We start from the raw sequence: 57,671 nt of genomic DNA on the forward strand, positions 1-57,671 counted from the left end.
TATCTTCCTTCTTGGTCAGGGATCAAAGGCATTCATGGGTATGCTAAATTTGCAAAAGAAGAAGCACCTACTGCATCACCGCTCGGAGATCCAGAGAATGGCGTGATTGCCGAACGTGTGCGCTCCAATCGTAAGTTTTGGGAATCCACCGCAGAAAAAGATCATTGGAAGAAAGCGCAAAAACTTAGATTGGATTTTTTAGAATCCAAACTTGGCAAACACCAAAGTTATTGGTCCGCTGATGGTGGAAAGTATCCTTCTCTTGGGATCGCTTCGTTTTTACCGAAAGAATTTCCTGGAATCAAAATCTTTTCTACCATTGGGATGAGTGTTCAAAACCAACCGTCCATTGAACTCTACCACAAAGATTATGAAAACTTTTCTCGTCTTGAACTTGTCTTCGCGATCCAACAGATGAAGGATGCAGAAGATAAATCAGAAACATGGATCCAACATGTGCTTGGTGAGATGGTAAAGTTTCCTTGGAACACAGGAATTTGGTTTGGTCATTCGCATACGATTCAAAATCCAAGAAAAGACCCCGACCAACTCTATCTAGACTTCAACTGGTTCGTTCTACGTAACGTCACAGAGGAAATAGAGCAGGGTTCTACTGAATCTCTACCGAAACTTCATGGACTCATCACAGAGAACGGGAAACGCGCTAATTTTCTCTTCTTAACACCAATCGCCACCGAAGAACGAATTTGTTTTATGCGAGAAGGATCATTTAAGTTTTGGGAAACATGGAAGAAGGAAGGATACAGTTTTTTTCACGACAGTGAACGAAGAATGTTGGAATTCTAGATTTAAATTTCAAAAAAATCCGATTCAAACTCTAAAATCTGTCCGTTACTCTATATGATATGGCAGAGACGTATACAAAGTACTTCAATTTAGAGTTTGAACCCTTTTCCTTAGAACGAATTTGCGAAGAGAGACAAGATTCCACTGGATTTTTCCTCTCTACCGTATTCCAGAAGCGGTTTTCGGAAGAAGTAAACCTCAAACGCCACGAAGATCAGAAACTTTGGATCCAAACGAAAAATCTTCGTTACGTTGTTTTGGATGGAGTTCAAAAAATTTCTGATGAAAACGGAAGGTTGGAACCTACCAATATCCTCTACTTACTCGTATTTTTTGATTTTAACACCATCACTGAGTATGGTTTCGAAGATGTATGCAATGTACTGATGAAACGATACGATCTCCCTTCTCTCATCCTCAAAATGCCAGAAACAGACCATTTAGAAATTTGGAGTAAGGATCATTCTCGTAAGAGTTATAAAAATGTGATCCATCCTAACATTGAATCGCTGATGAAAGCCCTCTTTGATTCGATCAATAAAAAGGATCATTTTCAATTTATTGGTATGGAAAAAGCCAATTCTGATAAAAAATCGGGGTTTTTGATGAGTCGGAGGGGTTTTACAAGGGCAATTGCCTAAATTTTTATAGGGCAAAGGCCCTATAAATGAAAAAACCCGCAGGTCTTGCGGGTTCACACAAATCTTACTTCGATCACTCGAAGGAAGAATTAAGGCTAAGCTTATTTCTTAGCTTTTTTCTTTGCAGCTTTTTTCTTAGCGGCTTTCTTTTTTGCGGCTTTCTTTTTAGCAACCATTGTGATCGTCCTTATCTTTTGATTTCAAAACACGGCTGTCCTTGGCAAACAGAGAGTGAATTGATACGACATAATTAAATCAGATCATTTTTAATGTAAAGAAATTTTATTTTTTGCATGAATTTTTATTCAAAATAAAAAAACAGACTAATACTCATTCTACGGAACATTGATAACGATCTTACCAATTGTTTGTCCCGATTGAAATGTACGGAGTGCATCGTGTATCTTTTCGAACGCAAATTCATGTCCGATGGTTTGTTTTGGTAATGATAACATCATTAAATCGGAAAAATGTTTTCGTAATTCATCAATTTCATTCCACAACCATATTAAATTGAATCCCATCACCGATTTATTGTCTGAAATCATGGATAATGGATCAATTTTTGGTCTAGAGAGGTAAGAATATGCAATCGAAAGCCAATTTCGGAATGAATGTGATGGTGTGAAGTTCGCACTACCATAAGTAACAAGCCTTCCCATTGGTGCCATGAGATCATAACTGTCATGAAAATAACGACCACCTAAACATTCTAAAACGATTTTTAACGGATGTTCTGATAAAATTTTCTGCATCTCTTGTTTAAAAAGAGGAGAGCGAATGAGAAAATAATCATAACCAACCTCTTTTAAGATCGAAAACTTACGAGAATCACCTACAAGTCCGATGGTAATTGCTTTTTTTTTCTTCGCGATATGTCCTGCCATGATGCCAACACCACCAGCAGCACTATGAATGAGAACATGATCTCCTTCTTTCACTTGTCCGAGTGGAACGAGAGCATAGTATGCAGTGAGTGCTTGTACAACAAAAGCAGCACCATCTTGCATCGACCAACCCTTAGGAAGAGGGAATACTGTTTTTTCTGAAATGTTAAGATGTGTAGCGTATGCTCCAAACCGAGTGACACCAAACACTGAGTCTCCGACCTCAAAATCCTTAACATTTGGGCCTATTTTTGCGATTTTTCCCGCAAATTCCAATCCAGGAATGAAACTTCCCTTCGGAGTTGCTGAGTACAAACCATAAATCGAAAATACATCCGCGAAGTTAAGACCAATGGCTTTCACTTCAATGGTCACTTCATCTCCTTCCGGTGGGCTTAAAAGTTCTGATTTCCGTTGGAGTTGATCGATAGATCCAGTTTTTTCGATGCGGTAGACTTCTCTTAACATAATGACTTAAAAAAAATTCTATTCCATAACGATGAAACCATTTTTCCATGGTTCCAGAGTCTGATCGAGAGAAAGCTGTGGAACTAAAACAAACCCCTTTACATACAATTCATAAAGAAATGGGAGCCAAGATGGTTCCTTTCGGCGGATGGGACATGCCTGTTCAATATACTGGTATCATACAAGAACATTTGGCCACACGAACGACTGCGGGACTCTTTGATGTTTCGCATATGGGCGAAATTTTTGTGACGGGAAAAGAAGATGAGGTTCTCAGTTTTTTAGAATCGGTCACTTGCAACACCATTAACTCGATGAAAGCAGGCCAAGTGCAGTACAATGCTGTGGTCAATGAAGATGGTGGCCTTGTTGACGACATCACAGTCTATAAATTTAGCGATACCAAATATATGATCTGTTCCAATGCTTCCAATTATCCTGCTGTTACGAAACATTTAGAAAAATATAAAAAGGGGAACGTCACTGTTGTTGATGATAGCAAAAACTGGCATCAAATTGCATTACAAGGACCCAAAGCTGATGAAATTTTTTCCAAATACCTCGGAAAGGACCTAAGTTCGATCCTTTATTATCATTTTGAAGAAATGAATTGGAAAGGAGAAACCATCATCGTATCTCGCACTGGTTATACGGGAGAAGATGGATTTGAAATTTATACATCTAACACACTGGGTGTCACACTCTGGAAAGAATTATTAGAAATAGGAAAAGACTTTGGTCTGACGCCAGTGGGCCTTGGAGCTCGGGACACACTCCGACTCGAAGCCAAGTATCCACTCTATGGTCATGAATTGAATGCGGAATGGACACCGGTAGAATCCGGAATCAACTTTATCGTCAAAGAAAAACCGTCCCCCTACTTGGGATACGAACGCATCATCGCTGACAAAAAGAATGGGCCAAAACGTAAAATTGTGGGAATCCGCCTCATGGAACCTGGGGTTTTGCGGGAAAATTTCCCCATTTTTTCTGCCGATGGGAAAGAAATTGGCAAATCCACCTCAGGAACCCACTCCCCCAGCCGCAAAGAATCCCTAGGACTTGCCATTCTCGAAACTGAATTCACTAAAAACCAAACGGAAGTATTTGTGGAGATTCGTGGACAAAAGAAATTGGCAAAAGTAGAGACTGGTGCCTTCATCCAAGGCAGTGTCCGAAACAATCGCTAAACGAGAGTCACAAAAAGAGGAAAAACCATGGCAGATACACAAGCAAGAGACGGTTATTATTATACAGAAAAACATGAATGGGTGAAGGTCGAGGGCGATGTGGCTCTCATCGGAATCACTGACTTTGCACAAAATGCCCTTGGTGATATTGTCTTTATCGACTTACCAAAACCGGGTAAACAAATCAAAACCAAAGATAGTCTGGGAACGATTGAATCGGTAAAAGCGGCAGAGGATTTATATTCTCCTATTTCCGGCGAAGTGGTGGAAACAAACGGAAACCTTGCTTCCAACCCGGCAGCAGTGAATGCAGAACCTTTTGATACCTGGATGGTAAAATTAAAAAACATCCAAACTTCCGAACTCGGAAGCCTTCTCACCGCAGCGCAGTATAAAGAATACGTATCCAAACTGGATTAATAGGAGTTTTTCTAAAGTGAGTTCTGTAAAACCTACATCACCTCTCCATTCCCCTTACGAAGAAACATTGGAACCAAGCGATACTTTTCTTCGCCGCCATGTTGGTGTAACAGAGGAAAGTGTTAATGCAATGCTTTCCACCATTGGTTACAAGGAATTGGATGACCTCATCAATGATGCGGTTCCCGAAAACATTCGTTTGCGAAAGGAACTAAGTCTCCCCAATCCAATTGGTGAGTATGCTTTACAAAGAGAACTGAAGAAAATCGTATCTAAAAATAAAATCTACAGATCCTACTTGGGACTTGGATATTACTCTTGTATCACACCTGCCGTGATCCAAAGAAATATTTTAGAAAACCCAGGTTGGTATACTGCCTACACTCCTTACCAAGCAGAGATTGCACAAGGTCGTATGGAAGCCCTCATCAACTTCCAAACAATGATCACTGATCTTACAGGAATGGAAATTGCTAACGCTTCCTTACTGGATGAAGGAACCGCTGCTGCCGAAGCGATGAATATGCTCTTCTCTCTCAAAGAGGACACACAAGGAAAATCATTCTTTGTATCACAATCGGTTCATCCTCAAACATTAGATGTAATTCGCACACGTGCCATTCCTCTTGGAATCAATATCGTTGTAGGATCTTTTAAAAAGATGGTTCCTTCCAATGATTTTTTTGGAGCGATTGTACAATACCCATCTACTGATGGAACCATTTATGACTTCAGTGAATTCATTGAAAGTTTACACAAAGTAGGTGCCAAAACTGTAGTCGCTGCTGATCTTTTAGCGCTTACCATTTTAAAAGCACCGGGCGAAATGAATGCCGACGTGGTTGTGGGAAGTACACAACGATTTGGATTGCCACTTGGATTTGGTGGACCTCATGCCGGATACTTCGCAACCAAAGAAGAATACAAAAGGAATATGCCTGGTCGTCTCATTGGAGTTTCCAAAGATTCACAAGGAAAACCAGGTTATCGCCTAAGCCTACAAACACGAGAACAACACATTCGTCGTGACAAAGCTACATCTAACATCTGCACAGCGCAAGTTCTACTTGCTGTTTTATCTTCTATGTATGCTGTGTATCACGGACCCAAAGGTTTAAAACAAATTGCCTCACGTGTCCACCGAATGACAACCATCCTTGCAACTGGACTCGAAAAACTCGGATACAAAATCATTTCTAATCCCTACTTTGATACCATTCGTGTAGAATTGTCTAAAATTTCTTCTGCAGAGATCATTCATTATGCGGAAGAAAGAGAAATCAATATCAGACAAGTTTCTGGTCATGTGATTAGCATCTCTTTAGATGAAACAACCAATCTAAAAGATATCAAAGACCTTCTAGAAATTTTTAATGAGAACAAAGCCCTTCATTTCCCACTAGAAGATCTCACTAAAAAAGAGGAATGGAAAATTCCTGAATTATTAGAAAGAAAGTCGCAGTATCTAACCCATCCTGTTTTCAATAGTTTCCATACAGAAACGGAAATGTTACGATACATTCGTAGACTAGAATCTAAAGATTTGTCACTCACTACTTCTATGATTGCCCTTGGGTCTTGTACAATGAAACTCAATGCATCAACAGAAATGTATCCTGTGACTTGGCCAGAACTTTCGAATATCCATCCCTTTGTTCCAGAAAATCAAACAGAAGGATACAGAACTCTTTTTAGCCAATTAGAAAAATGGCTTTGTGAAATCACAGGTTTTGCGGAAGTATCTCTCCAACCTAATGCTGGTTCGCAAGGAGAATATGCAGGTTTACTTGCCATTCGTAATTTCCACCAAAGCCGCAACGATATGCACAGAGACATCTGTCTCATTCCTATCTCGGCACATGGAACAAACCCTGCGTCCGCAGTGATGGCTGGATTCAAAGTGGTTCCGGTGAACTGTGATACCAATGGAAATATTGACGTAGCTGATCTTAAGAAAAAAGCAATCGAATACAAAGATAGTTTAGGTGCCCTTATGGTTACTTATCCATCCACTCATGGTGTGTTCGAAGCCTCCATCAAAGAAATTTGCCAAACCATTCATGATAACGGTGGTCAGGTGTATATGGATGGAGCCAATATGAATGCCCAAGTGGGACTCACAAGACCTGGTGATATTGGTGCCGATGTTTGCCATTTAAATTTACATAAAACTTTTTGTATCCCTCACGGTGGTGGTGGGCCAGGAGTTGGTCCGATTGGCGTTGCAGAACACCTAGCACCATTTCTTCCTGGACATAGTCTTGTAGAGAATGGATCGAATAACAGCCAGTGGGCGGTCTCTGCTGCTCCTTGGGGATCTGCATCAATCATTGTAATCTCTTGGGCCTACATTGCGATGCTTGGATTCGAAGGATTACAATTTGCAACAAAGGTTGCAATTCTCAATGCCAACTATATCGCAAAAAAATTAGAGTCTTCTTTTCCCGTACTGTATCGTGGAAATAAGGGACTTGTGGCCCATGAATGTATTTTAGATATGCGTGGTTTCAAAAAAGAGAGCGGTGTGGAAGTAGAAGACATCGCCAAACGTTTGATCGACTACGGATTTCACTCACCTACCATGTCATTCCCTGTTCCTGGAACATTAATGGTAGAACCTACTGAGTCAGAATCGAAAGAAGAACTTGATAGATTCATTGATTCTATGTTAGCCATTGCCGGAGAAATTAGTGATATTGAATCGGGTGTTCTTTCGAAAGAAGACAACCCTCTCAAAAATTCACCGCACACCGCAGATATGGTCATCAGTGATTCTTGGCAACATTCCTATCCAAGAGAACGCGCCGCCTACCCACTTCCTTGGTTACGCACTCGTAAATTCTGGCCAAGTGTTGGCCGAGTAGACAACGTATATGGTGACAGGAACTTGGTTTGTTCTTGTATTCCCATGGAAGACTACGCCGTTTAGGAAAACCCAAAGTATATGTTTTACGAAAAACATATTTTTGTCTGTGAAAACCAAAGGGCACCCGGCGAACGGGTGTCTTGCGGGAATCAAGGTTCTATCGAATTATTAAAACTCCTAAAACAAAAAGCAGCGAAAGCCGGAATCGAATATAAATTTAGAGTCCAAAAATCTGGCTGTTTAGACCGGTGTGAACTAGGTCCCATCCAAGTGTCTTATCCCGAAGGAAGATGGTTTGCGATGAGAACAGAAGCCGATGTGGAAACTATTTTAGAATTTTATCTCAAAACAAACCAACCAGAAAAATACCAACACCTAATCGTCGCAGACGATGCAGTAGCGGAAGAAAATTAAAAACACAAACGCAGTTTCTAAATTTTTTTTCCCCGATTCCCAACACCTAACATAATATAAATTAAAGATCTGAATTCCTTTGCGAAAGTATGAACTTTTCCAGAGAAATTTTTATCAAAAGGAAGATTGGCTCGCGGAAAACAGGGGAGTGTGATAAAAGGAATGCATTGGGTGGCGGGTCTAGTTCCCCACCCTCAAATCGGGCGGGGATACCAATATCCAATCCTGTACCACACACCACCCTCCAATTCCCCTTGACCGAAAACATCTTTCCCTATCCCTTTGCTCCACCTATGAAAAAAATATCCCGTATCCTCACCTTCACCTTTCTTTGCTTAGTGGGCATCCTTGTCGTGTTAGTCACTACTATTTACACATTAAGTTCAGCACGTATGAACAAAACTTACGAAGTCAAATCGGTTCCCATTCCAAAATTTTCTAAATCCATTGACATCGCTGAAGGGAAACGCCTCTACCAATCCAGGGGATGTGGGGATTGCCACGACGTGGATGGGAGTGGAAGAACTTTTATCGAAGATCCGGCCCTTGGGACACTTTCTGGAGTCAACCTAACATCGGGTAAAGGAGGAATTTTATCTGATAGAACTGATGAAGAACTAGCCATTGCCATCCGTCATGGTGTTGGTAAAGAAGGAAGGGCTTTGCTATTTATGCCGTCTACCGACTTCCAAGGAATGACCAATGAAGATGTTGGAAAACTAATCGCCTTCCTTCGCAGCTCACCTGCTGTAGACAAACCACAAGGAGAACTGAAAGCAGGTCCACTTGGTCGATTTTTATTTTTAATTGGCGAAATTCCTGTTTTTGTATCCGCAGAGAAAATCAATCACGAAGCAAATCACCTGACAAACATTACACCATCTGTATCCTTAGAATATGGTAAGTATGTTGCTTCCACTTGTACGGGTTGTCATGGATTTAGTTTGAAAGGTGGACCCATCCAAGGAGCTCCTCCCGAATGGCCACCGGCTCAAGATATTAGCAAAAGTGGTTTAACAAACTATACGGAATCAACTTTTATCCAAACCATCAGAACAGGAAAACGCCCCGATGGTTCAGAAATGAAATTCCCAATGCCTTGGCAAAGTTTAGGGCAATTGACAGACACCGAACTCAAAGCCCTTTGGATTTATCTTCAAACAATTTAATCCATCGATTCTAGTGTAAGTAAGATCCGTTTATTTCTCTTTGGTAAAACTCAGTTCTGTTCCATCACTAAAGTCTTTGATGGATTGGAACTGAGCCACTGAGTTTCCTTCCAATGATTTCGATAACTCAAACAAAAATCCGTTTGTCTTCAAAGTATGACTGCCTGGTGACCAAGTTCCATTAAATTGGCGAACCTCTTTTTCGTTTAACTTTAATTTTGCGGTAAACTCCTGACCTTTTCCTTGAATTTCAATCCCAACTAGTTGTGGGCCCGATTTTGGATTCCAATACATGGATGACCAAGTTCCCACAAAAGTAGTTGGCACTTCCTCTAAAGACATAGCTCGTTTTTTCACCTGAACTTTGGGTTCATTCCAAAATACCGAAACAAGATTAGAATCTTTTGATTCCGAACCAAATTCTGATTTGGAGCGAACAGAGTATAAAAACAAATCTCCTGAGTTCCCAGGAAAGGTTTCACTAAAGGTAGTTTTTTTAGAATCTACACCGGAAACAAATTCTAGTTTTCCTGATTTACCAGTTCCTTTCACCTGTTTGCGATAGATATAATATTCAAAACTATCTTTTACCGAATCCCATTTCAAAGTAATGAGTTTGTCTTTGCCTACAGGATTTGTGACCAATTGTTTTGGCGGAGATAAAGTTACACCACCAGCTCTTTTGGTAAGTCCTGGATCTGTTTTTCCAAATGCTACCTCACTTGGCTCCGCATAACCAAGATCATTTGCGGAAATGACAGTATATAAATATTGGTTTCCATTTTGAATGGATGGATCGGAATCTGTATAACTTGTTCCAGAAATTTCAAATTGGCCAGAAGGTTCTGCTCTTTCATCAAATCGGTATAAATAATATGTTTTTGCTCCAGGAGCCGCATCCCAATTTAAAATAATTTTATTTGCATAATCACCACTAGTGGCTGTTAAGTGACTCACTTGATTGGGTAATAAAGTTTGGTCTGCCACATCAATGGCCACAGATTCACTCCAATCTCCTGTCGGTTTTGATTGCACAAGTGCATTGACTCGGTAAAAATTGGATTCTCCTAGTTTGGGAGATGGATCAATGAAATTCGGCGTTTTACTGGTTCCAATATTTTTCCATTTGAGAGAGGAATCCGAACGCGCTATCGTATAACTCGAGGCTCCATCCAATGCCGACCAACTCAGCTCTACATTGGGAGTATTTCCATTCATATAAACCGTTCCCGTGAGACCGGCAACTTGACCAATATTCCCTGACTGTGGTTCGGCTGCAGTAAACCCCTCCACTTCCAAAGAAGCAACCGAAACTTCCTCTGCACCTACAGAAAGAATTCGATACACATATGTAGAGTTAGGAGATACATACAAATCAGTAAAACTCGGTTTATCCGCATATCCTAAATCATAGAAGTCAGCTTCTTCTTTTCTTTGGACTAAATAAGCAACTGCCAAATCTTGATGATTCCAAGTTAAAACAATCTTTGTATCAAATTCTCCTTTGGAAACTTTGATTTCGGTTGGCGGAACAACCTTTTTTTTGGTCGGTGGTGCGACCACCGTTGGTGTGTTTTGCGGAGCCGGTTCATCAATGATGGCATAAGTTTCTTGGCCAACTTTGGCAAGCATGGAATAAGAGACCCAACCAAATCCTTTATCACCCCAACTCGTTCCCCAAGAGTTTTGTAATTTAAAGGCACCCTTTTTTCCTGATTTAGATTTTTTATTATCATCGTAGCCAACAATTGTCATGGCATGACCACCATAACTTTGGCCGCTATTTTCATCATAAATAGCAGAACCTTTTACTTTATAAAAGGCATCATCAATGATCATTCCCGTTAGCACAACATTCTTCCCAGCTAATACTCGTTTAATTTCATCTGGGTTTTTGAAATTCAGCCTAGAGAAAGATTTGATTTTGTATTTAAGTGCTTCCTTTTTAGAACTTTGTGAAGGTTGGGAAAGATAGTCTTTATCAGAATATGGCATGCTACTCCAAGGAACTACACCATTGGATTTTAAAAATTCCATCGTTTTGTAATAATACAAACCTTGATCTACTCCTCCATTTTGTTGGTTATAGATAAAGGCTGGAGAAAAAACATTATTCCCTTTTCCACCAGCAAAAGGAGGATCGAATTCTGTAACCTGTCCTTTGTTTTTTAATAAATAGGATTTGATCGCATAACCACTGGCCCATGCCACACAACTATTTTGTCGGCCTTGGTTTCCCACTGGAGGCATAGAAGCAGATAAGTCGATGGAACTAGGTAACTCCTCAAAGGAATTAAAATCTCTTTTGAGAGGAATGCTATCTTGGATTTCTTTGGAACTCGGAATGTATCCACAAGAAAAAGTTCCGGGTTTACATCCGGGGGAACGAACACTGCTCGGATCAAATTCTTCTGCGAAAATTACATTCGCAAACAAAAGTGACATTCCAACGGATAGTCTGATTAGTTTTAAATTCATGGTTTCATCCTCTCTATAATTTGTATGATAGAATTTTTTTGTTTCCAACTTGGCTCTTTACGTTCTTCTAAACGATAGTAAAACCTCGATTTGGTGGACCCCAACTGAAAAGAAACAAAGTTATAACTGACTCCGGTCATTGTTTCTGTTGGTGGAGATTCAAAAGGCAAAGAGGATATCCCAACTTTTGAAAGTTTTTGCATCCAAGATTCATAAAGTTTCGCAGATACTTCTTTAGTTTCATTCAGGATTTGTTTATTCGCACGAGAGACTTTACGTGTGAGTAAAATTTTATTTTGTCCCGCAACCAGTCGGTATTGTTTTCCATACCGAAACTCAGGAGCCACAGCTCCCGAACTTTCTTCCCAAACAAGTTCCATTGGTTTCCAATTTCCTTTATGATTCTTTAGATTCCAAACCTGTGTTTGGACTTTTTTTGCTTCGAGTTGTGGGACTAGTAAAAGTCCTGGAAACAAAACAAAACAAACCGGAACAAGAAATTTTAAAAATGAAATCAAAGTGGATCGATCACATCTTGTTTCCAAAAGAAAACAAGACTTTTTTCAATGAAAATTTTAGTATTCGAACGAATGAGAAAAACTGGGATCCAAGGTTTTAACTACTTCCTATTTCTGCTTTTAACCATTTTTTTTCACCGATTGACTTTTTCATATTTTCAATCAGAGCCACAGTGATATTCGTATTGAGTTTCACCATATCGGGATCTTGTGCAAAAACAATCATCTCATCAATGAGGTAATCAATCAAATTCTCAATGGACTTTCTACCCGACGGATCAGTAGCCATTGCCACAGTTGCTTGTGAGATCGCGGAATAAATGGTAAGGCTAATTTGTTTCGTAAGATTGGCCTGCATCTCTTTAGGAAGAAGAGAAATGGGTTTCATATTCGCAGAAACACGTTCTGATACTTCTGTCACCAAATTTTGAATTAATGCCTGTAAGTTGGGGTTCTGGGCCGACTTCGCAATATTTTTGATCGCCACTTTTTTTAATTCATCTCTATTTTGATCAATGGCATTCACCAATTGATCAAGAGAATTCCCTGATTTCACTTCGTTTTGTGTTTCTGTCAGAATTTGAATCGTAACAATATCAGAAATTTCTTCTTTGATGATATTGGAATAATATCGTAATGTTCTACTGATCAAATCGTTTCCTAAAATACGAGTGAATTGATTGGTTTGTAACATCAGATAAATTTTATAGACACGCACCAAACGAAAGAAACGGAACGGAGCCAGTGGAATGAGTCCTAAAACATCATACCAATGGTAAATGGGATATAAAAACCAAGCAATGTAGGTTTTATTACGAATGGCAATCAGCCAACTAATGATAAATTCCGCCAAAAAGAAAAAGAGAAATGGTGCATCTAACAATAAATAGTTGTTTACAGGACTTCCATCCGAAGAAATCGCGCGGTAATAATTTAGCGCAAAATACTCTCTAAAGTGGGAATTAAAAAAATCAATTTTCCCTTCGAGAGATCGGTTCTGGTCTCGCCAAAACCAAGCAAAAGCGACCACTGTCGAAGGAATTCGGTCTCGATTTAGCACGGGATCCAATTCTTGTCTGAGTTTGATATCCCGGGCTTTGGTTTTATGAGTTTGGTATTCGTTTTTGATACCAGTTTGGATCTCAGATAAAAATTTGGTTTGTCCCGACATCGCAAAAGGATTCGATTCCACAATCTCTAACATCCGTTTGTCCATTTTTTGCAAAATGGATGTAATTTCTTTCGACTCGTTTGATTCCACACTCAGCCGATTGATAAAAGCATATTTTTCAGATAATTCACTGAGAGTTGTGATTTCATCTGTCTCTTCTAAAACACTAAAGAAATCATTCAGTTGGACTAAAGTATCTTCGACTTTTTTTCTACGAAGTTGGACATCCTCAATTTGAATTGCCTTTTCAAATTCAGCGTATAACAATTCAAATCTTTCATTGGAAGTTTGTGTTTTTAAAGAAGTAAGGATATTATAAATTTCTTCCCGTGTGACTTTTCTTTGGTTTTCTCTAAAACCATCATCTCGCAGTTGTGTGAGGTATTTTAAATCATCCACCAAATCAGTGTAAGCAGTTGTGGTTCGATGGGTCTCAATTCCAAGGATGGGTTTGTCATACAATTTTAAAATTTCGGGAAACTTATGAAAGTAAAAGGGACGTAGGCTTAAATAACTCAAATCAAAAATGATAAGGGCTAAGTTGCCAAGGACAACAAAGACCATGGTTATATCCCAAAGTAATGGAATTCCTAGTTTGTGTTTTTTGATCAAATCCCAAGAAATCATAGAATCACCAAGGGCAAGTTTGTTGCCCTATCCTTTGTTTACATATTGCGGCGGTACTGACCTCCCACTTCATACAAGGCATGGGAGATCTGCCCTAAGGACGCCACTTTCACTGTTTCCAGTAACTCGTGAAAGATATTTTCTTTCGCACGAGCGACTTGTTTTAATTTTATGATGGCCTCGTCCGTTTTGGCTCCATTCCGTTTTTGAAACGCCTTCAAATTTCTAATTTGATGTTGTTTCTCCTCATCTGTCGAACGAATGACCTCACCGGGAATGACAGTCGGAGATCCTTTACTGTTTAAGAAAGTATTCACACCGATGATAGAATATTCTCCCGTATGTTTTAAAGTTTCATAATGAAGGGATTCTTCTTGGATTTTATTTCTTTGGTACATCCGCTCCATCGCACCAAGCACGCCACCCCTTTCGGTCAACCGATTGAACTCAGTCAAGATAGCTTCTTCAACAAGGGTTGTGAGTTCTTCGATGATGAAAGCACCTTGTAAGGGATTTTCATTTTTAGCAAGACCTAACTCCCTATTGATGATGAGCTGGATGGCAACAGCCCTGCGAACCGATTCTTCTGTAGGAGTCGTAATCGCTTCATCATAGGCATTGGTGTGAAGGGAATTGCAGTTGTCATAAATTGCATATAACGCTTGCAAAGTGGTCCTGATATCATTAAAATCAATTTCTTGCGAGTGAAGAGAACGACCCGATGTTTGGATATGGTATTTTAACATCTGCGAACGTTCATTCGCACGATATTTGAACTTCATGGCTTTGGCCCAAATCCTACGTGCGACTCGACCGATCACCGAATACTCAGGATCAATTCCATTGGAAAAAAAGAAGGAAAGGTTTGGAGCAAACTCGTTGATGTCCATCCCGCGACTTAAGTAGTACTCTACATAAGTAAATCCATTGGCCAAAGTAAAAGCCACTTGTGTGATCGGGTTGGCGCCAGCTTCTGCAATATGATAACCACTAATGGAAACCGAATAAAAATTACGTACTCCATTTTGGATGAAGTGGTGTTGGATGTCTCCCATCATCTTTAAAGCAAATTCTGTTGAGAAAATACAAGTATTTTGGGCTTGGTCTTCTTTGAGTATGTCCGCCTGCACCGTTCCTCTGACTTGGGAAAGGGCATCCTTTTTTAGATTTTCATATACTTCTTTGTTAAGAACTTCATCACCCGTGACACCAAGGAGCATGAGCCCCAAACCATCGTTAGTTTCCGGTAAAGGTCCATCAAAACTTGGAACCGATTGTCCTTTGGATTCATAGATCTTTTTGATTTTGGACTGAATCTCCTCTGTTTTGCCTTCCGCTCGAATGTAATTTTCGCAAGCTTGATCAATGGCCGCATTTAAGAAAAAAGCAAGAACCATCGGTGCAGGTCCATTGATTGTCATCGATACGGATGTCGAGGGATGACATAGATCAAACCCAGAATATAATTTTTTGGCATCATCGAGTGTGGCAACGTTCACACCTGAGTTTCCAATCTTTCCATAAATATCTGGCCGAACATCGGGATCTTCCCCGTATAACGTCACTGAGTCGAAAGCAGTAGACAATCGTTTGGCAGGCATTCCCGAACTCAAATAATGAAAACGACGATTGGTTCTTTCGGGCCCACCTTCTCCCGCAAACATACGAGTCGGGTCTTCTCCACTTCGTTTGTATGGATACACACCGGCAGTATAAGGAAAAAATCCGGGAAAGTTTTCTTGATATGACCAATGTAAAATATCACCCCAATCCACAAAACGAGGAGTGGCTATTTTGGGAATTTTCAAATGGCTGAGAGAAACAGTATAATTATCTACTTTGATTTCTTTGCCACGAACAAAATAGGAATACTGTTCCTTACGAAAGGATTCTAATTTCTCTAACCATGTATCGAGAATGTTTCGCGAATCGGGAGATAAGCCGTCCCATAACAGTTGGTATTCGGATTCCAAGTCAGCAGTTGGTTTCCCTTTTTTAGAAAGAACGGCAATCGCACCTTTCAGTTGATAGGCGGATCTGGCGGTTTCTGCTTCTTTAGTAATCCATTCCGCATTCCGATCAATTTCTTCTTTGATTTCTGTCAAATACCGAACACGATCAGGAGGAAGGACAACGGATGCCTCTCTTCCAATTTGGTTTTTTAAGTACTTCGATTTCCAATCCAATTGGCACTTTTCAATCACAACACCAATGAGATGAGCATAGAGTTCATCTGTCCCTGCGTCCTGAAACTGAGAGGCAATGGTTCCGAATACAGGCATCACATCAATCGGATCGTTGAATAAATTCCTAGAACGTTGGTATTGTTTTTTCACATCCCGGAGAGCATCGAGGGCCCCACGTTTATCAAACTTGTTGATGGAAATTACATCCGCATAATCGATCATATCGATTTTTTCTAACTGAGTGGCCGCGCCATACTCCGGTGTCATCACGTATAACGAAACATCGGCGACTTCGGTAATTTCCGAATCACTTTGTCCAATACCGGCAGTTTCTACAATGATGAGGTCATACCCAGCTGACTTTAATATTTGAATGGCACCTTTGACACTCCGATTGAGGGCAATGTTTGCTTCTCTTGTCGCAAAGGATCTCATATACACTTTTTCATTAAAAATCGAATTCATACGAATCCGGTCACCAAGGAGTGCGCCACCTGTTTTTCTTTTGGATGGATCTACCGATAGAATGGCAATGGTTTGGTTTGGAAAATCATGTAAATACCGACGAACGAGTTCATCTGTGAGAGAAGACTTACCAGCACCACCAGTTCCCGTGATTCCAAGAACCGGAATGGTTTTTTTAGGAGGAGGAAAATCTAAATTGATGGAGTAATTGGTTTTTTCTTGTAAAAGAGAAAACTCCATCTGAGTGATGGCTTGTCCGAGTGCTAAATAATTTTTATTTTGGATTTGTGACGTCAAATCACCGTTAAATGACAATGGAGTAGGGAAATCAGATTTTTTGACCACATCATTGATCATACCTTGCAAACCAAGAGTTCTTCCTTCGTCAGGAGAATAGATATGAGCCACACCGTATTTATGAAGGACTTCAATTTCCGAAGGAAGGATGGTTCCACCACCACCACCAAACACGCGTATATGACCTGCACCTTCCTTTTTTAGAAGATCAATCATGTACTGGAAATATTCCACATGCCCACCTTGGTAACTGGTGATGGCAATGCCTTGGACATCTTCTTGGATGGCACATTGAACGATTTCTTGGACACTTCGGTTGTGTCCCAAGTGGATCACTTCCACCCCGCTTTGTTGCAAAATCCTCCGCATGATATTGATCGAGGCATCATGTCCATCAAAGAGAGAAGCCGCCGTCACAAAGCGAATTTTGTTTTGGGGGGTGTAAGCAAGGATTTCGGTCGTCATAGAGAACAACGTTCTAAAAAGATTGGTACGGATTCAATTGGAAAATGTGACGGGAATGACATAGCTATTGAAACTATGCCATAATTTTCCCGAACGGTCGAGACTAAAGTATCGATTCCGCCTTTTTCATCAGCTCTCGCACCCGATTTTCGAGAATTTCCGTCAGTTCTTTGGCCGCTTTTTTCTCAAGGCCTGTCGGAAACTCAGATGGAAGGATGGGTTTCCCAATCAGATAACGAATTTTGGTTTTGAAAGCATCTCCCGTGAGGAAGGCTTTGGGTTTGGACATATTGGTCGCCCCCACAATTCCCGAAGGAATGATCGGAACCCCAGCGCGGATGGCCAGTTTTGCAGCCATCGCCCGAAAGGATTGGATCTCTCCGGTTTCTGAACGAGAACCTTCCGGATAGATGGAAAGAAGTTCCCCTTCTTTCATTAGATCCACCATATAGGTTTCCAGTTTTTCGTAGTAGTCCATGGCGGCCCGTTTGTCCATTTCCGAATCCTTGGCGGCATTGCGAATGATGGGCATACTCCCCCAATTGATCAGGTTCTTTTTCACTACGCTTCCAAGAGAATTTAACAAAACTTCAATAATGGGCTTTGTCAAACTGAGGGGTGGGTAGTTGAAAGGAGAGTTTTTGTGATTGATGATGGCCATAATCTCTTCTTGTGGGTGGAAGAGTTCATATTTGCCTAAATAGACAATTTTACGATCCGCATAGGCACCTTGGACAGGAATGTCCAAATAATCCGTATGGTTGGAGATAATGAGAGCCCCACCGGACTCCGGGATATTCTCCGATCCAGTCACTTTGACATCATAAATCAGCTCCAAAAGGTTACGGAGGATGGTTTTGGGAACTTCCCGGGGGATGACAAAGAGACTTTCTAAAATATCAGAGGCGTTTTGGTTTGAATCCATAGAATCATCACATATTTCAAAATAAAACTTTATGAAATCAAGTTGGATTTTCATCTTAGATGGAAATTCCTATGAAAGATCTCTTCCTAGCACAGAACTCCCTTTGGTTCTCCTCCCTACCCCTGGATTCCCTACATATTTGGGATCCAACGCTCGGTGGAGTCTTACAGACAATTTCTACGATCTGCCACTATTTTGGAGGAAGTAGTTTTTTCTTGAGTCTTATCTCTTTTGTTTATATTTACTACCGGCCCAAACTGGCTTTCGAACTTTCTTTGAGTTTGTTGACTTCTGGAATCTCCGTTTACCTTTTTAAGTTTTTTTTAGAAAGCCCAAGACCTTTTCCTTACCCAGAAGCTTTCGATGAAAAAGCATTTGGATTACCCTCAGGGCATGTGTATTCGGCCATAGTCGTCTGGGGATTGTTAGCTTATAGAATCCCCAAACTTTGGTTTCGTATTCTTTCTGCATTTATCATTCTTTTTATGCCATTCTCTCGGATGTATTTGAAAGTTCACTACCTTGGTGATGTTGGTTTGGGATTTGGATTAGGTTTCATTCACTTAATCATTATTATTTGGTTTCTGAATCGATTTTATGCGAAGGATTCAAAACTTACCTTTATCATCACACAAAAATACAGAACCTTGGGCCTTCTTGGGATTGTCCTCACTCTTTCGCCGATTGCATTAGATTCTCCCTTTCTCTCGGAAGAACATCACCATAGTTTAGTCGGATTAATCATGTCCAGTGGAGCCTTGGGAGGTTTTTGGTTAGGAGTTCTTTTTTATCCAAGATTTAGCAAACCTGAGTTTTTAAATTGGTCTCTTCCAAAGTTTAGTTTCTCATTCGGAACCAAAGAATTTCGTATTTTTTGGAATACGGTTCTAGTTCGTTTGTTAGTTTTAGCCATTGTGATCACGTTACTCTATGTCATTCCAGGCAGTCTGATTAAATCATCCATTTGGAAAGATGATTTGTTTTTGAGATACATACGTTACCTGGTTGTGGGATTTGCGCTTGTAGCCATCGTCCCTTTGGTTCTGCAAAAAATCCAAAAAGGAAAGTTTTTGCAAAACTAATACATGCAAAAATTAAAAAAGATATTTCAGATTCTAAAAACAGAACTAACGAAAGAGGGAGTCCTAAAAAACTCCATCTTCGTTAGTAGTTCCAAAGCCGTATCCGCCATTACCAATTTGGTGTTTATGATTTATTCCGTGAATCTGCTTAGCAAAGCAGAGAACGGAAAACTCCAATATTTTTTAGGTTTTTTACCCGTTGTTTTGGCTGTTGCTGAATTTGGGCTTCCGAATGCCCTCATCAAATACATCTCTCCCCTAGCGGAAAAAAAAGAAAATCCTGGTGCCATCCTCAATGCATCCCTTCGGATCAAATTTTATTCCTTTTTGTTTCTTTCGTTAGTTTGTTTTGCCACTTATTTCGTGAGCGATGAAAACTATTTTGTGTTATTACTTTTGTTATTCGGTGGGATTATCATTTCGTTTATTTCCTATTTCGAAAGTCTTTTTGTTTCTTATCGTAAGTACAAATCGCTATCGCTTTGGAACCCATTACCCAACGTAGTTCGGCTTTTGTTGTTATTGTATTTTTCGGAGTCCAGTGTTCATCCACTGACTTACATGGACATACTTGCGATTTTTTGTATCGCTCCTATCTTTGTTTTGTTTTTGTTTTTTTTCTTTTTTGGGAAAGGAGAAATATCTTTTACAGCGGAGTCTTCCGAGATTCGAACGAGCGAAAAAAAACTTTTACTTTTTAATCTTTGGGCCTTTGCCGCATCAATTTGTGCCATCCTTTCTGATCGATTGGAAATTTTCTTTTTGAACCAATTCCATCCCCCTGAAATTGTTGCCGATTACGGAACCGCCTTACAACTATTTAGCGGCTTTATCATCATCCTTGCGACTTTTAATTCCATCATCTTTCCAAAACTAGCAAGACTTGCAGAAACAGAAGAATTTCCTACGGTCTTAAAAAAATCTGTATTTTTGGGGGGAATGATAGCCATTGCCCTAGCCCCTGGAATTTTACTAGCAGAACCCATCTTAACATTGTTATTCGGGACAAAGTATACCAATTCCATTTCTGTATTTAAAATTCTGTATCCGAACTTTTTATTACAATTGGTATTTGCTCCCTTAGGAACGGCCCTATTCGCTCTGGGATTACCGAGGCTCCTCGCGGGTCTTGCGCTACTTCGGTTGTTATTTGGTGCAATTTTTGACTATTGGATCATTCCCGATTGGGGTGCCAATGGAGCTGCGATATCACTCTTTCTCGGTCAGATAGTTTCTTGGTTACTTTTAACCGGTTACTTTATGGCTTACTTTCGGAAGTAACAAACTCATATATTTTTTTGTAGTTTGTCTCCAAAGTTTCCCACTCGCTCGCAGAAACATTGGTTCCGTATAATTTCAAATAGGCATCTTTTACCGACTTCCCTTCGGCAAGAAATTCTTTGAGTTTTAAAATGACCATTTTCAATTGGATGGAATCGTTTTGAATGTCGTAGTCTCGATTGATTTTAGTTCCTGAGGACAGTTCAAATTCCCGAACAAAAATCTCCGACAAGCCGAGAATCCCATAACCCAAAGATTGGTTCGTATGAAAATCCGATCTTGTTTTGGCCCAAGCCAGTAAAAATAGAGAAGGATTAGGTGGATATCCACCTAACAAAGTGCCATCGGGAAATTGTAATTTTTGCGAAAATCGAACCACAGCTCGGGAAAGTTCTTTTTTACGACGAACCGATAAATTTGTTTTTTCCGCTTCCGTGAGATAAGCAAAGATAACGGCTTCCTCTTTGCTATGGTCTGCCTTTTCAAAAAACCGACTCAAATCTTGAGAAAAACGAGTGTCAGCTTCCCTATAAGAAAAAATAACCAACAGAAGAGGGAAAATGAGAAGAAATCCATGTCTGTATTTCAAAAGTATTTTCTTCATCCCTAAAAGTATCGGGATAGTTTCCCTTCTCTTTCTTTCTTTTTTTTCCAGACTTTCTGCTCAGTCCTATTCTGACTCAGTAATGGATGACGACCGCGCCAATCGTAATTTTGGCCGAGTGGTGGTCAAAGATAGAATCCAAAAGATACCGCAAGCTCCCGAAAACAAAGGTTTCGGTGTCCAAACAGAGCTCATCACCGGTGGAAGGTTCCATTCCCAAAAAGGGGGAGTGGATGCGGAAAAAGCCAACCGTTACTATTCACAAGGCAATGTAACAACACCCACTCTCTTTTATTATGCAGGCCAAGGTTGGAATTTGGGAATCCTTCTCGCACCGCGGATCGCCCTCTCCGAAAGCCGAGTCGTCAATAAAGAAGTACGCACCGTTTATGATTCCGAAGCCACCATCCTTCTCTCTAAAGAAATTTCAGGAATCCAGTTGGGACTCGAAGCAGGTCGCGGGTTCAACAGGTTGGACCGGTTTGGATTTTTCTTTGTGGGTATGGCCAATTACGGATCGGTATCCATATCCCATTCTTCTGGTTTTCGCATAACAGGGATTCACTTAAATGCCAAACCAGAATTAGAAAATTGGTCCAGTCCGCCCTGGACAGGATATCGTAGAGAAATTTACGGTGGGATCATTGGTTCCGAAAAAAATCTATTCTGGGAAGAGTTTCGTTTTTTCCATTATGTATATTCTGATCCCAATCACAATACCAATGGACAAATCCAATCCGGCCAAAGGGTTTCAGGGCGGTATTCTTATAGTGGAATGGAATTCCAATCGAGAAAATTTTGGGAAACATGGGCTATGGATCTTGTAGGCATTCGACTTTTGGGAGAATCCAAATCCTCAACCAATCCTTGGTCAGAGGGAAAAACAGCCACTAATTCCTACTTAGGTTATTTTTCTCTGCATTCTCAAGGTGAAAAATTTAGTTTCGCACTCGCGGGACTTGTAACCAAAAAAGATGAGAAAGATCGGTTAGATTCCAATAGCAATGGTTATGCGTCTAGTTTTGCCGAACCAAGAGTCTTAGGTGGGTACTCTTCTTTTTTATTGTATCAATCTTTGGATTTGATCCATTCCCCTCAGTTCCGAGATGTTCCCACAAAAAAAAATCCGAACTTTGAAAACAAAGGAAATCGAATTTATGGGATTCAAATGGGATGGGACTGGTATTCTTTTTTACGTACCGATCTTTTTCTCAATCGATCTGATTCCATTTTGGGAAAGGGCAATGAAGTGATTGGAAAAATTAGTTTTTTATCCAATGATTACGGTAAGTTCTTTGCCCAAATGAGTGCATCTTATACAGTCATGGACCCGCGTAGAACCCGCGTTTGGATTACAGAACCATTCACGGAAGAAGAACCTAAAAAAGAATACCTACGATTTTATGTTTCTTTAGGAATCCAGTTTTAAGACTGCATTAACTTATACCAAGTTTTGAAAAATCGAACTTCATTGCCTTTTTCATTATAAACAATGGAGTCAATATTCATCTTAGCAAGAAAGATTCCCCTTCCACTCACTAAGTTGGCCGCCGGGTTGACTACTGGATTCGGAATTTGGCTGACAGCAAATCCATTTCCTTCGTCTCGAATCACCACAGTAATTCCCACGTCATCCATAGAGATTTCGATAAACACAGACGAATTGTTTTCTGCACAACGAGAATCGACTAACTTAAAATAATCTTCATTGGCTTCCAAACAAGCTTGTTTTTCTGCGTAACTCACACCGGCAACACCATGTTCAATGGCATTGGCAAGTAGTTCATACAAAACTATCTTTATAGAAATCAAATCTTCTTGGGTAGCAATCGGAGAGTTTAAAATTTCTTTTACGATAAAAGCAATATAGGAATTTAACTTTTTGATTTGTGGTCGGATTTTTATTTTACGTTCCGCACTGAACTGAATGATTTCACCGCTATTAAAAAGTAGAGTTAAATCAATATCGGCATTTTCAAACTTTTTAATCCGTGAACGAAGGGCTTCCATTCGGAATGGTTTTAGGAAAAAATCAACAGCACCCATTCTAAAAACATCAATGGCAATTTGAATGTCGCTATCGCCGGTGATTACCAAAAAGGGCGTTTGGTTTCCATCCGCTCTTAGTTTTTGAATGAATTGAATTCCATTTAATTTTGGTAAGCTGATATCAGAAATGATAAGATCAAATGTATTTTGATTAGAGATGGTAAGAGCCTCTTGCCCATCGGATGCAAGAGTGACATTAAATTCATCTTTGAAGTATTCCCAGAACAATTCGCGGATGGTATCTTCGTCATCAACAAAAAGAATTTTCATAGAGTGGAGTCTTAGAGTAAAGGGAACTCCAATCTATAACAATTGTAAATCTATTTTTGAATTTTAATCTTCTAAGTTGTAAGAACGGCCCAATTTATAAGTCAATTGTAACTCTTGTTGTAAGTCCAAAATTTCCCTACGAGTAAAAAAGGCTATCTTTCCACCAGAAAGCTCAAACGCATAATAGGTGGTGTCTTCCGACTGGAGTAGGGATTTCAATTGACCGAGTGATGTGATTCTTGTTCCATTGACTTTTTCTAAAACCAAATCCTGGAATTCTTGGTATCCTAGGTTCCCCTCTAGGGGAAAAACACGACTGAGAATCACAATCTTCTCTCGGACAGGGTGCACCTTCTTTTGGTAGTAGTCAGAAAGATAAACGAGTTTTTTCTCCGACTTCACCCGGTATTCCGAACCAAATTCTTTCAAATAGGCATTGGTAAGTTCAGTGAAGAAAAACCCACCCACAATCAAAAACAAAGGTTTCCTTTTTTTAGCTTCTTCAGGAATTAAAAAGTCATTAGAATCATAAGCACGTAAATCATAACTCACCGATTGATTTTGAAAGTTCCGGTGGAGTTTCAATTGAACCGTTTCTCCTAACTCACGCAAAACACCGTTTGGTTTTCGTAAAATCAAATCATAAACTTTATCTGTCCGGTCCCAATCATCCACCTTGGAAAGTGAGGTTGCATTGACTTCTGTGACCAAATCTCCCGGAAACAAATTGTAAGCGGGGCCAACTCCAGGAATCACTTCAGTGACAAGAAGTGGATTTGTGATTGTTTTAGAATAATATTCTCGTTCGGATGGGGTTAGGTTGATATCAAAAACCAATCCAGGATGAGGAAATGGTTTTCCACCAGTGCGGTAAAAGGTTTCCACATATTCCGTGGGAATTAAAAATTCAGAAATAGTCACACCACATAACAGTTGATTTTTGAAGAAGAAGTCAGACTCTTCCGATGTTTTTTTATCGAGTAAAAAAACTTTGATTGGTGTTTTAGAAAAAGGAAGGAAAACATAACGAGACTTTCCTGTAGGGCAAAGTTTGTTCGATGATTTGGAATCCAAAACCACGGGCGCTGGGAGTTTCGGGATTTCTTTTGCTTCCAAAAGAAGAAATCCTGTTTCTTCGTCATACGATTTGATTCCTAACTTAGGAACCGAATAATCAAAAGATTCAAACTCAGCAAAAACTGGATTTTGTTTAGGAAGTGTGACTCCAAAAAAAAGACCTTTGCCAATATAAATTAAATTTAACTTACGAGAGAACGGTTCTCCCACAAGCCAGGGATTTTGATGGCTTGTTTTTTGGAATGTAATCCTAGATTCAATGACACGTTTGTCTTCAAAGTTTTCTGCACCAAGAGGAAGTAAGGTGGCAAAAATCAGAAAAAATACAAAAGCGGATTTAAAACTCTTCATAATTCGCACCATATCTTTTTTTCACACGTTGGTTCATCTGATAGACAGACTCTGGCCTTAACACGATGGGTAAGTCCATTCCTCGAAACCTAAGGACAACAAATCCTTTTTTCCCATCCTTCCAAATGGTTTTAAATTCATTTAGGTCTTTGGGAACACGGCCGTTAATCGACTCAACCACTTTGTATTTATACTTTTTATATTTTGATGTTTCAGGATCGTTAAATGTATAACTCAGAACAATATCCCGAGTGGTGTAACGGTATAACAAATCTTGGATAAAATAGCTATAGTGGTATTTTAAAGAACTATCCAAGTCTCCATCTTCGGAATGAAAAAAAGATCTGGTGATGGGTTGAAAAACAAATCCCGCCTGTAAAAAATAATCTTCTGTAGAATCTCTGTACAAATCTAAAGCGTAGTTTTTTTGAAGGTTCACTTCGGCATCATATTTTTTACCGGCTCGGTAGTAACTCACAGTCACTTTGGTATTGAGTTGTTTGTTTTCGATCCAATCTATGATGAACTCTTTTTTGCTAGCCGCGGAAATTTCACCATCGTTTGTGAGTGGCAAACTATCCACTGCGGTTACAAAATCTTTTTCTTTTAAAACTTTGGAGAATGTAGAAGAAGGATAAATTCGGTTCACAAAAATTCCCGATTGGTCGGAAGGAACTTTCATGGCTTGTTTCAGGCTTTTAGGATTTCCATTTTGAAAAGTCAATCCAATATTGGGAAACCCGTCATACTTTCCATCCGCAATGTCTTCTAAAAAATGACGAATGATATCGTTCGAAATCAAATACGCAATCCCTTGTTCCAAAGTACTAATTTGAAAAACAAGACCGACCACTTTACCATTTTGAACGGCAGGGCCCCCAGAATTTCCAGGTTGGATATTGGCATTGATTTTTAATACATTCCGATAATCTAACCCCGAATAGGTGTATCTGTTTTTTTCAAATCGAAGAACCGATCCTTTTTCCACGGATAGGCTATCACTTCCATTTGGAAAACCAAGGAGTAATACATCCGATCCCAAATTGGGAACTCCTTCCAAAAAAGACAGTGAGTTTGTTTGTTCTGAAAAGTCAGGATCGTTTACTTGTAATAATGCCAAATCACAATCGTAACCAATGTATTTAACATCTGCTAAATATTCTTTCTTAGTAAAACTACTTTTTACAAGAATTCTTTTGGCATCACGCACCACATGAGCATTTGTCAAAATGGTTTGGTTCGGCAAAACAAGTCCTGATCCAAATCCTATGGATAAATTCTTTTTCATCCATGGTTGGGTTTTGTTTTCGGTATTAAATCCTTCATTCCGAATTAAAACTACAGAACGAAAAATAGATTCTACTGCTGGCTCAGGATCTACTTGAGCGAGGAGTGACTGACTCAATACAAAAAATAGAATGCAGAGTTTAAATAATTTATTCATAATACAAAATGATTTTCTCCCAAAAAGTTTGAGTCTCTGTGATTTTTTTTAGGACAGCATTTCCTAAAACTCGATCCCCAGGTTTTGGATCTTTCCATATAGTATTCGATGATAACAAATCACCGGAAGTGGAAGAAGGCACTCGGATCAAACTGTAAGCAGAATCACGAATGCATGTGATACGAAAAACATAAGATACTGTTTGATCCCAATAAAAACTCTCATCCTTTTCCAAAAACTCTAAAGGACAAGAGGAATCAAAGAAGACTTCTATATTGGCCGGAACATCTTTTCTTCTACGTGGATTTTCAGTAACGGATTTAAAATAAAACAAATTGGGATTCTGAATCGGTTTGTAAGGACTGATTGTTTTTTTTCCCTCTAAAACAACCGGGCCTTGTTTTTTAGAAGGATAGTCTAGATCCGTATCATCTGTATTCAACCGAGGAGATAACTTTGTTTCCCCAACCACAAGCCCTGTTTCAATTTCTAAATATTGTTTTTTTCCAATCCGATGAACAGCCCTTAATCGAAAGGTATCAGGATCTATTTTTTTTGTTTGATTGGATTGGAACCTAATGAGCATGGGATCGGACTCATTTTGGCAACTGAATCGAAAATAGGTAACAGAAGAGATACGAGATGCAGGTTCCAAATGACAATTTCCATCATCCATTGGAAAACTTTGCCTGGAACGAATCTGTTTTTTAATGGATTGAGACGGTTTTCGCTCTTTCCAAGCACTCACCTCTTCTTTTAGCGATTGTAAGGATGGATTTGTTTTTGTGCGCTCCGCAAACAGAAATCCCGTCGCCAAAAGAAACAAAATCAATCCGAAGTATATAGATAACTGCCTAATCATGGAATACCGACTATGGTGATTATCGGCTCCTCTACCCAGCAGAATCAACTGGCATCCCATTGATTTCTTTTCTCATTATGTCTCGAACCGAGGATGAACTTTTTTTTTGGTTTTCAGACTTTCAAAAATTCGAGGGGTGGAAAAGTAATGTAAGAAATAGGAGAATACTTTTTTGAACTGGAACTTTCTTAAAACCGAAATAGAACCTGGTGACTTCCTCATCGATTGTCGTTCCCAATCAGCATATGAAGAAGAAACATTAGATGGTGCCTACTACTATCCATTTATCAAAAAAGCATTTGGATCTGATCCAGAATCTCAAAAGAAATTGTACGGGCCTATGGCCTCCGTCGTTCAAGAATTTCAAAAATCTAAGAAGACACGAATCATCGTTTTCGATGAGGGAATGGGAATGTTCTCCACTCGTATGGTGTATTTACTCCGAGGAATGGGGATCAAAGACGCCTACGTTCTCGGTCAAAAATGGCCTGCTACGGGAACAAAATCAAAAGGTGTGTTGAAAGTAGAACCACCGATCGCTGACAAAGTAAAACCCATTGAAGGTGTCGTAGACAAAGCCTTTATGGAACGAAATCTTACCAAACTTCAAATTTTCGATGCAAGAACCATGGACGAATACGAAGGCCGATTGCCAAGACTCACTGCCCCGGAAGAAGGAACTCTCTGTGGACGTTTGCCTGGAGCCTTCCTTTGGGATTGGAGGAACTTGTATGATGGGGAAGCAAACCTCATCGAACGTTCTCTATTCAAAAAACGTCTGAATGGTTTTCCTTTTATGCCAGAAAGACCCACTGTGATCTACGATTACAACGGGGCTCGGTCTTGTTTGTTAGCCCTCATGCTCCGTGAAGCAGGTTATATCGACATCACTACCTACCAAGGTTCTTGGTTTGAGTGGAGAAAGTCGAGCCTACCCAAACAAGCCGTTGCGGTTTTTGGTGCCAAACAAGGGGCAGCTGCCGCAGCTCCCAGAGTTGGCGGAGTCGATCGCAAGAAAGTTTAAAAAAGGATTTACGAAACCCAGATCCATCGATCCACTTACTCCTGCTCCTGGAGGGGTCGATGGCATCTCGTTTATTTCTCTTATCATTCTCTATATTCTTTCTGGAATGTGCGTCTCGCATCATTTCCGAGCTTCCCATCGCGGAAGAAACATTCCCTGTAAACAAGGGAATTCAATGGATCCAATCAGCAAATGAATTCACCTTAAGAAACCAATCTCTTGGAAAGGACTTTATCAAACTTTCTTTGGAAGAACCCTTTCTCAAATCCTTCACCAAAGAAACCACCGCCAAATACCGAATGGCCTCTTTTCAATTCAAAGAGAGTTTGCAAAAATCCTGCACAAAACAATCCATAGACGAAGTCAAAAAAGAAACAGGCAAAATTACCATTAAAGGAAAGTTAACTAGTAGTGATTGTTCCAGTGACTACCAAATCGTATTTGTTGCTAAATCAGAAACCGAAATCGAATTCAAAATCACTTTATCGGATCCCACTCTCAACAGAATCCAATTCCAATACGGCTCTCATCCAGAAGAAAAGATTTTTGGACTCGGAGAACAGTTTACTTATGATGAACTCAAAGGAAAAACTCCCTTCCTCTTCACCGAAGAACAAGGAGTCGGACGGGGAGACCAACCCATCACTGCGGGAGCCAACTTACTAGCCGGCGCCGGGGGAAATGCTTACACAACCTACGCACCCATTCCCCACTACATCACTTCCGAAAACCGTTCTTTATTTTTTGAAAACAGCGGTTATGCGAACTTTGACTTCAGTGATTCCAAAAAAACAAAGGTTGAATTTTGGGATTTCCAATCGGAAAAATCTCTGACTGGAACCATTTGGATTGGAAATTCTTCCAAGGCCCTTATCGAGGCCTATACCAAAAAAACAGGTAGGTTTCCTAAACTTCCTGATTGGGCTTATGGAACTTGGCTCGGTGTCCAAGGCGGAACTGAAAAAGTTTCTGCCATCGTCAAACAAGCAAAAGATGCGGGAAACCCAGTGACGGCTCTATGGATCCAAGACTGGTGTGGGCGACGTGTGACTAATTTTGGAGACCAACTCAAATGGCGTTGGTATGCCGACGAAACTCTCTATCCCGACTTCAAAAAATTTGTAAAATCGATGAATGATCAAAATGTACAGGTGTTAGGTTATATTAATTCCTTTCTTGCCGACACAGATCCCAAAAAACCGGGAGATGATTTTACAAACCCACTTTTAACAGAAGCAAAATCGAAAGGGTACCTTGTCAAAAATCAAAAAGGAGAAGACTACCTCATCCAAACCGTTGGTTTTCCGGCTTATCTCATTGATCTCACCAATCCGGTAGCAGTTCGTTGGACCAAAGATTTAATCAAAAAGAACTTAATTGGAACCGGACTCTCCGGTTGGATGGCCGACTTTGGAGAATGGTTGCCTTATGATGCCAAACTTGCTTCTGGGATCGATGCCAAAATCTATCACAACCGTTATCCTGTTGATTGGGCAAGGATCAACAGAGAAGCCATCAAAGAAGCGGGTATGGAAGGAAAAATAGTTTTTTTCACTCGTGCCGGATATAGTTATTCGAATGCACACTCCACACTCTTTTGGGAAGGAGACCAAATGGTAAGTTTTGGAACCAACGATGGACTCCCTTCTTCCATCATTGGCCTCACAAGTTCGGGTATCAGCGGTTATGCGCTAAATCATAGTGATATTGGTGGTTACACAACCATTTCCAATCCACTCCGAAACTACCATAGATCCAAAGAACTCATCTTACGTTGGGCCGAAGCTTCCGCCTTCACTCCCGTCTTTCGTACCCACGAAGGGAACAGACCTCTTAAAAATTGGCAAGTGTACACTTATACCAAACCAGATGGAACCAAATCCCTGGGTGATGAAGATACTGTGGCTCTCTTTGCAAAAATTGCAAGAATCCATTTTGCTTTAAAGCCATATATCCAAAGTTTGGTGGAAGAAGCATCCCAAACAGGGATTCCCGTCGTTCGACACAATGCCATTGTTGAACCGGAAGACAAAACATTACTGAAATACAAATACCAATTTTTCTTAGGAGATGATCTCCTTGTGGCTCCTGTTGTGGAAGGTGGGGAAATTGTTCAGGATGTTTACCTTCCTCGTGGTAGATGGCAACATATTTGGACAGGGACCACTTACGATGGTTATAGAAAGGTGCAAGTTCCGGCACCGATAGGAAAACCACCTGCCTTCATTCGTGTGGGTGGAAAGTCGGAAGGTCTCATTCGTTCTTCCATCAGTAGCATTCGTAATAAAGACTAAATCAGGAGATAGAAATGAAATTTGCATTGATAGGCGACATCCACGGCTATTGGAACCAAAATGATATCGAGTATTTCAATGCATCGGATTACGATTGTTTGTTCTTTACGGGAGACCTTCGTGGCAATCCGAAACTGGGCAAACTTTCGTTCCAAGGTCTCACCAAACGAGCGTATATGATTCCTGGGAATTGGGATGGGATGAGTCTTACTTCCATCATTGGCGAAGTGATCCAATCCAAAATTCTCATCCAATCCGGCCAACTGGGTCAAAGTAGCCGGATGCGTAAACTTTCAGAACTAGTAAAACCAATCAGTTTGCTCGGTTACAGTTCTTTGGTTTTATCATCGGAGTTCGATTTAAGCCTCATCGTCGGTCGCCCTCATGCCATGGGTGGGGGACTTAGTTTTGCACCGAATATGAAAAAAACCTATATGGTTTCAAATATCGATGCCTCTATTGAAAAATACAAACGCCTGATTGATGGAACTAAGGAAAAGAATTTATTCTTTCTTTCGCATAACGGGCCTTTTGGGCTCGGTGCCGCAAAAAATTCCATGTATGGAGCGGAATTCAAAAAAGAAGGTGGGGATTGGGGAGATATCGATCTCACAGAAGCCATTAATTATGCCAAATCCATTGGGAAAAAAGTTCCCTTGGTTCTCTCAGGCCATATGCATCATTCCATTAGTAAAAAAAAGGAACGCGAGACCCATGAATATACGGGTGGGACCTTCTATGTGAACGGTGCCAAAGTCCCAAGGATTCGTGAAGGAAAACACTTCCATACAAAAATCGAATGGGACGGAGGTTCTGCCACCGTGATCCCTCTGTGGGTGTAACGGAAACTTTCTGAATCTATCCTAGTTTGGTTTCGATTTCAATTTTTCCAGATAATAGTTTATGAACAGGACAAGCATTGGCAACGGAGAGTAACCTTTCTCTCTCTGGCTCTGTCAAATTTCCCGAAAGAATCACAACTCTAGTCAATTGGTTATCTTCTGGAGACCGTTTATCGATTGTTACATGAACTTCGACAGAATCCAAAGGATATCCTTTTTTATCAGCATACATTCTGACAGTAATGGAGGTACAAGCACCCAATGAGGAAGCCAGTAACTCGTGAGGTGATGGCCCAAGATCTGTTCCTTCTTTCGAGGCCGGCTCATCAGCGATCCAACTATGTTTTCCCGAAGAGATTTTTGTTTCATATTTAGTTTTAGCGGTGGTTACTACCACCTTGTCTTCGAAGGCTGCTGTCATTGGGATTCTCCTTTATGAATTCTTTCTGCTTCTATGATCGCACGATCACGATTTTTTAACATCGCGTCTTCTACCTTTAGACGCATCTCTTCAAATTCCTCTTCATTCAAATTGCGAGGAACGGAAATGGGTTCTCCATAAGAGACAACAAAAGTAGTGAAGGGTTTCGGAACTCTATGTTTGTCCCAAGCTCTTTCTAAAATCCATTGTCTACTACATTCATAATGGAAAGGAACAATGGGAACTTGTGTGACTTGGGCTGCGGCAATGATTCCGGGTTGGAGGATGAAGGCAGGACCTCTTGGGCCATCGGGTGTAAAGGCAGCAGGTAACCCTTTTTTTAAATGTTGGATCACAGCCTTTAATGCCTTAGATCCCCCTTTGGAACTACTACCCCGAACACTCGTGTTTTTAAACCTGTGTACGACTTGATTGATGTAATCCCCGTCTTTGGATTCGGAAATCAAAACCGCAACGTTTTTGCCTCTATGAAGATAAGGAGAGTACAAAACGTTCGTATGCCAAATGGAATAAATAAAAGGTTTTTTATTTCTGAATAACTCTTCGTATAGTTCGTTTGTGAGAAAACGAAACCTGGAGCTAAGACCAATCAAACGTTGGAACCAAACAGCAAGAAGCGGTAACAACCAAACTAAAAATTTACGTTTCAAATCGAATGATACTCCCGAGAGTTAAACTCCAGGGAAACGAAAATCTAAAGAAAGATCAAGTTAAGTTTTCTTTTTGAACAAATCTCCAAGTTTACCCAAATCTTCCGGTTTGATATTGGTACCGGCCGCTTTTTTGTTTTCTTCCTGAATTTCTTTATACACTTCTGCCCGGTGGACAGAAACATTTTTAGGAGCTTTGACACCAATCTTTACTTGATCACCCTTAATATCTACAATGACAATTTCAATATCGTCACCGATCATAATCGATTGGTTGCTCCTCCTTGCAAGAACTAACACGGATTATACCTTTTCGGAAGACATCTCTTCCATAGATTCAATGATGTTCTTTCGTATTGGATGATTTTCATCCCTGGAAATACATTGTTTTCCCTTTCCCTCTTTTCCATTCAGAATGATAGGCCCTTGTAGGTTTGCAGTCATACCTTTCGGATTGTCATGGGGAATGGTAACAATGAGGAAAATCAGTCCTTCTTTCCACGAGAGAAGTCCAATGTCATGAAGTTCCTCATCAGAAATCGCTGGTTTGTAATCGTTCATAAAAAGTTCAGGTTGGATGACAATAAATGCCAGTCCCGATTCTTTTGTGGATTGTAACCATTTGAATGGACTTTCGGCACTTTCTTCAATCAGTGCATACTCATCAAATTCATCAAACCCTAATAGTCCTTGCGGGAATTTTAAGATTTGTTTTGCGTCCACTTGGATGGTTCCGAAAGGTTTTGTGTGAATCGTTACCGACATTCTAGTTCCTGTACTTTCTTTTCTTTCTAATATAACCGTCATTTAGTTTCCGTTACCGAAGGAAATCCATCAAAGTTGGTTTGATAATTTTAGAACCGACATTGAGCGCATAACTATGAATTGTTTCTAACCACTTCATATTCATAATGGTCTCTGGAAAATCGATCCCTTCATTTTTAGCAAGAAGTTCCGTCATATACATTTTGTCGTAAGACACTCGGTCTTCGTGTTGTTCCAAACGATTCATACGAGCACCAATAGTGGAACGGTGGCGAAGGATGTTTTCCAATGCTAAGTCCAAATCACCCAAATCTCTTCCACCAATACGTTCTTGGTCTTTTTGGATGAGGTCGTTTCTAAGTTGGATGAGAACATCAAAGACAGAAAGTCCTGTTACGGTTGCCGACTTAGAGAAGTTATTCGGTGGTTCACTCGCACTTGGTTCCACAAGTCCGATATCACGAAGCACTGTTCCTCCATCCACATCTTCCAACCAAATTTGGTGAGGTGCTGTAGAAGAAATGGAAATGTTATCTTGAGCAAGTTTACTTGCTTTGACTTCGAGAGGTGCATTATTGATTTTATCAATCACATCATCAATGGTATCACCCACTGAGATATGGATTTCGACACCATCAATTTTGAATTTTTGGTCAGAAGTAGCTTGGTAGGCGGAGTTGTCCACTTTCGATGTGACACTGACGTTCGTTCCCCAAAATACTTTGTTACCGGGAATGGTGATCGGGATGTATTCTCCCTTTTCAATTTCACGGAGTTGTTCGCCGATATCACCGCGATACTCGACACCCACGTATTGGTTTTTGAGTTCAAGACCTTGAAGACCTTTGATTTTAGATTCAATAGGTTCAAAGGGAGGGCGTTCGATCACATGACCACCAAACAAAGGTTGTCCGGTTGCATCTCGAGCATTGGCAAGATCCACAATCGCACGTAAATGTTGGTCGATCTCTTTACCAATCGCCACTTCCAATTCAAAACCCTTGTCCCCTTGGTAAATTCCGTTTCCGGCTTGCACCGTAAGAACACGAGCCCTTTGGAAAATTTCTCCCATTTTGTCGAGAACACCATCGATCTGTTGTAATCTTTGGTATCCGTCCCCAATGTTTTCTTCGTATTGGGAAAGTTCGTTCAATCGGGAACGAAAGTACATTTGGTTTGTGGCAGCCCCCGGATCGTCCGAAGGTTTACGGATTTTTAATCCCGTTCCCAGTTGGGTTTGGGTTTCATCCATAGCCACTTGGTGGCGGTTTAAGTTCCGCACCAAGGAATTGTTCTGCATCATGTTAGTGATTCGAATCATTTTTATACACCTAACCTATTGATGATGGTATCCAACATTTCATTGAGTGTGGATATCATTCTTGCGGATGCGTTATAGGACTGTTGGAACTGAACCATATTGGCCATCTCTTCATCCAAATTCACACCCATCACGGACTGACGCATGTTCTCAAGTTCCACCATCAGTTCATTTTGCGTTGTATACTCTTGTTTTGCTTCGCGAGCTTCTGTTCCCAGTCTAGAAATCAGTGAGTTGTAAAAATCATCCGTAGTTTTGGAATAATCAAACATCACCGGTTTTTCTCGAAGGGCTGCCGCAATGAGAAGGGCATTGGATCCGTCTTTTTGGCCGTTAGGTGAGTTATAATCACCCGATCCATTTACATCCTTACCACGAGCTGCTGCAATGTTAGCCGGATTGTTTCTTACATCTTCAGACATTTTAAAGAATGAAGAGGGATGATACATCGGTGTGAGAGTGATGTCCTGTGCATTGGCTTGGAATTTATTGATCTCCCCTACTTTGCGATAGTCAAAAGATCCAGCCACTCCCGTTGCTGTTAGAATTCCCGTAAGACCCACAAGAAGTTCCCCGGAATCTTCCAAGTGACGGATCATAAAGTTTTCTTTTTTATCTAGTGGGTTTGTCGTTGCTTTTAGCGCCAACTGGTTGTCATGCGACATGTAAGCCACAACCCCTGTTTCCGAACGATTGATTCGTTTGATCACTGCATTGAGAGTATCATCTTTAGAATAAGGAACAAGAACCTCTGTTTCCCCACCAGGACTTGCTTTCAAAAAACGCATGGTTCCGGAAATTCCAATCGGACGATCCGCATCAATGGATGTGCGACCTGTCACACGAAACACAGCCGTTTTATCGTTTAATCCATCTCCGTCCGTATCAATTTCCCCAAAGGTATTGGTGGCAAGTGCACGGCTTTCAAAAAAGTTTAAATTGGTTTTTCCATTCAGACCAAATCCATCTTTGTGGATTTCATTGATGACATCCATAGCATTGATCGCAAGGGCATCAACAGCATTGATTTTTTCTACAAGTACCTTATCGCGGATTTCGTAAAGAGCCTGGATACTTCCCTGACGAAGTAAAACTTTGTCTCCCGTTTGGGACCATTTCAAATCAAGAAGGCCATCGTTATTCGGATTTCCAACGAGATCGATTTTATGAACCTTTTGTCCTTGGACAAGGATTTGTTGGCCAATAAAAACCATAAGCTCATCTTCGTCACTGCGACCAATGGTAATGTCTGCCATTCCCGCAAGTTCTTGTAAAAGTTCGTCCCTTCTGTCGAGAAGGTCGTTCGGATTGTCACCTAATGCTTGTGATTTTGTGATCTTTTCGTTGAGTGATTTGATATTCTCAGCAACCGTATTTAAATGGTTTACCTTCGATTCAATTTCACGATTGGATTGGTCGCGAAGAAGAGAAAGTTTGCGATACACATCTTCCATTCGGGATCCAAGGGCTTCTGCTTTCTCTTGGACCACAGCTCTATGTGCCGTTTCTTCTGGATAGTTGGAAAGATCTTCCCAAGAAGACCAAAACTGATCCATCATGGAACGAAGTGTGGTTCCTGTAGGTTCGTTAAAAACAGTTTCTACTTGGTATAAGTAATCGTTTTTTTTACCCCAATATTCTTTGAGAGAAGAAGAATCAATAATACGGTCATCGATGAAATTATCCCGAACCCTTTCGATTTCGGAAATTTTCACCCCTTGTCCAATTTGACCGGGAACTTCTGCCCGGTTGAAAGCTGGATCATAAATCGGATCCATACTATTCATTACCACTCGTTGGCGAGCATAATGTTTGTTATCCGCATTGGATATGTTATGACCTGTAGTTTGGATCGCTTGTTGGTGGACCGAAAGTCCTCGTTTCCCTATTTCAATTCCCTGGAATGTTGATCCCATACGATTCTCCTAGGCAGTCGCGTTCAAAATGATCGCGCCTTTTTGGCCCTGCCCACGCCTTGTCGGTTGTTTGTGTGAGGTATAAACTTTTTCTCTAGATAACTCTTGCAAAGAGTCAACAGTTGTTTGTAAAAACTCTTTTCTTGTTTTTAAGAGTTTGTCATTGGTGATGATGGCGTCTTTCAGATCGGCCACTACCTTCTTTAATTCTAAAGCAAAGGTTTTTAATTTAAAATTGGACTCACGATCCATTTGATTTAAAAAACTAGTGAGAGTGATGGAAGATTCTTCTTTTGCGAATTTTTCCTTATCGTAGACATCTTCGATGGCCTTCATGCGAATTCGTTCCAATTCGGAGGCTTCTACCATAATATGATAACTGTCTTTTACGAAAGACTCTAGGGATTTTCCGTCCGCAGAATGGATCGCAGCTCTTTTTTTGCCTTCCAATTCCAGGAGGCGCTTGTAACAGTCTATTTCATTAGTAAATAAACTTCTAAGTGATTCTACCCAATCCAACATGCGAATTCCTTTTCCCTTATGGGAAGGATCGACGGATTCCCAAACTAGCTTAGGAAAATTTATAAAAATTTACTATTTTCAGGCCTATGTCACTAAAATCGCCTTGTACTAAAGTCTGTATGATGGACCCAGATTCAGAGCTCTGTGCGGGCTGTTTTCGCACCATTGAAGAGATTGGAAGTTGGTCAGTGATGACCGAGGAAGAGAGGGAAAAAGTTTGGAGTGAGCTCCCGCAAAGAAAAGCGGGAAACTCTCTCAGGTAAATTGGTTATTTAGTGCCTTTGTCGATCTTATTGCGGTGTTCTTCGCACAATCTATAGAGTTGATCTGTAGATGGATTTTTCTTTGTGACTTTTTTTCCGCATACAATACACATTCCTTGGGCTCTTCTTCTTTTGTATAACAATTGAACTCGCTCTGCACCGGAAAGATTGTATTTACTGATTTGAAGGCGAACCCCTTTTACCAAATAGCTTCCGATGGCAGATTCTTCACCTTTTTTAAGTTCGGTAAAAATCTTACTCAGCTCATCCGGTTTAATCGATTTAGGTTTCATACATTCTCCTGCTTTCTTGCTAAATTTAACTCTCTGTTAGATTCTAAATGTTAATGCACATTAGTCAGTACCCACTAACGCGCAACACAATTTTGAAATCATATCCTATTTATCGAATATAGACAAAAAAACTAGGGATAAACTCTAATATTTAGAATCATTTTTGTCTTGGCAAAGTTTAAATATTGATTAAGATCAAGTATAAGGAGCCACGTATGGATAAGAAATACAAAGCACTCAAAGATTTTTTCCCTTTTTATTTAGAGGAACATAGCCATCCCTTCAACCGAGCTCTTCACTTTATTGGATCGAGTCTAGCCTTAGGATGTATCCTTGGATTTTTATCTACTGGTAAATTCTATATCTTAGCATTCGCCCTTGTTAGTGGGTATTTCTTCGCATGGATTGGACATTTTTTCGTAGAAAAGAACCGACCTGCAACCTTTACCTATCCATTTTATTCTTTTGTATCCGATTGGATCATGTATTTCAAAATGTTAACCGGTCGCATTGATGTAGAATTTGCCAAAATTAAGTCAAATAAAGGTTAAGATGAAACTTGTTCTCAACTTACTCGTAACTTTTGTTCTATTCGTTGGTTGCCAACCGAAAGAAGTCACCAAACAGGACATCACTGCTCTGCGAGATGGAAATCATGAAAACCTCTTCAGTTTTTCGAATACGATTTTGCCAAAAATCCTAGGACAAGAATTCAAGCGGTTTGAATCGGGTGTGGATGCGGACAAAAAGAACGAAGTCCACATCACATATGGCAGTAACTCAGCTCTCACCTTCAATGATACTTCCGATTACAGAAAAACAAGCACGGAATACCATAGTTTGGTACTACTGCGAGTGGGTTACGCCCTGGCTCTCCACCAGTTTCATAGACTTTCGCTCAGTCTTTCCAAACCGTTTTTCATTCAGGGAGAAAACAATCCCGATGCCGAGATCCAAGAAGCAGAGATTTTTAGAACCACCATTTCTAAACCAGAATTAGATGTTTTTTGGGAAAACCATCCCAATTTTGATCCTTACAAGGCTCCAAAAATTGGAGAAAAAGAATGGGAGGCTGTTACGGCAGAAGTTCAGAAATTATGGAAAGTGGAATTGGACGAATTTAGTCGGGTGAAGTTGGAATGATCCAAGGGTTAGCGTCACCTAATGCACGTTCCAGACGATCCAAATAAGAAAGTTTAGGAATTTCATAAGCGCCCAACTGCCAGGTCACATGATTGAGTTGTTGGGTGTCAAAAAGGGCAAATCCCGACTGTCTTAATTTTTCGAATAAGTGGAACAACCCCACCTTTCCTGCATCGGATTCAAAAGAAAACATACTCTCCCCGGCAAAGAACTTACCAATCGCAACCCCATACACCCCACCCACCAAAATATTTTCGGCATTCCATACTTCTACAGAATGAGCCCATCCCAATCTATGTAATTCTATATACCCTTCGATAAAACCAGGAGTGATCCAGGTATTATCTTTTTCACGATAAGAACAACCTTGCATCACAATCGGAAAGGCTTCATTAAACGAGATACGAAACTTACCTTGTCTGACTTTGCGGAGTACTGTTTTTGAAAAATGAATTCGTTGTAAATCAAAGATAGCACGTGGGTCTAAACAATACCAACGAATGGGATCTTCTGACCAAGGGAAAATCCCTCGTTTGTAAGCATATAACAAACGCTCTACGGAGAAATCTCCACCGACAGCAACAAGGTCTTCCTTCCAAGTCCGTGGGTTTTTAAAAAATTGGTCTAAGCTCCTTTGGGTCAAGGTTCCAATACTTCCTTTGGATAATCGTAAACGATTTTTACTTTCAAACTTTTTCCGTTTTCATCATTGATATTGGAAAGTCCTTCAAATTGTAAAATCCGCCTGGTTTGGACATCATAAACCAAAAGAAAGGGTTTCACAACCTGTTTCAAAAGAAAATTATCCACTTCCAATCGCAAATACAAGGCAGGTCTTCCCTTCCATTCCCCATCTCGGATTTTCTCTGCGGCAAACTTATAATCATCTAACTGGATGGGGGCAAGGAAATGAAAAGACATCCGTTCTCCCTTGGCCAGTGTCTCCCAATTGTTTCTGACAAAATAATCAAAACCCCCATCCATCACTGCTGGATACTTGGGAGTGTATGATCGTTCAGCAAGAGGATCTTCCTTTTTACGTTTGGAAAATAGACGAACCGACTTAGCCTTTACATCCGCCCCTTCCGTATAACCATCTCGAAAGTCTTCTGTTTTGAAAGTGGGAACTTCTGAATTTTTATCGAATTCAATATGTTTGGTGCCGAACACTTTTCCCTCTGCATCTTTGTAGAGGATGTCCGAATAGATATGTTTTCCATTATTATAATATTCTTTATGATTGTCTGAATAAATGTACTTTCCGGTATTCAGATCGTAGGCTTTCCCGAAGTACTGGTACTTTGGTTTTTCTGCCCATAAAGGCAAAAAAGATGGAAAAACTATGGCAAAAATTAGGATTTTACGTATCATACTGCTTAGACCATGAAAAAATACAGACTGACTGACCAAAGGACACTTTTAGGGATCGTTTCCAAACTGACCACCACTGTCCTCCAAGAGAGAGATTCCAAACAGAAATTCACTCTCCAGAACCCAGTTGCCGTAAACGATATCATGAAGTCGGTTCATTTTACCATTGCCGCGACGGAGCCCCTCCTTTCCAAACCAAAGTCTCTCGTTTGTGTTCTGAAAGAAAACAGAGTCGAACTCCGAGTCAAACCAGTCAATCCCTACCAAGATGATTTACTCCAAGTATATGAAATCCTCATTGAACCATTGGAACGTTCCGCCAAACGAGCCAACATCGAAGACATCTCTGCTTACGAATTCAAAATGGCCCAGACCGCTGACTTAGGAACAGTCATCTCTATCTATGGAAAAACTTCCATCATCAATCAAAGTTTGAACCAATGGCAAGTCCACTTGGAACAAACACTGACCAACTACGGTTACTTCATCAAAAAAGTACAAATTGGATTTTATTATGCTGCGGACACTCAACTGATGGAAGCTCTGGCTACTTCAAAAGCACCGTATTACGTTCGTGATGCGAATCGTAGAATTTTTTATACTGACAGGGGATTTTTTAGCACCAAAAAACTCAGTGAAATCTATGTTCGTTCCTATTTGGATTCTCTCCTCTTAAACAATGCCAAATCTACTTTGATATTTCCCTTTTTCTCGAATGGAAAAGTTTTACTTGGTTACTTTGAAATCATCAGCAATTTGCCGGATCTCGGAAATCCTATTTTACAATCGGATATTGAAGGGCCAGAAGGGATTGGGCCTCTCCTCACCTTCTTAGAACAAAAGGCTGAGGAATTTGTATTCCAATTGGAATTTGCTTATGCAAAAGATTGGGAAACCGTCATTCGCACAACACCCGTTAGAGACATCAGCCAAGATGGTCGTGGAATTGGTATGACATTCCCGGCAGGTTCGAACATTGAAACTAAGGCCTTAGGTTCCCCAGTCTCTTTCCAAATGGTAATCAACTCTTCTCCTTATACTTTTTATGGAAGTCTCAGAAGTATGAAAAAAGGAGAATCCGACAGCGTAAATATCGGATTACAAATTTTCCAATGTGACAAACCAGAAGGAATGTCTTATCTTAGTTCTTACGCATCAAATTTAATTGGAAAAGCTGTGTATGACTCTGGAACAATATGAAACAATTGTAACCTTATTAACAGAAATTCAAAAGACGGGAGGGTCTGACCCTTACCGTTTGGTTCTTTATTTAGTGCCGAACATCGGTATCATCTTTGGCACCACACTTTTGTTTTTTTTGTTTCAGTGGTGGCATAAACAAAAGATGGCACTGATCCAATCTGGCCAATACAAACCCTGGAGTTTTGACATCAGATTGTATTCCTTTTTCCTAGGTCTTTTGTTGACATTCACTGGTTTTGCCTTATCGTTTGTATTTATACTCGTCTTAGGTCGTTCTATGGCGATGTTAGGAGGGTTAATCCCATTCGCAATTGGACTCGGTCTCTTGACCTTTTACAAAATGAGTCGCTAGAGTCGACAAAACGTGTGTGCAATGAGGAAGATTGGAATTCGATCCAATCGGTCTTGCGGGGTGACGTGTCCCAATTCGAATTGCTGATGAAACGATACCAAGGTATGGTTTTTTCCCAAGCAAAGAAAGCCTTCCTAACAAACGAAGAAGCAGAAGATTTTACCCAAGAAGTTTTTTTAAAAGCCTATGAATCACTCAGCCAATTTCGCGGAGAGTCTCAGTTTTCCACTTGGTTGTTTCAAATTGCAAGATTTCGCCTAACAAAAGTTTTCAAAAAGAAAAAACTACCTATTGCTGATTGGAAAGAAGATATCTCTTCTGTGGTTGACCATTCCAATCCTTCAGTTGCAGAAGTTTTAGATAAAGAAGAAACAAGCCACAACCTACGCTCCTTGATTTCGAAATTACCAAAATCATACCAAATGCCGATCCTATTACATTACTTTGAAAACAAACCTCTCAAAGAAATTGCAACTGATCTAAATATAAAACTAAATACGATCAAAAGCCATATCGCAAGAGGGAAAGATCTTTTAAGGAAATGGTGGTCACATGAAATCGAAGGTTGATTCTCAGTCTGCAAATCTATTTCGCAATCCAGATCCATTTTTAAAACATTCGGAAGCACCCGCTGTCATTCGTTTACGAGTGTTAGGACAAATTTTACCTTTGAAGTTTTTATTTTCTTCCGTGGGTCTTTCTATTTTGTTATTTATGATCCCTATCGCTACCATGTTCCTATCTGCTTCTCATGACGAGAATGCGGGATTACTTTTGCCGATTTTGATTAGTTCCAGTTTGTTCTTCTGTTTTTATTCCCTAGTGCTTGGCTTTTTACTCCTCAACACAAGAATTCCTTTTCTGAATGAATGGAAAGAGAAACTTGGATTTGAAGAGGTTTAGAATATTCGTGAAAGGTCTATTGGTTCTCCCACTTTTTTGTTTTGCCGTTTCTCTCTCCGCCGAGGCATTGCCGTCTGGTGAGGAGTTTTTGAAAATGGATTTGGATCGTGCCCTCCCTCTTGTGGAGTCTCTTTCCAAAGAAGATTCCAAAATTCTCGTTTCGGAACTCCGAACAGAAATCAAAAAATCCTACCCCAAAGCAGATCATTTTTATTTCCTCATCTCCCACTTGGAAGAAATCCAAGCCATTGAAAAAGAACAGGCACGCCTACGTTCCCTACTCTGGGTTTATGTACTGGCCTTCTTTTTGTTTTTCGGATTCCTAGGATTTTTGTTACTCCGCCAAAGACAAGCCATCCGAGACATCAACCAAATGCTCGGGAAATAGATAGATATCGTTTCATTGTCATCATTTTGTATTCTCTTTGTAATGAATCCCTGTTACTTTTGGAATAATTCATGAAAATACTAATTGTAGATGACGAAGAAGACATTGCAGGACTCATCCAATTCCATTTAGAGGAAGAAGGATTTCAGACCGAAGTATGTCACAATGGGATGGAAGTTCTCCCCCGTTTAGAAAAACACCTCCCGGACGGAATCATTTTAGATTTGATGTTGCCGGGAATTGGTGGGATGGACCTTTGCAAACGCATTAAAGAAAAATACCCACACATTCCTATTTTGATGGTAACAGCAAAAACAGGGGAAACCGATGTGGTGCTTGGCCTTGAATTAGGCGCTGACGATTACATTCGTAAACCATTTAACATTCGAGAACTTGTTGCTCGCGTAAGAACCGTTACACGAAGAAGCACTGACCCAGGCCAGGAAGTGCAAGGAACCATTTCCACAGGTAAAATCCAAATCAATCCAACAGCACATAAAGTTTTTGTAGAAGGAACAGAAATTGATCTCACTCTGATTGAGTTCAAACTTTTACAACTATTTGCCGGAAATCCAGGTGTTGCTTTTTCTCGTGACAAATTACTCGATCGAATTTGGGGAAAGGATGTATTTGTAACAGATCGAACTGTAGACGTAAACATCAAACGCCTTCGTGATAAACTACTTTCCGAAAAAGAAAGATTAGAAACCATACGCGGGGTCGGTTACCGATTCCGAGATGCGTAGTTTTTTTTCCACATTACTGTTACTCAACTGGGGTCTTTTGCTTGTTTTACTGACCCTAGCATTGGGTGTATTTTTTATTTACGATCTAGTTGTACCTGCTGTACGCCCTCTCATCCTATTTGGATTTGTTTTAATTTCTATCTTTGGAACCTTTTATATTTCTACAAACATTGCGATGCGAATCACAGATCCGCTGGCCACGGTTGAGAAAAAAACAAAAGAAATCAATGCAGGTGACTTTGGAGTTGAACTTTCTTCGCCTGACATTCGCGAGTTGGCAACTCTTGCTCTATCAATCAATGAAATGGCAAAACGACTCAAAGTCCAGTTTTTAGATCTGACAGTCGAAAAAGAAAAATTCAACTACCTATTACAGAATCTAAAAGAAGGGGTTTTTGCGATTGATAGAAATGAAAAATTTCTATTTTTGAATCGTAATATTTCAGATACCTTAATTGTAAAAAATTCGCAATTTAAAGACTATATCCCTTCGATCAAAAACAAAGAACTTCTCACTTTCATTAAAGAAAAAATCCATCATGGAGTGGAAGGGAAAACAGAGTTCCAAGATGGAATTCATTTTTACACAGCTCGTATTTATCCGATTAAATCGGACTCCATCATTCAATTGTATATTGGAGTTTTGTCAGACATCACTGAAGACAGACAAAACCAACTCATCCGAGAACAGTTTTTTCAAAATGCTTCTCACGAATTAAAAACTCCCATAACATCGATTAAAGGGTATGCAGAAACTTTGGAATACAAACTAAAACTTCCCCAAGATTCGAATGAACGAAAATTTTTAGATGCCATTCTTAGAAATACAGAAAGACTGATTCGGATTGTCGAAGACATGCTTACTGTCTCTCGTTTGGAAAACCACAAAACTGTTTTGAATTTAACCGAATTTTCTCTATTTGATCTAGTAAGGAATGTATCCGAATCTTTGGGCGTGATCTACTCTCAGAAAAAACAAAGTTTGGTTTTGGATATCCCTTCAGATTTCCGAGTCAAAGCCGACCGTTTGCTTCTCGAAGATTTACTCGTAAATTTAATTTCTAATGCTTCTGCTTATAGTCCCGAAGGTTCCAGCGTGATTGTAAGGACTTCTTCTACAACGGACAAAAACCAAATCCAAGTCGTCGACCATGGAATTGGAATTTCCGCAGAAGATGCCGAACGAATCTTCGAAAGGTTTTTCCGCGTAGATACCAACCGTTCCCGGAAAGAAGGTGGCACGGGTCTTGGCCTCTCCATTGTGAAACACATCGCTAGACTGCATTCTGGGGAAGTTTCTGTCTCTCAAAACCCCCATGGCGGTTCCATTTTTACCTTTGAATTTCCTAAAAAATAGATTCTCGTAAGGGAAGTCACCGGATAGAATATTGGTATCCGGTAGGTATTTATGAAGTTTCCTTTGGGATTTTATTCCTTCGGCAAAAACATAGGAATCAAAGACACAAGTTTAGATTTTGCAGTCATTTATTCAGAAAATCGATGTAAGGCGGCAGCCGTATTCACTCGTAACAATTTTCCTGGGGCTCCTATTTATGTGGGCCGTGACCATATCAAAGATGGATACCTCCAAGCCATTGTCATCAATTCTAAAAACTCGAATGTCGCTACAGGGGAACAAGGAATCCAAAATTCCTACGCGATCTGTACGGAACTTGGAAAATCGTTAGGAATTCCTGCCAGAGACATCCTCCCCTCCTCTACAGGAGTGATTGGAGTTCCCCTTCCCATAGAAAAAATCCTTAACGCTTGTTCTACGGCAAAGGCAGATTTAAAACCCGGAAATTTAGAAGAAGTGGCAGAAGCCATTATGACTACCGACACCCGTAAAAAAATTTCCTATCGCACTATGACAAACCAAACTAGTGAAGGTGTGATGTTTGGGATTGCGAAAGGCGCCGGAATGATTGAGCCAAATATGGCGACCATGTTGTCTTATATACTTTGTGATTACATTCCGGAATCGGGTGACCTACAAGGAATTCTGAAACGAGTTGTGGATGTCACTTACAACTGTGTTACCATCGACTCCGATACATCCACAAGTGATACCGTGGTTTTAATGTGTTCTGGAGTTCTCGGAACCATTCCCGATGAAGTTTTTGAATCCCATATAAAAGAAATTGCCACCGACCTTTCTAAGTTAATTGCTCGCGACGGAGAAGGTGCATCCAAACTCATCGAACTCACGGTTTCCAATGGACGCGACGATCTACAAGTGACAAAAATTGGAAAGTCCATTCTCAATTCTCCGCTGGTCAAAACTGCCATTTATGGTGGAGATCCCAATTGGGGAAGGTTTGTGATGGCGATCGGAAAGGTATTCGATGAACCCATTCCTTATGATTCTTTAGAAATCCAACTGGGTGGAATCGCCGTCAAAGGGGCCGACAATGGCACCAAAACAAAGTTAGCCGAATATCTAAAATCCAATGAAGAAATTCATATATCGGTCATTTTAAATACAGGATCTTTTCAAAAAACGTTTTGGAGTTGTGATTTTACAGAAGGATACATTCAGGAAAACGCTTACTACACGACATGAATTCCAATAAATTCAAAAGTTCGCTTAAATATTTTTTACCTTCAAGTTATCAGTTAAAACTTTCGGTGACGAATACCCTTACGCGTACTTTATTTATTTTATTCGTTTATCTTTCTTATTTCCTGATTCTATCTCAAATTCCAGAACAGATGTCTTATCGTTTGGAACTGGCTTTACTTCTCACCAGTGCCTTTGCACTGATTTTATATTTACCTATCATCGAAAGGCTCACCCGTTACATTCGGACTCGGTTTCTTTCAGAATACCTTACAGAAGATGCGGAATCTTACAGACAAGCCATCAAACGATTTAACTTTGATGCATTGATTAAAAACGTTTTTCCAGATATGGTAAAAATCACGGGAAGCCATTCAGGAACCATGGCCGTACTCACTCAGAATGGGACCTTTGCCTTTCACTCCTACTTCCGAGGACGCCAAAAAAAACTAAGTCCCACAAAAGACATTATTGTAAAAACAAGTTTCCAATCTTTTTTGCTTAGCAAAAGGCATGGTGCCTCCGTTGCAGAAACTTATTCCCATGAAAACATTAACAATGACTTTATGGAACTCCATGCTAATTATATTTATCCTTTTATTTTCAGGGAAAAACTATTTGGTTTTATTGCGGTATCCAACATTCCGAATACAGATGCTACACATAGTTTGTCACTACTCGCTGGTCAGTCGGCTTTAACCATTCACAATCACATCCTTTCCTATCATATTTCGGAAAATAAAAAATACCAAAAGGAAGCAGAGTATGCTGTACGCGTACAAAATCTTTTGGAAACAGGAACCATTCCCCAACTCATGGGTTGGGAAATCATCGCATTCAAACGTACCAACAGAAATTTAATCGAGTTCTTTCAAGTAGAAGATGGTAGTTGGTTTTTTGTAATTTTGAATACAGGAAAATCTTACCAACATATTGGGATCATACTTTCTTATATTTTGGGAGTTGTGTATTCCCAATCGAAACTTCGTATTCTAAAAGGTTTTTCTGATATCAAAGCCTTAATTCAATCCACCTTTCAGAAGTTAGACTGGAAAGAAAACTACGAACTGATCATTGGAAAAATTGGATATTCAGAACTTTATATTGTGCAAGAAGGCAAACAATTCCGGATCACAAGGAATTCTGAAGAAGTCGTTGCGAGTATGGGATGGAAAAATATGATCAATATGGACAAAGGTCCGATCATCATCCAACAACGAGGCGAACCTGTTCTTAAATTTAGTTTTGAAGAGCCAGAAATCAAATGAGAGAACTTGCCATCACCATTCTATCCTCTCTTTTGTTTTTTTTAATCCTGCTATTTGCCTTTATTGGATTTCAAAACAATACCAAAAGACTTCCCTTCTTCCACTATCCGTCAGGCTTGATTGTCAATATCGGAGAAGAAAACAGAGCGCATTGGGGAAACTCAGTCGTAAGGGAAGATTTAGAAACATTTGAATCCATTTCTGATTTTTCAGGTATTGATTCCGTTCGATTGCATATTAAAGATACAAAAGGTGATATTTATGAAAAAGATTTCAAACTCACCACCATTCGCAAAACCGATGTTTTGGGAGTATTTTTCTCTGATTTATTTTTAGCTTTTTTTAGTCTTGCAATCGCAGTCTATTTTTATTATTCCACAAGAGATGCTTTGATCTTTGGTTTTTTTCTTAACTTTGGACTCATCATCCTTTCAAATGTTTTTGTCTTAACTTTCAAAAATTCAGTTTTCCTTTTTATCCTAACACTTTATTTAGGAAGTTTTTTACAATACCATCTCATCTACCGCCTTCGTGGAAAAGAGATCAACTCCAAGTGGTTATTACCTCAAGTATTGATTTCTTTTATCATGGCGATGATTGCCTCACAAGAAAAGTATGATATGATCCTTATCGAACGAGTCGTGTTGGTTGCTCATGCAATCACCGTTCTATTTGGTTCCATCAATATCATTGCTAATATTTATGAAATCGTTCGTTCCAAACCACAAGAGGAAGCACTTCTCAAAAGAATGGTTTTGGTGTTTTCCATTTTCCTTTATGTAGCGCTTCCCATTAGTATCCTCTTTTTTGATGGATACCCTTGGTTATTTGTCCACCGATCACTTTTTATAGTAACCTATCTTTTATTTATTTTATCTTTCTTTTATGGAACCTACCGGTATACCTTTGTTCCCTCTTTGGTGATTTTTACACCGAGTATCGTCACCTTGATTTTAGTTTTGATTATTTTGGGAACCTATATTGGTACCATTTTTGTTTTAGATTTCATTCTACCCATTCGTTATTTGAAAGACCGTTGGGTGTTCAATTTAATTTATCTTTTTCTCGTCACCGCTTATCTCATTCCACTCAAACTACGAGTGAAAGAGCTATTTGACTATTGGTTCTTTGAACAAAATCCAAAGTTAAGTGAAGGGATCAACAAAATCACAGCCCTTTTATCTTCACCGCTTTCGATGCGTAAAACCATCCTCACCATCAACCGCACAGTCAAAGATACGGTGAATATTTCCAATATCATCATCTTAATTCCTGGAGATCAGTTTGCGAGTACCGATCTAAAAAACATTGACTTTGTTCGGATCTCACCGCAGTCAGAAATTTGGAATTATTTCACAAGCACAGACCGGGTCACTGTCACCTCACATCTCGAATACGGAATTGGACTCCGTGAAACTTTGTATAATTTTTTAAAGGGATTACATATCCAGTTAGCATTTCCTGCTTATGATTCTTCTTCGAACAAAAAAAACATTCAGGCAATGATCCTCATCGGTGAGAAATTAGATAAAAAATATTTCTCCATTGGCGAATTAAAATTCATCAACGAAGTTGTGAAAATTTCAGGTATGTTACTGGAAAACTATAGTTTATTGGAAGATGAAATTCAAAAACGTAAAATTGTCAGAGACATCCAAACCGCATCCATTGTAGACAATACCTTACGTTTGATTTTGCCAAGTGAAATCAAGGGAATTGATTATGGTTATATATCAAAACCTGCCGTTGGAATTTCCGGAGACTATTTAGACATCATTCCTATCTCTCAAACAAAGATGATCGTTCTGTTAGGCGATGTTGCAGGACATGGACTCGGAACTGGATTTTTAGTCAGTGCCATCAAAGGAATTGTCAGAGAACAACTTAGGAATGGAACTTCTCTAGAAGGTTTGTTTCGTGAGATCAATTCGTTTTTCCGCGCACGTTATAAAGGAAACGAGTTTATGACTCTTCTTGGCGGAATTTTTGATTCCAATGAAAATATCTTTAAGTATGTGAATGCAGGCCATCTCTCTTTGATTGAGATGCGAGCTGATGGACAAATCAAACTGCATTCCAAAACACAACGGGTTCTTGGAATTTTAGAAACAGATTACCATGCCCAAGAATTAAAATTACTTCCAGGAACCAAACTCTTCCTCTACTCGGATGGAATCACAGAAGCCTTCAGTGAACGAGATGAAATTTTTGGGGAAGAAACACTCATCGAATTTTTACACTTCCACGCGGAAAAAACGGTCAAAGAAATCCCTCCGATTCTAGAAGCCAAGATGACAAATTTTCGTGGGAACCGGGAACAATCGGATGATATTACATTTATTGGTCTTTCTTTTACGCCGAACTAGCCGATATTTAAATCGATGATGGCAGAAAAACCAGTAAAGTTTGTCATTTTTCTATCTTTGATTCTGAGCCTAGTTGCGTTTTGGGACCACCAATTCACATCTTACCTCAAAGAATTTGTTGTACTCATCCATGAAATTTGCCATGCCACTGCTGCCCTCTTTAGTGGTGGGGTTGTGAAAGGAATTGCCCTTCACGGAAATGAAGGTGGGGAAACCATTGCTGTTCCTGCTTCCTTTCGTGGTTCCTTTATCCTTGTGGTATCCGCAGGATACATTGGTTCCTCTCTCGTCGGTGCTTTTTTACTTCGTTTAGGTTTCCAAGGACGGCATGCTCGCCAAACAATGATTTTGTTTGGTTTGTTTCTCATCTCTGTCAGCGTATTGTATTCTAAACTGGGTGATCTTGCTTATTTTACCGGTATCTTTTGGGGTGTAGGAATTCTCGTCACAGGAATGTTAGGCGAAACTATATCAATCCTTTCTCTAGTTTTTTTAGGCACTAGTATCTCCCTCTATTCTTTGTATGACCTCTCTGATTTTGCCGAAAGACTCACAGAAACCGATGCCGGAATCCTCGCCTTTTGGATGGCGGGGCTCGGCCCCGAAGACCTACAGAATCAGGAAGTTCCCACCGTGGTTGTGGTGCTCGGATATATGATCGCAACCCTTTGGTCCCTCCTGAGTATCGGGATCATTTTTATGTCGCTGCGCAGTTCGCTCAGCCACGAAGAAACCCATGATTTTCCTGAGATGGAAGAAAGTTTCGAACGGTTCCCCGGTGACCTTTCTCCCGAAGCAAAACTTTGGTTGGAAAAACGTGGGGTCGACCCGGAAAGTGGGATCGTTTTGCCCCCGAATTTGTTCCTAGACAGCCCTCCCAAAGACAACAGTCCCTAAACCTTCACGCAAATTTTCATTTGCGTAGGACACCGACTTCATAAATATAGAATCTCAATGGCAAAAAGAATCCTTATCACAGGTGGAGCCGGATTCATCGGATCCCATCTTGCAGAAACTCTTCTGAACGCTGGGAACCAAATCATCGTATTGGATAATTTCCATACCGGACGAAAGGAAAACCTAACTCACCTTCTCCCCAATCCAAATTTTGAACTGATCCGACATGACATAACGGATCCGATCAAATTGGAAGTAGACGAGATCTACAATATGGCTTGTCCTGCCTCTCCCGTTCATTACCAAAGTAATCCCATTAAAACCATCAAAACCAATGTTTTGGGTATGACGAATATGCTTGGGCTCGCCAAACGAGTGAAGGCAAGAATCCTCCAAGCCAGTACTTCCGAAGTCTATGGAAACCCACTCGAACACCCTCAGACAGAATCGTATTGGGGAAATGTGAATACCATTGGAATTCGCAGTTGTTATGATGAAGGAAAACGTGTGGCCGAAACTCTATGTTTTGACTACCACCGCCAACATGCAGTAGACATTCGTGTGATCCGTATTTTTAATACTTACGGCCCAAGAATGATACCAGACGACGGTCGTGTGGTGAGTAACTTCATCGTACAAGCGTTACGTGGCGAAAACATTACCATTTACGGCGATGGAAGTCAAACTCGTTCCTTTTGTTATGTCGATGATTTAGTCCGTGGAATTATCACAATGATGAACACAGACAATTTCATTGGACCTGTCAACTTAGGTAACGAAGGCGAATTTACTGTGAAGGAATTGGCTGAACTCGTAATCAAAGAAACGGGAAGTAAATCTAAAATCATTTACCTTCCACTTCCTCAAGATGACCCAACCAGAAGAAAACCAAACCTAAGTTTGGCGAAAGAAAAATTGAATTATTCAACGACCGTCCCGCTCGTGGAAGGCGTAAAAAAAACCATCGAATATTTTAGCAAAAGAGTATAAAATGAAAATAGGCGTAATCAAAGAACCATCTTATGAAAACCGAGTGGCAATCACTCCGGATGTTGTCGAACCTTTGAAAAAGTTAGGTTTCACTGTATCAGTAGAAACAACAGCTGGGGACAATGCATATTTCTCCGACAAAGATTATAAAGATGTTGGTGCTACAGTGGAATCAAGAGATGCGATTCTTTCTGGATCAGACATCGTTGTATCCATCCATACATTGGATGAGGCAAGTGCAAAAAAGATTGGAAAAGACAAAATCTACATTGCTACTCTCTCTCCCCTTGCTTTCCCAAAGAAAGTAAAAGAGATCGCAAATGCTTCCTTTAAAATTTTCTCTATGGACACCATCCCACGAATCACTCGTGCACAATCGATGGACGTTCTGAGTAGCCAAGCAACTGTTTCTGGATACAAAGCAGTTTTACTTGCGGCTTCCAACTACAGTCGTTTTTTCCCAATGTTAACTACAGCAGCGGGAACCATCACACCGGCAAGAGTACTCATCCTTGGTGCTGGTGTTGCTGGTTTACAAGCCATTGCAACTTCTCGCCGGTTAGGTGCAGTAGTCGACGTATTTGACACAAGACCAGAAGTGAAAGAGCAGTGTATGTCTCTTGGTGCCAAATTTGTAGAAGTGGAAGGTGCAGCGGATGCATCGAAGACAGGTGGTTATGCGGTAGAACAAACAGAGGACTACCAACGTCGCCAAAAAGAAGCCATTGCCAAATTTGCGGAAAAAGCAGATATCATCATCACCACAGCCCTCATTCCAGGAAGAAAAGCTCCTGTACTCATTACCAAAGAAATGGTAGATTCCATGAGACAAGGATCCGTGATTGTTGACTTAGCCGCTGTCAATGGTGGTAACTGTGAAGTGACTGAAAATGACAAAACTATTGTTTATAAAGGGATTACAGTGATTGGAAATTCCAACCTACAAAGTACGCAACCAATGGATGCAAGTAAGATGTATGCAAAGAATATTGTAAACTTCCTAAAACTTTTTGTGAATAAAGAAAAACAATTCAGCATCAACTTAGAAGATGAAATCATCAATGCATGTATGATTGCAGAAAATGGAGCGGTTCGTCACAAACCTACGTTAGCACTTCTCGGAGAATAACTCCGAGAGTTGTAGAGGAAAGATTAGAATTTTAAATTTCTAATCTTTCTCTTTCGATTATTAATTGTTTCCGGTGACTTGCGGTTGGGTTCTCCAACGACGGTGCACCCAAAAGTACTGCTCCGGAAACAACTTCACTTCTTCTTCCAAAGTTTTTGTCCAAAGTTCTGTATAATGCCTGATCACATCATCTTTTGATGGATAAAGTTTTTTATCCACAAAACCCAAATCCTTAACTCGAACAATCACCTTACCTTCCGCACCAGCTAACACGGAATAGTATAACATCTTGGCTCCTGTTAAATAAGCCATAAGGGCCGGACCCACAAAGGTTGAAGCTTGCCTATTCATAAAGGGAACAAAAATCCCGGCTTTTCCAGCATTTTGGTCAGCACCAAAACCAATCCAATACCCTTGTTTGAGAAGTTTGATGACTTGTGTAGACTCTTGTACAGGGACAAGAACCACACCATTTTTAGAACGCATATTGCGTAAAAGTCGGTCTACAAAAGGATTTCTTACCTTTTTATAAATCCCACCGCCCTTCATTCGAATTCCTAAAAATTGAACTAAAATTTCCCAAGTACCAAAGTGACCGGAAATTAAAATCACTCCGACTCCTTGTTTCTTAGTTTCTTCTTCAATTTGTAAACTCTCCGCATCGATGATCAAATTTTCATCCAACCATTTTTTTGTCATACGCGGAGCCCAAAGAGTATGAGCCAGTAAGATACCCAAATGTCTGTAATGAGCCTTTACTAAGTTTTGAATTTGTTCTTCTGAATAGTTTGGGAAGGCAAAACGAATGTTATCGGCCGCTACCTTTTGGTGTTTTTTATCCAGCGGGTAAAGAAGTTTGGTTAAAAAAATTCCATACGACAAACACCATTTATACGGAAGAACTTTAAAAGGGAAATAGAACAAATAAACAATTAAAAATGAGAAAAAGTATCCAATATGTTTCATAGTGTTAAACAATAAGGCCAAAGATAATAATGAAATAGAACTGCAACAAGTCCAATCCCAAAACCGATGATCCATCCTCCCACAATATCACTTACAAAATGGTGTAAGGTGATTAACCTACCCACACCCGCAAACAAACTGAAGAAAAAGAAATAGGGAGTTTCGTGAAATGCAAATACCAAAATGGTAGATACAACAATCGAATTGGCACTATGTGCCGAAGGAAAGGAGTGTTTCATATCGGGATTGGAATCTACTTTTCCCATAACACTGACAAGGGGACGTTTCCTTGCGAAGTATTTCTTTAGTACCAAAACCAATCGATCGGTTAAATAAGTGAAAACCAAAACAAAAGGCAAACTAAAGTAAACCGGTTTGTATAGATCACTTAAAAACATAAGTGGTAACAAAACCAAAGCAAACATCTCTCCCCGATTGACTCGGGATAAAACCCAACTTAATTTTGGGTGGTGGAGATTTTTTTGAATCCAAATGGATAATTTTAAATCGATAGCAGAAATCAAATTCATTTAGAAAGCTCTTCTTTTATCTTTTGAAGTGCTTCAGAAAAAGAAAAAGTCCATTGGTTGCGAGTCGCCATGTCTTTTAAAGTTACGGTTCCTGCTTTGATTTCATCTTCCCCACGAAGGAGAATCCATCGGTATCCCTTTTTTTCCGCATAAGAAAGTTGTTTTCCCATCTTTTGAGAAACTAAAGAAACTTCAGTGGCAATTTTTTCTTTTCGAAGTTCTCTTGCAAAGTTATGGTTCTCAGAAAAAGAAGACTCATCCAAAAGTGGAATATAAACTGTGGAGTCACTGGAAAAATTCGGTAACAAATTATGGGCTGTTAAAAAGTTTTGAAGAGTCACATCTCCTAATCCAAAACCGATTCCAGAAAGTTCTTCATTGGAAAAAAGCCCAATTAAATTGTCATACCTTCCACCACCGTATAACGAACGTTTATTCTGCGGTGAAGTATCAAAAATTTCAAAAATAAAACCTGTATAATAATCAAACCCACGAACCACAGAAGGATCAAAATAAACAATATCATTTAATCCTATGGTTCTCAGATCCTCGAACAAAGTCTGGATGGCTTTTAAAGTTTCTTCCTTGATCCCAGGAATTTGGTTCAATGTATCAGTGGTCGCAGCCAAAAACAAATTGATCTTCGAAACGGCCGTTGGGTCGTTCGGGATGGTTTTCGAAACAAGGGCAATGTATTCGTCTTCCGTGATTTTGTTTTTTTTATCTAAAATTTTAGAAACTTCATGGGCTTGGTTCGGACTCACCTTCAAACCATCTAACAAAAATTCGTCGAGAAGAGATCTATGGGAAATAGTAACTTTGAAACTATTTCGTGGTGCACCAAAGGCAAAAAGAATATCACAAGCCAAAGACAAAATTTCTAATTCAGCCCTCTGGCTTGTCACACCAAACATATCGACATTCAACTGCCAGTGTTCCCGAAGGCGCCCAAGACCTGGTTGTTCATATCTCCAAAGGTTGGGAATGGAAAACCAACGGATGGGTCTTGGAAGATCGCGTAACTTTTTTGCCACCATCCTTGCTACGGTCGGAGTCATTTCCGGACGAATCGCTACTTCGCGGTCTCCTTTATCGATGAAATTGTAAATTTGTTTGCCTACAATTTCTTCCCCTGTTTTAGCTCGGTATAAATCCAAAGATTCCACCATGGGGCCATCATACTCTTCGTATCCGTAAGACCTGGCGACATCTTTCATCACCGAAAATAGATAATTGCGAAGGCGCATATCTTCAGGATAAAAATCCCGAGTGCCTTTATAGTTTTCTGTAGTTAGTTTTTGTTCTTTCAATGTATGGCCCCTGGAACCTGCGCAGATTAGCCAAAAAATTCAATGAGACTATGGTAAATCTCTTTGGCTTTTTTATCTCCGCTGACACCTGTGATCCTACCACCCAATCTAAAATAGTCATTCACCTCTTCCAAATGACGAAGTTCTACTGCCATCCGGATCGGTGCCTGCAATTTGAAATTGATATCCAATGTAAATGTAGGTTTCACTTTCAGTGCTCTGATAATTTCCATATCGTTAACTTCCAAGGCGACTCCACCTCGGGAAACGTTCAGAACGTTTTGTTTGATATCAAGAATATGGGTATTTGAGTCCATGATTCTTTCTTGAAACGTACGTTCAACCTCTTTAAACAAATCCAGAACTTCACCGGGAATCCCTGGCCTTTCTGTTTCAAGCGAAAGATATGCAAAAAAATGCATGTCTTTCATTTGAATGAATAGAGGGTAATAAATATAAGAACCAATTTTTTTCTTTTTATATTCTTGGATTTTATCATCCAACAAAAACTCATCTTCAAAAGTTTTTTTAGGATCGAAAACATCCTCAGAAGGAAAGGATTCAAACGTTTCTGTATCTAATACAAAAATTGGTTTTTTATGTTCCTTCATCAATTCAATTTCATCGCCGTGAATGGATCCAGAAAGAAAAACCACTTTTGATTGCGGATAGTTTTTTAGAACGGTTCGTTGGATATCAGAAAGAATCACTTGCGAACTAACGCCAGTAAGTTTAGAAAAATCAATATTTGTTTTAGCCACTAAAAAGTTAGAAGCGACTGCGTTTCCACGAACTTTTTCATTTCTAGGATCTTGTCTTGTCGCATACGTTTGTCTGCGATCTATAATTTTTCCAAGAAGGAGATTGTCCTTTTGGTTGATCAGTTCATAATCGACTTCGGCATGAAAACCGGGAGTTGCTTGTACAGAAAAAATAGTTTCGATGAGTTCGGGAATGGTTTCTAATTCCCAAATATGCGCCCCATCCGGTCTTTCCCCTTTGAACTTCACTCGAATCGAAGTGTCGTATCCTTTGAGAAACAATCCATTTCCACCCATCATTTGTTTGAAAAATTCAGGTAACGCGCGTACTGCCTCTAAGGGAAGGTAATCTCTTTCTTGGTCGAAATGAATTTTAACACGATTGATCATAACTAGTCTATTTTTTTGAAATTCACACGTCTATTTCGAGATCGTCCTTCTTCTGTTTCATTCTCGGCAATCGGTTGGGAATAATGGTAAGCTTGTACCTTCATTCGTTCCTTAGGAACACCTTTCACTCGCATATATTGATAAACAGAAAGAGCTCTATCCTCGCTAAGGCTAATGTTGTATTCCTTATTCCCTATATTATCAGTATGTCCACCAATTTCAACTTTTTCATTCTTGTGTTGGATGAGGAAGTCGGCCAAAAGATCCAACTTTTTCTTATCTTCATCACTCAATACCCGTTCGTTGAATGGGAAATAAATAATTGTATTATACAAATTGTCAAAATCATTTAAATTTCTGAGATAAAGAACTGTTTCTTTTCCTTCCATTCCTGAAATTTTATCTTTGGAAAAGAGGAAAGTTTCCTCTTTATACCCTTTGGCTCTCACCAAAATTTCAAAATCCATTGTGGGAGATTTATCTAAATCAAACCGTGCATCCTTTGCTTCTAATGATTTTCCTTTGCGAGTTAAATCATCAAAGTAATAACAAATGGCGTTAGGAATGACAAGGTCTGTTTTCCTATCCTTGACTATGAAACGAATGCCTTGGATGGTTTTATCCGGTCGTTCTTCTTTAATCGGACGGATCGGTTGTAAAATGATTTGAGAGTATTGTTCTTTATTCTTTCCCACATTTCCCCTCAGATCCAAAAGGACTTCTGTGGGATGAAATCCTGGAGAGGAAACTTCCACTCGATACAATTTGCCCGTTTTGATGGTGGTGCGAAAATTCTCCGCATCGGCAATGGATAAGTCGGCTCCAATTCGTTTGGAAGTGATCACTTGGATGGGTCTTGTTTCATCATAAATTTTGAGAGTCGAATCAAGTCCAATCATGATGGCTTCTGATCCATCGAGCACAAGTCCTCGAAATACAAATTCATAACTCCGACGTAGGTCTTCAGGAACCATGGTTCGGTAGATATCAAATTGGCCTTCCCCACCCGGACGGTTGGAAGAAAAATAAAACCACAAATCGTCAAAGGTAAC

Annotated in this window: 55 protein-coding genes (1 of these 55 running past the window's edge); 29 read left to right on the forward strand and 26 right to left on the reverse strand. The window is 39.9% G+C overall.

Annotated elements, in window-relative coordinates; all coding sequences use genetic code 11:
* Both JWG41_RS13950 and JWG41_RS13955 read left to right on the forward strand, forming a co-directional pair.
* On the forward strand, nt 1-807 hold an 807-nt coding region (locus tag JWG41_RS13950), incomplete at its 5' end, for a suppressor of fused domain protein (RefSeq protein WP_205270540.1).
* A gap of 59 nt (nt 808-866) precedes the next feature.
* Nucleotides 867-1,448, forward strand: coding sequence for a hypothetical protein (locus tag JWG41_RS13955; RefSeq protein WP_205270541.1), 582 nt, complete (start codon nt 867-869; stop codon nt 1,446-1,448).
* 335 nt (nt 1,449-1,783) lie between these two features.
* On the opposite strand, the gene JWG41_RS13960 is transcribed toward JWG41_RS13955, so the two are convergent.
* The gene (locus JWG41_RS13960; protein ID WP_205270542.1) at nt 1,784-2,803 is read right to left on the reverse strand and encodes a synaptic vesicle VAT-1 family membrane protein; all 1,020 of its coding nucleotides are present in this window, start codon (nt 2,801-2,803) and stop codon (nt 1,784-1,786) included.
* 47 nt (nt 2,804-2,850) lie between these two features.
* Between JWG41_RS13960 and gcvT the strand changes: the two genes are divergently transcribed.
* The 5 genes from gcvT to JWG41_RS13985 all read left to right on the forward strand — a co-directional run bounded on the left by gcvT (nt 2,851) and on the right by JWG41_RS13985 (nt 8,862).
* The gene (gene gcvT, locus JWG41_RS13965) at nt 2,851-3,993 is read left to right on the forward strand and encodes a glycine cleavage system aminomethyltransferase GcvT (protein ID WP_205270543.1); all 1,143 of its coding nucleotides are present in this window, start codon (nt 2,851-2,853) and stop codon (nt 3,991-3,993) included.
* Nucleotides 3,994-4,020: 27 nt separating this feature from the next.
* Nucleotides 4,021-4,413, forward strand: a complete 393-nt coding sequence (gene gcvH / locus JWG41_RS13970) for a glycine cleavage system protein GcvH (protein ID WP_205270544.1) — start codon at nt 4,021-4,023, stop codon at nt 4,411-4,413.
* Between the two features lie 16 nt (nt 4,414-4,429).
* Complete coding sequence (gene gcvP, locus JWG41_RS13975; protein ID WP_205270545.1) at nt 4,430-7,342, forward strand: aminomethyl-transferring glycine dehydrogenase; 2,913 nt, start codon at nt 4,430-4,432, stop codon at nt 7,340-7,342.
* Between the two features lie 15 nt (nt 7,343-7,357).
* Nucleotides 7,358-7,693, forward strand: a complete 336-nt coding sequence (locus JWG41_RS13980; protein WP_205270546.1) for a (2Fe-2S) ferredoxin domain-containing protein — start codon at nt 7,358-7,360, stop codon at nt 7,691-7,693.
* Between the two features lie 392 nt (nt 7,694-8,085).
* The gene (locus JWG41_RS13985) at nt 8,086-8,862 is read left to right on the forward strand and encodes a c-type cytochrome (RefSeq protein WP_205270649.1); all 777 of its coding nucleotides are present in this window, start codon (nt 8,086-8,088) and stop codon (nt 8,860-8,862) included.
* A gap of 30 nt (nt 8,863-8,892) precedes the next feature.
* On the opposite strand, the gene JWG41_RS13990 is transcribed toward JWG41_RS13985, so the two are convergent.
* The 5 genes from JWG41_RS13990 to JWG41_RS14010 form a co-directional block, all read right to left on the reverse strand.
* Entirely contained in the window at nt 8,893-11,340 is a 2,448-nt protein-coding gene (locus tag JWG41_RS13990) for a C1 family peptidase (RefSeq protein ID WP_205270547.1), read from the reverse strand.
* Nucleotides 11,337-11,858: a permease gene (locus tag JWG41_RS13995; protein ID WP_232374008.1), complete on the reverse strand. Its 522-nt coding sequence runs from the start codon at nt 11,856-11,858 to the stop codon at nt 11,337-11,339. Before JWG41_RS13995 ends, JWG41_RS13990 begins: the two co-directional genes overlap by 4 nt.
* 97 nt (nt 11,859-11,955) lie before the next feature.
* The gene (locus tag JWG41_RS14000; protein ID WP_205270548.1) at nt 11,956-13,656 is read right to left on the reverse strand and encodes a hypothetical protein; all 1,701 of its coding nucleotides are present in this window, start codon (nt 13,654-13,656) and stop codon (nt 11,956-11,958) included.
* 38 nt (nt 13,657-13,694) lie between these two features.
* Nucleotides 13,695-17,069, reverse strand: a complete 3,375-nt coding sequence (locus JWG41_RS14005; protein WP_205270549.1) for a methylmalonyl-CoA mutase family protein — start codon at nt 17,067-17,069, stop codon at nt 13,695-13,697.
* Nucleotides 17,070-17,172: 103 nt separating this feature from the next.
* Nucleotides 17,173-17,994: a lysophospholipid acyltransferase family protein gene (locus tag JWG41_RS14010; RefSeq protein ID WP_205270651.1), complete on the reverse strand. Its 822-nt coding sequence runs from the start codon at nt 17,992-17,994 to the stop codon at nt 17,173-17,175.
* Between the two features lie 71 nt (nt 17,995-18,065).
* Here JWG41_RS14010 and JWG41_RS14015 point away from each other — a divergent pair, with 71 nt between their 5' ends.
* Together JWG41_RS14015 and JWG41_RS14020 are read left to right on the forward strand one after the other, a co-directional pair.
* Nucleotides 18,066-19,076, forward strand: a complete 1,011-nt coding sequence (locus tag JWG41_RS14015) for a phosphatase PAP2 family protein (protein ID WP_205270550.1) — start codon at nt 18,066-18,068, stop codon at nt 19,074-19,076.
* Between the two features lie 3 nt (nt 19,077-19,079).
* The gene (locus JWG41_RS14020) at nt 19,080-20,357 is read left to right on the forward strand and encodes an oligosaccharide flippase family protein (protein WP_205270551.1); all 1,278 of its coding nucleotides are present in this window, start codon (nt 19,080-19,082) and stop codon (nt 20,355-20,357) included.
* Here JWG41_RS14020 and JWG41_RS14025 read toward each other — a convergent pair.
* Nucleotides 20,335-20,961 carry a hypothetical protein gene (locus JWG41_RS14025; protein WP_205270552.1) on the reverse strand — a complete coding sequence of 209 codons (627 nt, stop codon included), beginning with the start codon at nt 20,959-20,961 and terminating at the stop codon, nt 20,335-20,337. The two genes, JWG41_RS14020 and JWG41_RS14025, sit on opposite strands and share 23 nt — an antisense overlap.
* 82 nt (nt 20,962-21,043) lie before the next feature.
* Between JWG41_RS14025 and JWG41_RS14030 the strand changes: the two genes are divergently transcribed.
* Complete coding sequence (locus JWG41_RS14030; RefSeq protein ID WP_205270652.1) at nt 21,044-22,390, forward strand: hypothetical protein; 1,347 nt, start codon at nt 21,044-21,046, stop codon at nt 22,388-22,390.
* Here JWG41_RS14030 and JWG41_RS14035 read toward each other — a convergent pair.
* The 4 genes from JWG41_RS14035 to JWG41_RS14050 form a co-directional block, all read right to left on the reverse strand.
* The gene (locus JWG41_RS14035) at nt 22,387-23,280 is read right to left on the reverse strand and encodes an ATP-binding protein (RefSeq protein ID WP_205270553.1); all 894 of its coding nucleotides are present in this window, start codon (nt 23,278-23,280) and stop codon (nt 22,387-22,389) included. The two genes, JWG41_RS14030 and JWG41_RS14035, sit on opposite strands and share 4 nt — an antisense overlap.
* A 63-nt stretch (nt 23,281-23,343) precedes the next feature.
* Nucleotides 23,344-24,708: a PDZ domain-containing protein gene (locus JWG41_RS14040; RefSeq protein WP_205270554.1), complete on the reverse strand. Its 1,365-nt coding sequence runs from the start codon at nt 24,706-24,708 to the stop codon at nt 23,344-23,346.
* Nucleotides 24,695-26,152 (reverse strand): S1C family serine protease, encoded by a 1,458-nt coding sequence (locus JWG41_RS14045; RefSeq protein WP_205270555.1) that lies wholly within the window; start codon nt 26,150-26,152, stop codon nt 24,695-24,697. Before JWG41_RS14045 ends, JWG41_RS14040 begins: the two co-directional genes overlap by 14 nt.
* Nucleotides 26,145-27,014, reverse strand: a complete 870-nt coding sequence (locus JWG41_RS14050; RefSeq protein ID WP_232374011.1) for an LIC11113 family protein — start codon at nt 27,012-27,014, stop codon at nt 26,145-26,147. Before JWG41_RS14050 ends, JWG41_RS14045 begins: the two co-directional genes overlap by 8 nt.
* Nucleotides 27,015-27,186: 172 nt before the next feature.
* On the opposite strand from JWG41_RS14050, the gene JWG41_RS14055 reads away from it, so the two are divergent.
* The 3 genes from JWG41_RS14055 to JWG41_RS14065 are packed head-to-tail and all read left to right on the forward strand — an operon-like array spanning nt 27,187 to nt 31,174.
* Nucleotides 27,187-28,038, forward strand: a complete 852-nt coding sequence (locus JWG41_RS14055) for a sulfurtransferase (protein WP_205270556.1) — start codon at nt 27,187-27,189, stop codon at nt 28,036-28,038.
* Between the two features lie 59 nt (nt 28,039-28,097).
* Nucleotides 28,098-30,332, forward strand: a complete 2,235-nt coding sequence (locus JWG41_RS14060) for an alpha-glucosidase (RefSeq protein WP_205270557.1) — start codon at nt 28,098-28,100, stop codon at nt 30,330-30,332.
* Nucleotides 30,333-30,346: 14 nt separating this feature from the next.
* Nucleotides 30,347-31,174, forward strand: a complete 828-nt coding sequence (locus tag JWG41_RS14065) for a metallophosphoesterase (RefSeq protein ID WP_205270558.1) — start codon at nt 30,347-30,349, stop codon at nt 31,172-31,174.
* A gap of 16 nt (nt 31,175-31,190) precedes the next feature.
* Here the strand turns inward: JWG41_RS14065 and JWG41_RS14070 are convergent, their stop codons facing one another.
* Genes JWG41_RS14070 through flgN form a run of 7 tightly spaced genes read right to left on the reverse strand, consistent with a single transcriptional unit; the run spans nt 31,191 to nt 36,790 of the window.
* Nucleotides 31,191-31,595 carry an OsmC family protein gene (locus JWG41_RS14070; protein ID WP_205270559.1) on the reverse strand — a complete coding sequence of 135 codons (405 nt, stop codon included), beginning with the start codon at nt 31,593-31,595 and terminating at the stop codon, nt 31,191-31,193.
* Entirely contained in the window at nt 31,592-32,266 is a 675-nt protein-coding gene (locus JWG41_RS14075) for a lysophospholipid acyltransferase family protein (RefSeq protein ID WP_205270560.1), read from the reverse strand. The genes JWG41_RS14070 and JWG41_RS14075 overlap by 4 nt, the downstream gene beginning before the upstream one ends.
* Nucleotides 32,267-32,326: 60 nt before the next feature.
* A complete protein-coding gene (gene csrA, locus JWG41_RS14080) occupies nt 32,327-32,566 on the reverse strand; it encodes a carbon storage regulator CsrA (protein ID WP_012390131.1) in 240 nt (79 codons plus the stop codon).
* Nucleotides 32,567-32,569: 3 nt separating this feature from the next.
* Nucleotides 32,570-33,031 carry a flagellar assembly protein FliW gene (gene fliW / locus JWG41_RS14085; protein ID WP_205270654.1) on the reverse strand — a complete coding sequence of 154 codons (462 nt, stop codon included), beginning with the start codon at nt 33,029-33,031 and terminating at the stop codon, nt 32,570-32,572.
* 52 nt (nt 33,032-33,083) lie between these two features.
* Nucleotides 33,084-34,349, reverse strand: coding sequence for a flagellar hook-associated protein 3 (locus JWG41_RS14090; protein WP_332461299.1), 1,266 nt, complete (start codon nt 34,347-34,349; stop codon nt 33,084-33,086).
* 5 nt (nt 34,350-34,354) lie between these two features.
* Nucleotides 34,355-36,268: a flagellar hook-associated protein FlgK gene (gene flgK / locus JWG41_RS14095; protein WP_205270562.1), complete on the reverse strand. Its 1,914-nt coding sequence runs from the start codon at nt 36,266-36,268 to the stop codon at nt 34,355-34,357.
* Between the two features lie 9 nt (nt 36,269-36,277).
* Nucleotides 36,278-36,790, reverse strand: a complete 513-nt coding sequence (gene flgN / locus JWG41_RS14100; protein WP_205270563.1) for a flagellar export chaperone FlgN — start codon at nt 36,788-36,790, stop codon at nt 36,278-36,280.
* 86 nt (nt 36,791-36,876) lie between these two features.
* On the opposite strand from flgN, the gene JWG41_RS14105 reads away from it, so the two are divergent.
* The gene (locus JWG41_RS14105; RefSeq protein WP_205270564.1) at nt 36,877-37,053 is read left to right on the forward strand and encodes a DUF1289 domain-containing protein; all 177 of its coding nucleotides are present in this window, start codon (nt 36,877-36,879) and stop codon (nt 37,051-37,053) included.
* A gap of 5 nt (nt 37,054-37,058) precedes the next feature.
* Here JWG41_RS14105 and JWG41_RS14110 read toward each other — a convergent pair whose 3' ends face one another.
* Entirely contained in the window at nt 37,059-37,346 is a 288-nt protein-coding gene (locus tag JWG41_RS14110; RefSeq protein WP_205270565.1) for an LIC10235 family protein, read from the reverse strand.
* Nucleotides 37,347-37,561: 215 nt separating this feature from the next.
* On the opposite strand from JWG41_RS14110, the gene JWG41_RS14115 reads away from it, so the two are divergent.
* Entirely contained in the window at nt 37,562-37,897 is a 336-nt protein-coding gene (locus tag JWG41_RS14115) for an Mpo1-like protein (RefSeq protein ID WP_205270566.1), read from the forward strand.
* Between the two features lies 1 nt (nt 37,898).
* On the forward strand, nt 37,899-38,489 hold the full coding sequence (locus tag JWG41_RS14120) for a hypothetical protein (protein ID WP_205270567.1): 591 nt from the start codon (nt 37,899-37,901) through the stop codon (nt 38,487-38,489).
* On the opposite strand, the gene aat is transcribed toward JWG41_RS14120, so the two are convergent.
* The gene (aat, locus tag JWG41_RS14125) at nt 38,467-39,132 is read right to left on the reverse strand and encodes a leucyl/phenylalanyl-tRNA--protein transferase (protein ID WP_205270568.1); all 666 of its coding nucleotides are present in this window, start codon (nt 39,130-39,132) and stop codon (nt 38,467-38,469) included. The genes JWG41_RS14120 and aat overlap by 23 nt on opposite strands.
* Entirely contained in the window at nt 39,129-39,860 is a 732-nt protein-coding gene (locus JWG41_RS14130) for a hypothetical protein (protein WP_205270569.1), read from the reverse strand. The genes aat and JWG41_RS14130 overlap by 4 nt, the downstream gene beginning before the upstream one ends.
* A gap of 12 nt (nt 39,861-39,872) precedes the next feature.
* Between JWG41_RS14130 and JWG41_RS14135 the strand changes: the two genes are divergently transcribed.
* The 13 genes from JWG41_RS14135 to JWG41_RS14195 all read left to right on the forward strand — a co-directional run bounded on the left by JWG41_RS14135 (nt 39,873) and on the right by JWG41_RS14195 (nt 52,662).
* Nucleotides 39,873-41,060 (forward strand): hypothetical protein, encoded by a 1,188-nt coding sequence (locus JWG41_RS14135; protein WP_205270570.1) that lies wholly within the window; start codon nt 39,873-39,875, stop codon nt 41,058-41,060.
* Entirely contained in the window at nt 41,041-41,415 is a 375-nt protein-coding gene (locus JWG41_RS14140; RefSeq protein ID WP_205270571.1) for a hypothetical protein, read from the forward strand. The genes JWG41_RS14135 and JWG41_RS14140 overlap by 20 nt, the downstream gene beginning before the upstream one ends.
* An 86-nt stretch (nt 41,416-41,501) precedes the next feature.
* On the forward strand, nt 41,502-41,984 hold the full coding sequence (locus JWG41_RS14145; RefSeq protein ID WP_232374012.1) for an RNA polymerase sigma factor: 483 nt from the start codon (nt 41,502-41,504) through the stop codon (nt 41,982-41,984).
* Complete coding sequence (locus JWG41_RS14150; RefSeq protein ID WP_205270573.1) at nt 41,968-42,318, forward strand: hypothetical protein; 351 nt, start codon at nt 41,968-41,970, stop codon at nt 42,316-42,318. Before JWG41_RS14145 ends, JWG41_RS14150 begins: the two co-directional genes overlap by 17 nt.
* 7 nt (nt 42,319-42,325) lie before the next feature.
* On the forward strand, nt 42,326-42,706 hold the full coding sequence (locus tag JWG41_RS14155; protein ID WP_205270574.1) for a hypothetical protein: 381 nt from the start codon (nt 42,326-42,328) through the stop codon (nt 42,704-42,706).
* A gap of 71 nt (nt 42,707-42,777) precedes the next feature.
* On the forward strand, nt 42,778-43,452 hold the full coding sequence (locus JWG41_RS14160; protein ID WP_205270575.1) for a response regulator: 675 nt from the start codon (nt 42,778-42,780) through the stop codon (nt 43,450-43,452).
* Nucleotides 43,445-44,809 carry a HAMP domain-containing sensor histidine kinase gene (locus tag JWG41_RS14165; protein ID WP_205270576.1) on the forward strand — a complete coding sequence of 455 codons (1,365 nt, stop codon included), beginning with the start codon at nt 43,445-43,447 and terminating at the stop codon, nt 44,807-44,809. Before JWG41_RS14160 ends, JWG41_RS14165 begins: the two co-directional genes overlap by 8 nt.
* A 51-nt stretch (nt 44,810-44,860) precedes the next feature.
* Entirely contained in the window at nt 44,861-46,015 is a 1,155-nt protein-coding gene (gene argJ, locus JWG41_RS14170; protein WP_205270577.1) for a bifunctional glutamate N-acetyltransferase/amino-acid acetyltransferase ArgJ, read from the forward strand.
* Nucleotides 46,012-47,280 carry a hypothetical protein gene (locus JWG41_RS14175; RefSeq protein ID WP_205270578.1) on the forward strand — a complete coding sequence of 423 codons (1,269 nt, stop codon included), beginning with the start codon at nt 46,012-46,014 and terminating at the stop codon, nt 47,278-47,280. The genes argJ and JWG41_RS14175 overlap by 4 nt, the downstream gene beginning before the upstream one ends.
* On the forward strand, nt 47,277-49,646 hold the full coding sequence (locus tag JWG41_RS14180) for a SpoIIE family protein phosphatase (RefSeq protein ID WP_205270579.1): 2,370 nt from the start codon (nt 47,277-47,279) through the stop codon (nt 49,644-49,646). Before JWG41_RS14175 ends, JWG41_RS14180 begins: the two co-directional genes overlap by 4 nt.
* An 18-nt stretch (nt 49,647-49,664) precedes the next feature.
* A complete protein-coding gene (locus JWG41_RS14185; protein ID WP_205270655.1) occupies nt 49,665-50,543 on the forward strand; it encodes a M50 family metallopeptidase in 879 nt (292 codons plus the stop codon).
* A gap of 57 nt (nt 50,544-50,600) precedes the next feature.
* Nucleotides 50,601-51,533, forward strand: a complete 933-nt coding sequence (locus JWG41_RS14190) for a UDP-glucuronic acid decarboxylase family protein (RefSeq protein ID WP_205270580.1) — start codon at nt 50,601-50,603, stop codon at nt 51,531-51,533.
* 1 nt (nt 51,534) lies between these two features.
* Nucleotides 51,535-52,662, forward strand: coding sequence for a Re/Si-specific NAD(P)(+) transhydrogenase subunit alpha (locus JWG41_RS14195; RefSeq protein ID WP_205270581.1), 1,128 nt, complete (start codon nt 51,535-51,537; stop codon nt 52,660-52,662).
* A gap of 60 nt (nt 52,663-52,722) precedes the next feature.
* Here JWG41_RS14195 and JWG41_RS14200 read toward each other — a convergent pair whose 3' ends face one another.
* The 5 genes in view from JWG41_RS14200 to JWG41_RS14220 are tightly spaced (at most 26 nt apart) and all read right to left on the reverse strand, a layout consistent with a single transcriptional unit that may run on beyond the window.
* Nucleotides 52,723-53,628: a lysophospholipid acyltransferase family protein gene (locus tag JWG41_RS14200; RefSeq protein WP_205270582.1), complete on the reverse strand. Its 906-nt coding sequence runs from the start codon at nt 53,626-53,628 to the stop codon at nt 52,723-52,725.
* Entirely contained in the window at nt 53,625-54,158 is a 534-nt protein-coding gene (locus JWG41_RS14205) for a phosphatase PAP2 family protein (protein WP_205270583.1), read from the reverse strand. Before JWG41_RS14205 ends, JWG41_RS14200 begins: the two co-directional genes overlap by 4 nt.
* Complete coding sequence (hisS, locus tag JWG41_RS14210; RefSeq protein ID WP_205270584.1) at nt 54,155-55,468, reverse strand: histidine--tRNA ligase; 1,314 nt, start codon at nt 55,466-55,468, stop codon at nt 54,155-54,157. The genes JWG41_RS14205 and hisS overlap by 4 nt, the downstream gene beginning before the upstream one ends.
* Nucleotides 55,469-55,494: 26 nt before the next feature.
* Entirely contained in the window at nt 55,495-56,619 is a 1,125-nt protein-coding gene (locus JWG41_RS14215; protein WP_205270585.1) for a DUF1577 domain-containing protein, read from the reverse strand.
* A 2-nt stretch (nt 56,620-56,621) separates the two neighbouring features.
* Nucleotides 56,622-57,671: the 3' portion of an OmpA family protein gene (locus JWG41_RS14220; RefSeq protein WP_205270586.1), read on the reverse strand. The gene runs 963 nt beyond the window's last position; the window shows 1,050 of its 2,013 coding nt (coding positions 964-2,013); its start codon lies beyond the right edge, outside the window; it ends in the stop codon at nt 56,622-56,624.

This window comes from Leptospira chreensis, assembly GCF_016919165.1.
GTDB lineage: Bacteria > Spirochaetota > Leptospiria > Leptospirales > Leptospiraceae > Leptospira_A > Leptospira_A chreensis.

Excerpts from the sequence above, each read along its gene's own strand:
- JWG41_RS13955 (WP_205270541.1), top strand. The coding sequence starts at position 867 with ATGGCAGAGACGTATACAAAGTACTTCAATTTAGAGTTTGAACCCTTT.
- JWG41_RS13960 (WP_205270542.1), bottom strand. The coding sequence starts at position 2,803 with ATGTTAAGAGAAGTCTACCGCATCGAAAAAACTGGATCTATCGATCAA.
- gcvT (WP_205270543.1), top strand. The coding sequence starts at position 2,851 with ATGGTTCCAGAGTCTGATCGAGAGAAAGCTGTGGAACTAAAACAAACC.
- gcvH (WP_205270544.1), top strand. The coding sequence starts at position 4,021 with ATGGCAGATACACAAGCAAGAGACGGTTATTATTATACAGAAAAACAT.
- JWG41_RS13980 (WP_205270546.1), top strand. The coding sequence starts at position 7,358 with ATGTTTTACGAAAAACATATTTTTGTCTGTGAAAACCAAAGGGCACCC.
- JWG41_RS13985 (WP_205270649.1), top strand. The coding sequence starts at position 8,086 with ATGAACAAAACTTACGAAGTCAAATCGGTTCCCATTCCAAAATTTTCT.
- JWG41_RS13990 (WP_205270547.1), bottom strand. The coding sequence starts at position 11,340 with ATGAATTTAAAACTAATCAGACTATCCGTTGGAATGTCACTTTTGTTT.
- JWG41_RS14000 (WP_205270548.1), bottom strand. The coding sequence starts at position 13,656 with ATGATTTCTTGGGATTTGATCAAAAAACACAAACTAGGAATTCCATTA.
- JWG41_RS14005 (WP_205270549.1), bottom strand. The coding sequence starts at position 17,069 with ATGACGACCGAAATCCTTGCTTACACCCCCCAAAACAAAATTCGCTTT.
- JWG41_RS14010 (WP_205270651.1), bottom strand. The coding sequence starts at position 17,994 with ATGGATTCAAACCAAAACGCCTCTGATATTTTAGAAAGTCTCTTTGTC.
- JWG41_RS14015 (WP_205270550.1), top strand. The coding sequence starts at position 18,066 with ATGAAAGATCTCTTCCTAGCACAGAACTCCCTTTGGTTCTCCTCCCTA.
- JWG41_RS14020 (WP_205270551.1), top strand. The coding sequence starts at position 19,080 with ATGCAAAAATTAAAAAAGATATTTCAGATTCTAAAAACAGAACTAACG.
- JWG41_RS14025 (WP_205270552.1), bottom strand. The coding sequence starts at position 20,961 with ATGAAGAAAATACTTTTGAAATACAGACATGGATTTCTTCTCATTTTC.
- JWG41_RS14030 (WP_205270652.1), top strand. The coding sequence starts at position 21,044 with ATGGATGACGACCGCGCCAATCGTAATTTTGGCCGAGTGGTGGTCAAA.
- JWG41_RS14035 (WP_205270553.1), bottom strand. The coding sequence starts at position 23,280 with ATGAAAATTCTTTTTGTTGATGACGAAGATACCATCCGCGAATTGTTC.
- JWG41_RS14040 (WP_205270554.1), bottom strand. The coding sequence starts at position 24,708 with ATGAAGAGTTTTAAATCCGCTTTTGTATTTTTTCTGATTTTTGCCACC.
- JWG41_RS14045 (WP_205270555.1), bottom strand. The coding sequence starts at position 26,152 with ATGAATAAATTATTTAAACTCTGCATTCTATTTTTTGTATTGAGTCAG.
- JWG41_RS14050 (WP_232374011.1), bottom strand. The coding sequence starts at position 27,014 with ATGATTAGGCAGTTATCTATATACTTCGGATTGATTTTGTTTCTTTTG.
- JWG41_RS14060 (WP_205270557.1), top strand. The coding sequence starts at position 28,098 with ATGGCATCTCGTTTATTTCTCTTATCATTCTCTATATTCTTTCTGGAA.
- JWG41_RS14065 (WP_205270558.1), top strand. The coding sequence starts at position 30,347 with ATGAAATTTGCATTGATAGGCGACATCCACGGCTATTGGAACCAAAAT.
- JWG41_RS14070 (WP_205270559.1), bottom strand. The coding sequence starts at position 31,595 with ATGACAGCAGCCTTCGAAGACAAGGTGGTAGTAACCACCGCTAAAACT.
- fliW (WP_205270654.1), bottom strand. The coding sequence starts at position 33,031 with ATGTCGGTAACGATTCACACAAAACCTTTCGGAACCATCCAAGTGGAC.
- flgK (WP_205270562.1), bottom strand. The coding sequence starts at position 36,268 with ATGGGATCAACATTCCAGGGAATTGAAATAGGGAAACGAGGACTTTCG.
- flgN (WP_205270563.1), bottom strand. The coding sequence starts at position 36,790 with ATGTTGGATTGGGTAGAATCACTTAGAAGTTTATTTACTAATGAAATA.
- JWG41_RS14105 (WP_205270564.1), top strand. The coding sequence starts at position 36,877 with ATGTCACTAAAATCGCCTTGTACTAAAGTCTGTATGATGGACCCAGAT.
- JWG41_RS14110 (WP_205270565.1), bottom strand. The coding sequence starts at position 37,346 with ATGAAACCTAAATCGATTAAACCGGATGAGCTGAGTAAGATTTTTACC.
- JWG41_RS14115 (WP_205270566.1), top strand. The coding sequence starts at position 37,562 with ATGGATAAGAAATACAAAGCACTCAAAGATTTTTTCCCTTTTTATTTA.
- JWG41_RS14120 (WP_205270567.1), top strand. The coding sequence starts at position 37,899 with ATGAAACTTGTTCTCAACTTACTCGTAACTTTTGTTCTATTCGTTGGT.
- JWG41_RS14130 (WP_205270569.1), bottom strand. The coding sequence starts at position 39,860 with ATGATACGTAAAATCCTAATTTTTGCCATAGTTTTTCCATCTTTTTTG.
- JWG41_RS14135 (WP_205270570.1), top strand. The coding sequence starts at position 39,873 with ATGAAAAAATACAGACTGACTGACCAAAGGACACTTTTAGGGATCGTT.
- JWG41_RS14140 (WP_205270571.1), top strand. The coding sequence starts at position 41,041 with ATGACTCTGGAACAATATGAAACAATTGTAACCTTATTAACAGAAATT.
- JWG41_RS14145 (WP_232374012.1), top strand. The coding sequence starts at position 41,502 with ATGAAACGATACCAAGGTATGGTTTTTTCCCAAGCAAAGAAAGCCTTC.
- JWG41_RS14150 (WP_205270573.1), top strand. The coding sequence starts at position 41,968 with ATGAAATCGAAGGTTGATTCTCAGTCTGCAAATCTATTTCGCAATCCA.
- JWG41_RS14160 (WP_205270575.1), top strand. The coding sequence starts at position 42,778 with ATGAAAATACTAATTGTAGATGACGAAGAAGACATTGCAGGACTCATC.
- JWG41_RS14165 (WP_205270576.1), top strand. The coding sequence starts at position 43,445 with ATGCGTAGTTTTTTTTCCACATTACTGTTACTCAACTGGGGTCTTTTG.
- argJ (WP_205270577.1), top strand. The coding sequence starts at position 44,861 with ATGAAGTTTCCTTTGGGATTTTATTCCTTCGGCAAAAACATAGGAATC.
- JWG41_RS14175 (WP_205270578.1), top strand. The coding sequence starts at position 46,012 with ATGAATTCCAATAAATTCAAAAGTTCGCTTAAATATTTTTTACCTTCA.
- JWG41_RS14180 (WP_205270579.1), top strand. The coding sequence starts at position 47,277 with ATGAGAGAACTTGCCATCACCATTCTATCCTCTCTTTTGTTTTTTTTA.
- JWG41_RS14185 (WP_205270655.1), top strand. The coding sequence starts at position 49,665 with ATGGCAGAAAAACCAGTAAAGTTTGTCATTTTTCTATCTTTGATTCTG.
- JWG41_RS14190 (WP_205270580.1), top strand. The coding sequence starts at position 50,601 with ATGGCAAAAAGAATCCTTATCACAGGTGGAGCCGGATTCATCGGATCC.
- JWG41_RS14195 (WP_205270581.1), top strand. The coding sequence starts at position 51,535 with ATGAAAATAGGCGTAATCAAAGAACCATCTTATGAAAACCGAGTGGCA.
- JWG41_RS14200 (WP_205270582.1), bottom strand. The coding sequence starts at position 53,628 with ATGAAACATATTGGATACTTTTTCTCATTTTTAATTGTTTATTTGTTC.
- JWG41_RS14205 (WP_205270583.1), bottom strand. The coding sequence starts at position 54,158 with ATGAATTTGATTTCTGCTATCGATTTAAAATTATCCATTTGGATTCAA.
- JWG41_RS14215 (WP_205270585.1), bottom strand. The coding sequence starts at position 56,619 with ATGATCAATCGTGTTAAAATTCATTTCGACCAAGAAAGAGATTACCTT.